At 67.7% G+C, this 48,902-nt stretch carries 52 protein-coding genes; 16 read left to right on the top strand and 36 right to left on the bottom strand.

Translation table 11 applies throughout. The features are described 5' to 3' along the window. The 3 genes from B0W80_RS22700 to B0W80_RS22710 all read right to left on the bottom strand — a co-directional run. On the bottom strand, positions 1-600 hold a 600-nt coding region (locus B0W80_RS22700; protein WP_077001431.1), incomplete at its 3' end, for an enoyl-CoA hydratase/isomerase family protein. Beyond that, positions 597-2,114: an acyl CoA:acetate/3-ketoacid CoA transferase gene (locus B0W80_RS22705; RefSeq protein ID WP_077001474.1), complete on the bottom strand. Its 1,518-nt coding sequence runs from the start codon at positions 2,112-2,114 to the stop codon at positions 597-599. The genes B0W80_RS22700 and B0W80_RS22705, both read right to left, overlap by 4 nt. Before the next feature lie 10 nt (positions 2,115-2,124). Continuing rightward, on the bottom strand, positions 2,125-3,084 hold the full coding sequence (locus B0W80_RS22710; RefSeq protein ID WP_077001432.1) for a tripartite tricarboxylate transporter substrate binding protein: 960 nt from the start codon (positions 3,082-3,084) through the stop codon (positions 2,125-2,127). A gap of 246 nt (positions 3,085-3,330) precedes the next feature. Here B0W80_RS22710 and B0W80_RS22715 point away from each other — a divergent pair, with 246 nt between their 5' ends. Continuing rightward, the gene (locus tag B0W80_RS22715) at positions 3,331-4,377 is read left to right on the top strand and encodes a LacI family DNA-binding transcriptional regulator (RefSeq protein WP_077001433.1); all 1,047 of its coding nucleotides are present in this window, start codon (positions 3,331-3,333) and stop codon (positions 4,375-4,377) included. A 31-nt stretch (positions 4,378-4,408) separates the two neighbouring features. Here the strand turns inward: B0W80_RS22715 and B0W80_RS22720 are convergent, their stop codons facing one another. Continuing rightward, positions 4,409-4,732, bottom strand: coding sequence for a hypothetical protein (locus B0W80_RS22720; protein ID WP_077001475.1), 324 nt, complete (start codon positions 4,730-4,732; stop codon positions 4,409-4,411). A gap of 232 nt (positions 4,733-4,964) precedes the next feature. Between B0W80_RS22720 and B0W80_RS22725 the strand changes: the two genes are divergently transcribed. Beyond that, on the top strand, positions 4,965-5,387 hold the full coding sequence (locus B0W80_RS22725) for a hypothetical protein (RefSeq protein ID WP_256856661.1): 423 nt from the start codon (positions 4,965-4,967) through the stop codon (positions 5,385-5,387). A gap of 33 nt (positions 5,388-5,420) precedes the next feature. Here B0W80_RS22725 and B0W80_RS22730 read toward each other — a convergent pair whose 3' ends face one another. Then, positions 5,421-5,774 (bottom strand): hypothetical protein, encoded by a 354-nt coding sequence (locus B0W80_RS22730; RefSeq protein ID WP_143684744.1) that lies wholly within the window; start codon positions 5,772-5,774, stop codon positions 5,421-5,423. A gap of 379 nt (positions 5,775-6,153) precedes the next feature. Here B0W80_RS22730 and B0W80_RS22735 point away from each other — a divergent pair, with 379 nt between their 5' ends. Further along, positions 6,154-6,918, top strand: a complete 765-nt coding sequence (locus B0W80_RS22735; RefSeq protein WP_179107001.1) for an SDR family NAD(P)-dependent oxidoreductase — start codon at positions 6,154-6,156, stop codon at positions 6,916-6,918. 97 nt (positions 6,919-7,015) lie between these two features. On the opposite strand, the gene B0W80_RS22740 is transcribed toward B0W80_RS22735, so the two are convergent. The 7 genes from B0W80_RS22740 to B0W80_RS22770 all read right to left on the bottom strand — a co-directional run bounded on the left by B0W80_RS22740 (position 7,016) and on the right by B0W80_RS22770 (position 16,209). After that, entirely contained in the window at positions 7,016-8,116 is a 1,101-nt protein-coding gene (locus tag B0W80_RS22740; RefSeq protein ID WP_218668935.1) for an alpha/beta hydrolase, read from the bottom strand. 147 nt (positions 8,117-8,263) lie between these two features. Continuing rightward, positions 8,264-9,736 carry a superoxide dismutase family protein gene (locus B0W80_RS22745; RefSeq protein ID WP_256856662.1) on the bottom strand — a complete coding sequence of 491 codons (1,473 nt, stop codon included), beginning with the start codon at positions 9,734-9,736 and terminating at the stop codon, positions 8,264-8,266. An 11-nt stretch (positions 9,737-9,747) separates the two neighbouring features. Next, positions 9,748-11,010, bottom strand: a complete 1,263-nt coding sequence (locus tag B0W80_RS22750) for a sorbosone dehydrogenase family protein (protein ID WP_077001438.1) — start codon at positions 11,008-11,010, stop codon at positions 9,748-9,750. A gap of 126 nt (positions 11,011-11,136) precedes the next feature. Beyond that, complete coding sequence (locus B0W80_RS22755; RefSeq protein ID WP_077001439.1) at positions 11,137-11,769, bottom strand: response regulator transcription factor; 633 nt, start codon at positions 11,767-11,769, stop codon at positions 11,137-11,139. A gap of 138 nt (positions 11,770-11,907) precedes the next feature. After that, positions 11,908-12,777, bottom strand: coding sequence for a formate dehydrogenase accessory sulfurtransferase FdhD (gene fdhD, locus B0W80_RS22760; protein WP_077001440.1), 870 nt, complete (start codon positions 12,775-12,777; stop codon positions 11,908-11,910). 10 nt (positions 12,778-12,787) lie between these two features. Continuing rightward, positions 12,788-13,900, bottom strand: coding sequence for a catalase family protein (locus B0W80_RS22765; RefSeq protein ID WP_077001441.1), 1,113 nt, complete (start codon positions 13,898-13,900; stop codon positions 12,788-12,790). After that, positions 13,897-16,209 carry an FdhF/YdeP family oxidoreductase gene (locus tag B0W80_RS22770; protein ID WP_077001442.1) on the bottom strand — a complete coding sequence of 771 codons (2,313 nt, stop codon included), beginning with the start codon at positions 16,207-16,209 and terminating at the stop codon, positions 13,897-13,899. Before B0W80_RS22770 ends, B0W80_RS22765 begins: the two co-directional genes overlap by 4 nt. A gap of 295 nt (positions 16,210-16,504) precedes the next feature. On the opposite strand from B0W80_RS22770, the gene B0W80_RS22775 reads away from it, so the two are divergent. Further along, on the top strand, positions 16,505-16,771 hold the full coding sequence (locus B0W80_RS22775) for a hypothetical protein (RefSeq protein ID WP_077001443.1): 267 nt from the start codon (positions 16,505-16,507) through the stop codon (positions 16,769-16,771). A gap of 24 nt (positions 16,772-16,795) precedes the next feature. Here the strand turns inward: B0W80_RS22775 and B0W80_RS22780 are convergent, their stop codons facing one another. The 4 genes from B0W80_RS22780 to B0W80_RS22795 are packed head-to-tail and all read right to left on the bottom strand — an operon-like array spanning position 16,796 to position 21,404. Continuing rightward, positions 16,796-17,590, bottom strand: a complete 795-nt coding sequence (locus B0W80_RS22780) for a cupin domain-containing protein (protein WP_077001444.1) — start codon at positions 17,588-17,590, stop codon at positions 16,796-16,798. A 44-nt stretch (positions 17,591-17,634) separates the two neighbouring features. After that, positions 17,635-19,518: a TRAP transporter large permease subunit gene (locus B0W80_RS22785; RefSeq protein ID WP_256856663.1), complete on the bottom strand. Its 1,884-nt coding sequence runs from the start codon at positions 19,516-19,518 to the stop codon at positions 17,635-17,637. Positions 19,519-19,524: 6 nt separating this feature from the next. Further along, positions 19,525-20,553, bottom strand: coding sequence for a TRAP transporter substrate-binding protein (locus tag B0W80_RS22790; RefSeq protein WP_077001445.1), 1,029 nt, complete (start codon positions 20,551-20,553; stop codon positions 19,525-19,527). A 44-nt stretch (positions 20,554-20,597) separates the two neighbouring features. Next, positions 20,598-21,404, bottom strand: a complete 807-nt coding sequence (locus B0W80_RS22795) for an SDR family NAD(P)-dependent oxidoreductase (protein ID WP_077001446.1) — start codon at positions 21,402-21,404, stop codon at positions 20,598-20,600. 134 nt (positions 21,405-21,538) lie between these two features. On the opposite strand from B0W80_RS22795, the gene B0W80_RS22800 reads away from it, so the two are divergent. Next, entirely contained in the window at positions 21,539-22,357 is an 819-nt protein-coding gene (locus B0W80_RS22800) for an IclR family transcriptional regulator (protein ID WP_077001447.1), read from the top strand. 19 nt (positions 22,358-22,376) lie between these two features. Here B0W80_RS22800 and B0W80_RS22805 read toward each other — a convergent pair whose 3' ends face one another. Then, positions 22,377-22,682, bottom strand: coding sequence for a YciI family protein (locus B0W80_RS22805; protein WP_077001448.1), 306 nt, complete (start codon positions 22,680-22,682; stop codon positions 22,377-22,379). A 152-nt stretch (positions 22,683-22,834) separates the two neighbouring features. On the opposite strand from B0W80_RS22805, the gene B0W80_RS22810 reads away from it, so the two are divergent. The 5 genes from B0W80_RS22810 to B0W80_RS22830 all read left to right on the top strand — a co-directional run bounded on the left by B0W80_RS22810 (position 22,835) and on the right by B0W80_RS22830 (position 27,850). After that, positions 22,835-23,866, top strand: coding sequence for a Gfo/Idh/MocA family protein (locus B0W80_RS22810; RefSeq protein WP_077001449.1), 1,032 nt, complete (start codon positions 22,835-22,837; stop codon positions 23,864-23,866). A 36-nt stretch (positions 23,867-23,902) separates the two neighbouring features. After that, positions 23,903-25,051, top strand: coding sequence for a S9 family peptidase (locus tag B0W80_RS22815; protein ID WP_077001450.1), 1,149 nt, complete (start codon positions 23,903-23,905; stop codon positions 25,049-25,051). Between the two features lie 63 nt (positions 25,052-25,114). After that, positions 25,115-26,089: a tripartite tricarboxylate transporter substrate binding protein gene (locus B0W80_RS22820; RefSeq protein ID WP_077001451.1), complete on the top strand. Its 975-nt coding sequence runs from the start codon at positions 25,115-25,117 to the stop codon at positions 26,087-26,089. Between the two features lie 20 nt (positions 26,090-26,109). Next, on the top strand, positions 26,110-27,006 hold the full coding sequence (locus B0W80_RS22825; protein ID WP_077001452.1) for an NAD(P)-dependent oxidoreductase: 897 nt from the start codon (positions 26,110-26,112) through the stop codon (positions 27,004-27,006). Positions 27,007-27,067: 61 nt separating this feature from the next. After that, on the top strand, positions 27,068-27,850 hold the full coding sequence (locus B0W80_RS22830; protein ID WP_179107002.1) for a TetR/AcrR family transcriptional regulator: 783 nt from the start codon (positions 27,068-27,070) through the stop codon (positions 27,848-27,850). Here the strand turns inward: B0W80_RS22830 and B0W80_RS22835 are convergent. Further along, positions 27,781-28,680 (bottom strand): LysR family transcriptional regulator, encoded by a 900-nt coding sequence (locus B0W80_RS22835; RefSeq protein ID WP_077001454.1) that lies wholly within the window; start codon positions 28,678-28,680, stop codon positions 27,781-27,783. The genes B0W80_RS22830 and B0W80_RS22835 overlap by 70 nt on opposite strands. A 91-nt stretch (positions 28,681-28,771) precedes the next feature. Between B0W80_RS22835 and B0W80_RS22840 the strand changes: the two genes are divergently transcribed. Then, positions 28,772-29,629, top strand: a complete 858-nt coding sequence (locus B0W80_RS22840) for an aldo/keto reductase family oxidoreductase (protein ID WP_077001455.1) — start codon at positions 28,772-28,774, stop codon at positions 29,627-29,629. Between the two features lie 6 nt (positions 29,630-29,635). On the opposite strand, the gene B0W80_RS22845 is transcribed toward B0W80_RS22840, so the two are convergent. Next, positions 29,636-30,847 carry a glycoside hydrolase 100 family protein gene (locus B0W80_RS22845; protein ID WP_077001478.1) on the bottom strand — a complete coding sequence of 404 codons (1,212 nt, stop codon included), beginning with the start codon at positions 30,845-30,847 and terminating at the stop codon, positions 29,636-29,638. Positions 30,848-30,888: 41 nt separating this feature from the next. After that, positions 30,889-32,286, bottom strand: coding sequence for a serine hydrolase (locus B0W80_RS22850; RefSeq protein ID WP_077001456.1), 1,398 nt, complete (start codon positions 32,284-32,286; stop codon positions 30,889-30,891). 109 nt (positions 32,287-32,395) lie between these two features. On the opposite strand from B0W80_RS22850, the gene gcvA reads away from it, so the two are divergent. Together gcvA and B0W80_RS22860 are read left to right on the top strand one after the other, a co-directional pair. After that, positions 32,396-33,292, top strand: coding sequence for a transcriptional regulator GcvA (gene gcvA / locus B0W80_RS22855; RefSeq protein ID WP_077001457.1), 897 nt, complete (start codon positions 32,396-32,398; stop codon positions 33,290-33,292). Between the two features lie 85 nt (positions 33,293-33,377). Beyond that, on the top strand, positions 33,378-33,851 hold the full coding sequence (locus B0W80_RS22860) for a DUF995 domain-containing protein (protein WP_077001458.1): 474 nt from the start codon (positions 33,378-33,380) through the stop codon (positions 33,849-33,851). Here B0W80_RS22860 and B0W80_RS22865 read toward each other — a convergent pair. From B0W80_RS22865 to B0W80_RS22890, 6 genes are all read right to left on the bottom strand, one after another. Next, positions 33,841-35,124 carry a CaiB/BaiF CoA-transferase family protein gene (locus B0W80_RS22865; RefSeq protein WP_083745561.1) on the bottom strand — a complete coding sequence of 428 codons (1,284 nt, stop codon included), beginning with the start codon at positions 35,122-35,124 and terminating at the stop codon, positions 33,841-33,843. The genes B0W80_RS22860 and B0W80_RS22865 overlap by 11 nt on opposite strands. Before the next feature lie 25 nt (positions 35,125-35,149). Then, complete coding sequence (locus tag B0W80_RS22870) at positions 35,150-36,136, bottom strand: tripartite tricarboxylate transporter substrate binding protein (protein ID WP_077001459.1); 987 nt, start codon at positions 36,134-36,136, stop codon at positions 35,150-35,152. 61 nt (positions 36,137-36,197) lie between these two features. Beyond that, positions 36,198-37,001: an enoyl-CoA hydratase/isomerase family protein gene (locus tag B0W80_RS22875; RefSeq protein WP_077001460.1), complete on the bottom strand. Its 804-nt coding sequence runs from the start codon at positions 36,999-37,001 to the stop codon at positions 36,198-36,200. A gap of 11 nt (positions 37,002-37,012) precedes the next feature. Further along, the gene (locus tag B0W80_RS22880) at positions 37,013-37,777 is read right to left on the bottom strand and encodes an SDR family NAD(P)-dependent oxidoreductase (RefSeq protein ID WP_077001461.1); all 765 of its coding nucleotides are present in this window, start codon (positions 37,775-37,777) and stop codon (positions 37,013-37,015) included. Positions 37,778-37,779: 2 nt separating this feature from the next. After that, positions 37,780-38,925 (bottom strand): thiolase family protein, encoded by a 1,146-nt coding sequence (locus B0W80_RS22885; RefSeq protein ID WP_077001462.1) that lies wholly within the window; start codon positions 38,923-38,925, stop codon positions 37,780-37,782. A 17-nt stretch (positions 38,926-38,942) separates the two neighbouring features. Beyond that, positions 38,943-39,296, bottom strand: a complete 354-nt coding sequence (locus B0W80_RS22890; protein ID WP_077001479.1) for a Zn-ribbon domain-containing OB-fold protein — start codon at positions 39,294-39,296, stop codon at positions 38,943-38,945. Between the two features lie 276 nt (positions 39,297-39,572). On the opposite strand from B0W80_RS22890, the gene B0W80_RS22895 reads away from it, so the two are divergent. Then, positions 39,573-39,785, top strand: coding sequence for a DUF2945 domain-containing protein (locus B0W80_RS22895; protein WP_077001463.1), 213 nt, complete (start codon positions 39,573-39,575; stop codon positions 39,783-39,785). A gap of 133 nt (positions 39,786-39,918) precedes the next feature. Next, positions 39,919-40,218, top strand: coding sequence for a DUF3140 domain-containing protein (locus tag B0W80_RS22900; protein WP_256856666.1), 300 nt, complete (start codon positions 39,919-39,921; stop codon positions 40,216-40,218). 995 nt (positions 40,219-41,213) lie between these two features. On the opposite strand, the gene B0W80_RS22905 is transcribed toward B0W80_RS22900, so the two are convergent. After that, positions 41,214-41,936: a carbonic anhydrase gene (locus B0W80_RS22905; protein WP_077001464.1), complete on the bottom strand. Its 723-nt coding sequence runs from the start codon at positions 41,934-41,936 to the stop codon at positions 41,214-41,216. A 179-nt stretch (positions 41,937-42,115) separates the two neighbouring features. Here B0W80_RS22905 and B0W80_RS22910 point away from each other — a divergent pair, with 179 nt between their 5' ends. Continuing rightward, entirely contained in the window at positions 42,116-42,913 is a 798-nt protein-coding gene (locus B0W80_RS22910; protein ID WP_077001465.1) for an alpha/beta hydrolase, read from the top strand. Here B0W80_RS22910 and B0W80_RS22915 read toward each other — a convergent pair. From B0W80_RS22915 to fliL, 9 genes are all read right to left on the bottom strand, one after another. Then, a complete protein-coding gene (locus tag B0W80_RS22915; protein WP_077001466.1) occupies positions 42,904-43,533 on the bottom strand; it encodes a DUF6064 family protein in 630 nt (209 codons plus the stop codon). The genes B0W80_RS22910 and B0W80_RS22915 overlap by 10 nt on opposite strands. 4 nt (positions 43,534-43,537) lie before the next feature. Then, positions 43,538-44,488, bottom strand: coding sequence for an aldo/keto reductase (locus tag B0W80_RS22920; RefSeq protein ID WP_077001467.1), 951 nt, complete (start codon positions 44,486-44,488; stop codon positions 43,538-43,540). 87 nt (positions 44,489-44,575) lie between these two features. Continuing rightward, on the bottom strand, positions 44,576-45,325 hold the full coding sequence (gene fliR, locus B0W80_RS22925; protein WP_077001481.1) for a flagellar biosynthetic protein FliR: 750 nt from the start codon (positions 45,323-45,325) through the stop codon (positions 44,576-44,578). Positions 45,326-45,369: 44 nt separating this feature from the next. Further along, complete coding sequence (fliQ, locus tag B0W80_RS22930; RefSeq protein ID WP_077001468.1) at positions 45,370-45,639, bottom strand: flagellar biosynthesis protein FliQ; 270 nt, start codon at positions 45,637-45,639, stop codon at positions 45,370-45,372. 10 nt (positions 45,640-45,649) lie between these two features. Then, entirely contained in the window at positions 45,650-46,408 is a 759-nt protein-coding gene (gene fliP / locus B0W80_RS22935) for a flagellar type III secretion system pore protein FliP (RefSeq protein ID WP_077001469.1), read from the bottom strand. Continuing rightward, positions 46,408-46,908, bottom strand: a complete 501-nt coding sequence (fliO, locus tag B0W80_RS22940; protein WP_077001470.1) for a flagellar biosynthetic protein FliO — start codon at positions 46,906-46,908, stop codon at positions 46,408-46,410. Before fliO ends, fliP begins: the two co-directional genes overlap by 1 nt. Beyond that, positions 46,905-47,366, bottom strand: coding sequence for a flagellar motor switch protein FliN (gene fliN, locus B0W80_RS22945; protein ID WP_077001471.1), 462 nt, complete (start codon positions 47,364-47,366; stop codon positions 46,905-46,907). Before fliN ends, fliO begins: the two co-directional genes overlap by 4 nt. Further along, positions 47,359-48,360: a flagellar motor switch protein FliM gene (gene fliM / locus B0W80_RS22950; RefSeq protein ID WP_077001472.1), complete on the bottom strand. Its 1,002-nt coding sequence runs from the start codon at positions 48,358-48,360 to the stop codon at positions 47,359-47,361. The genes fliN and fliM overlap by 8 nt, the downstream gene beginning before the upstream one ends. A 17-nt stretch (positions 48,361-48,377) precedes the next feature. Then, a complete protein-coding gene (gene fliL / locus B0W80_RS22955) occupies positions 48,378-48,881 on the bottom strand; it encodes a flagellar basal body-associated protein FliL (protein ID WP_077001473.1) in 504 nt (167 codons plus the stop codon). Positions 48,882-48,902 lie beyond the last annotated feature (21 nt).

A 48,902-nucleotide genomic window follows, 5' to 3' on the forward strand; every position in this document is an offset into this window, starting at 1 on the left:
GCGGCGGGCGATGGCATCGGCCATGCCGATGGCCGCGTCGAGCACCTCGTTCGCCGGCACGGCGCGTGCCGCGATGCCGTGGCTCCTGGCCTCCAGGCCCGACAGCTCGCGGCCGGTCAGGATCAGGTCCGCTGCGATGGCGCGGCCTGCCATGCCGATCAACCGCTGGCTGCCGCCCTGGCCCGCGATGACACCGATGCCGGTTTCGGGCAGCGCGAAGCGTGCGTCGTCGGCGGCCACGATCAGGTCGCAGTACAGCGCCAGCTCGAAGCCGCCGCCAACCGCATGGCCGCGCACCGCCGCGACGATCGGCTTGGGCATGCGGCGAATCGAGTCCAGGTCGTCGAGCCAGCCGTCGAGGATGGCCTGCACGCCGCGCAGCCTGGCCACGTCCACCAGGTCGGCGCCCACGCAGAAGTGGGTGGCCGTGCCGGCCAGCACCACGGCGCGCACGTCCGCGTCGGCCATCGCTTCCGCCAGGGCGGCGAGCAGCGCGCGGGCCAGTTCGGGCGACATCGGATTGCCGCGGCGCGGAACGCCCGTCATCGTGACGATGCGAACGGCGCCCCGGTCTTCCACGCTGACGAAGGCGTCGCTCATTGCATGACCTCCGGCGCGTAGCTGCGCACAGCGCGCACCACGGGCGCGAAATCCATCTGCGAGAGCACGTCGCGCTGCAGGTCGATGCCGGGCGCCAGCTCGATCAGTTCGACGCCATCGGGCGTCAGCTCGAAGGTGGCGCGCTCGGTGACGTACAGCACCCGCTGGCCGCGGCGAAGTGCCTGCTGGCCGCTGAAGGTGACGTGGGACACGGCACGCACCAGCTTGCGAATGCGCCCGTGCTGCTGCACCTCGACGCGGCCGTTCTCGACCTTCGCCTGGCTGCCTTTCGCGTCGAAGGTGCCGCAGAACACCACGGTCCCGGCGTTCTGCGAGATGTCGATGAAGCCACCGGGCCCGTTGACGTTGCCGTTGAGCTTGGACACGTTGACGTTGCCGCTGCCGTCCATCTCGGCCATGCCCAGGAACGCCATGTCGAGCCCGCCGCCGCTGTAGAAGTCGAACTGCGACGGCGAGTCGATGATGACCGAGGGATGGTGCGCCATGCCGAACAGGTCGTCGTCGATCATGTGGCCACCGTGGATGCCTTGTTCGATGGTCATCCAGTAGTCGGCGGCGTCGCCGCGTTCGGCGATCAGCGACGCGACCTGGGCCGATGCGCCGAAGCCGAAATTCAGGCTGTCGCCGGGCTTCAGTTCGAGCGCGGCGCGCCGCGCGACGATGCGCTTGAGCGGATCGGTCGATGCCGGTGGCTTGAGGAAGTCGCCGCTGCGTCCCACCAGCGACGGATCGAAGCTGCCGCGATAGGTCTGCATCTGCGCGGGCACGACGACGACGGCGTCGACCAGCGCGCCGGGAATCGCGACGTTGCGCGGGTTGAGCGTGCCCGCAGGCACGACTTCGCGCACCTGGGCGATGACCTTGCCGCCGCTGTTGTGCGCCGCCAGCGCCACGGCGTAGCCGTCGAGATCGGCCGGCTCTTCTTCGAGCGAGATGTTGCCCGCCGTGTCGGCATAGGTGCCGCGGATGATGCCGACATCCACGGAGAAGGGCTTGTAGCGAAGGTATTCCTTGCCGTCCAGCTGCAGCAGTTCGACCACGTCTTCTTCGGCGGCGGCGTTCATGCGGCCGCCACCGTGGCGCGGATCGACGAAGGTGCCCAGGCCCACGTGGGTGATGAGCCCGGGGCGGCCAGCGCCGATTTCGCGCAGCAGGTGCGCGATGACGCCGCCTGGCAGGGCATAGGCCTGCAGCCGGTTGTCCTTGGCCAGGGCCTGCATGCGCGGGGACCAGGTCCAGTGGCCGCCGATCACGCGGCGCACCATGCCGTCGTGGGCGAACCGGTTCGAGCCGCGTTCGTTGCGGTCGCCGAGCCCCAGCGAATGCACGAGCGTCAGGCTCGCCGCGCCCTCGCCGTTGCGAAAGCGCTTTTCGATGGCTTCGAACACGGCGTCGGGCTCGACCAGCCCGCCGCCCGAGCCCGTCACGGCGACGGTCGCGCCGTTGCCGATCAACGCGGCTGCCTGCGCAGCCGTCATCGTCTTGTCGCGCATGGTCATCCCCTTATTTCAGCTGCAGCTTGGAGACGATGTCGCTGTAGAACTTGAACTCGCGATCGAGCTCGGGCGCCAGCCGGTCGCCGTCTTCGTAGACCATGCCGAGGAACTGGTTCGAGAAGAACTGCTGGTACTTCGGCTCCTGGCTCACCTTGTGCGCGACTTCCTTGAGCTTGGCGATGACGGTCGGCGGCGTGCCCTTCGGCACGGCCAGGGCACGCCAGGTGCCCAGTTGCAGGTCGATGCCGCGCTCCTTGAAGGTCGGCACGTCCGGAAAGTCCTTCAGGCGCTCGGCCGCCATCACGCCGAGCAGGCGGAACTTGCCGGCCTTGACGTAGTTGCCGGCCTCGCCGGTCGTCGCGAAGCCGCCTTCGACCTGGTTGCCCAGAATGGCCGTCATCTCCGGGCCGGCGCCGATGTACGGGATGTTGTTGAAGGCGAGACCCGTTTTCTCTTCGAGCGCAACCGCCGCCAAGTGGTAGGTGGCGCCTTTGCCCGAGTTGGCCAGTGCCACTTCACCGGGCTTGGACTTCGCCTTGGCCAGCACTTCCTCGAGCGTCTTGAAAGGCGAGTTGGCCGGCACGATGAGCACGATGGGGTCGATGTTCAGGCGCGCGATGAAGGTGAAGTCCTGCGGACGCGCCTTGCCGATGCCTTGCAGGTAGGCCAGGTTGATCTCGGGCGTGACCATGGTCAGCTTGTAGCCGTCGGCCGGCGCCTTGGCGCCCTCCTGGTGGCCGATGGCGCCGGCCGCGCCCGGCCGGTTGACCACCACCATGCCCTGCGACAACTGCCGGCCGGCCGTGTCGGCGAAGGCCCTGGCCACCGCGTCGGTGCCGCCGCCGACGGCGTAGGGCACGAGCAGTTCGATCGGGCGCGTGGGGTAGTCGGCAGCGAATGCGTTGGCGGCGCAGAGCGGCAAGGCGAGGGCGCCGATCGCGGCGCGGAGGAAGGTCGAGCGTTGCATGTGTCAGTCTCCGGAAGGGCAAGGCGATGAAGCGATGGGATGTGGCGAGGGAGTGGGGGCGATTGGCGGATGCGCAAAGGGATCGATCTGGGTAGACTTGAACTTTGAATCGATTCAATTGAACCGATTCAATTTGAACCGATTCAAATCCACCCACAACTTAGGGCTTACCCTGATGCGAAACGCCATGCCGCGCCGAGCCCCGCGTCTCAGCAGCTATGCTGGGCGCCGCCCATTGCCGATCAGATGCCAGACAAAAAAATCACCCTGAAGGACGTCGCTCAAGTCGCTGGAGTGGCCACGGGGACCGTCTCGATGGTCCTCAACGACAGCCCGCTGGTCGCACAGGCCACCAAGACGAGGGTGCAGGCCGTTCTGCGGGACATGGGCTACGTGTACGACCGCGCGGCCGGCAACATGCGCAGCAAGCGTTCGAGCATCGTCGGCATGTCGATCTGCAACCTGATCAACCCGTACTTCGCGGACGTGACGGCCGGCATTCAGGAGGCGTTGGAAGAACTGGGCCGCGTGCTGGTGCTCGGCAACTGCGCGGAGTCGGTTCCGCGGCAGATGAGCTTTCTCGAATCGCTTCGGCAGTACCGGGTCGAAGGCGTGCTGCTGACGCCAGCGATCGCCACCCCGAAGTCGCACGTCGAGCAGCTCCACGCATGGCAGATCCCGCTGGTGCAGGTGACGCGCTACGTGGCAGGCGTCAGCAGCGATTACGTGGGCAACGACAACAAGGCGGGCGCGAGATTGGCGACGCGACATCTTCTCGACCTGGGCCATGAGCGCATCGCCTACCTGGGACGCAACCGGCTCACGTCGACGGGTAAAGATCGCTTCGACGGCTTCCGCACCACGATGCGCGATGCCGGGCTGACCGTTCGCGACGAATGGGTGGTCGACTCTCCCTCGACGCGGGAGGACGGGTTCAAGGGCGCCGTCGACGTCATGCAGGGGCGCGACGCGCCCACTGCGATCCTGTGCTTCAACGACCCGATCGCCTTCGGCGCGATGCTGGGGCTGCGCAGCATCGGGCGTGAGCCCGGGGCGGATTGTTCGGTCGTGGGGATGGACGACGTGTCCGAAGCTGCGCTGTGGCAGCCGGGCCTGACCACCGTGTCCATCGGCCGCGACACCATCGGGCGAGCGGCGGGCCAGCTCTTGATGAAGCGCCTCGAAGAGCCTGAGCGGCCCTTCGAGCGGGTCATCATCCCGCCTGAATTGGTGGTCCGTGCATCGACGGGACCGTTGCGTCCGGTCGCTGCGAAGGCGGCGCGGGCACGCTAGGCCCGCCTGCCACCGCCGAACCCGGCCGGGCTTACTTGGGCGTGCCGCCTTGCATGGGCTTCGGCTTGCCCGGGCGGCGCGCGTCACGCGTTTCGGCACGACGTTCGCCGGCAACGGCGGCACGGTCCGTGCCGATGGCACCGCCCTCGGGCGCCTTGGCCTGATCGCCGGCCGGCGGGCGCACCTCGCCCGGCGTCCTCATCGACTTGCGTGCTTCGCCCGCGTTTTCGCTCTTGCCGCCCGCGATGCCGGGCGTGTTGGGCGGCACTGCGGCGCCCGGGGGGTTGGATTGCGCGTGCGCGCCGACGATCAGAAAGGCTGCACCGACGAGGGTGAGCAGACGGGAATGCTTCAAGTTGAACTCCAAGTTGCAGCGCCAACGCGGCGCCTGAGGATCAGTGTTGATGTCGCCCTGACGAGTCCATGTAGGAAGAACCGCCAGCCGCCTGCCGTCGCGCCTCGGTGCAAGCTGACGGAGAGCGCGACCCGATTCGCTTAACTGCGTCCACTGGCTTGTTGCCGGCGCGCGGCGCAGAATCCGGCTTCGACCGGAGGACGCCATGGGCCATCAACCAACCAACGTGTCTGTGCAGACCGAACTCGACCGCTTGATTGCGCAGTTCTTCGACGCCGTGTCGTTCGAGCCGGGCCACGCGCCGGCGTATGAACGCATCGAGTCGCTCTTCATCGACGCCGGCCTCCTCATCAAGAACGTCGGCACCATGCCCGAGATCTCTACCGTCCGGCAGTTCATCGAGCCTCGGGAGGCGATGGTCCGCAAGGGCGAGCTGACGCGGTTCCTCGAGGAAGAGCTTCACGAGGTGACGCAGATCTTCGGCAACGTCGCCCAGCGCTTCAGCGCGTATTCGAAATCCGGAACCATGAACGGCAGCGACTTCGCCGCGCGCGGGATGATCTCGACTCAGTTCATCCTGACGCCCGCCGGGTGGCGCATGAGCGCGATGGCGTGGGACGACGAAAGGCCTGGTCCGGTTTTGCAGAGTCGGTGAGTCCATGCAGGCAAGACCCCATCGACCTCGGTGCTAGAACGGCTCACCTCTCACGAAATGGTGCTGGTCGTTGAAGGTCAGGAGCCGGCGTTCCTCGAAGTCCAGAAGTCGGACGTTCTGCGCAGCCGCCGCCGTGCCCAAGAATTTTGCGGCGTCCTGTTCGGTGGCCCACGACGCTGCGACCAGGCAAGGTGGGTTGCGGTCGAGGTCGATGGCCACATAGCGGCCCGCACCGTGGCGGTGAAAACCGACCGGAATTTCGATACCAAGATCTTCGCAGTACTGCTCGATCTTCTTCTTGTACCGTTTGAACATGGCTAACGTAGGAGCAAAAAGCCGACCAAGATCAAAGCAAGCAACACGGCGCACCACGTGTTGCGGCGCCATCCGTCTGCGAATGTCTTCTCTTCGCGTCGCCGACCGGACTCGAGTGCCTGACGGCGAGAGGAGCGCTCCCAGAAATCGTCATCGTCTTCTTTTGACATGTTGGTTGCATCCGCGTGGCGTAAGAGTCCATTCGTTTGGCAAGACCTGCTGTGGATGCGCGCACGACTTCGTCCAGCTTCGTGCGCTCAATGTGATCTTTTCACACGCATTCTGCGGCCGCATTTTTCATCGGGGCGTAGGACCGTATCTGAACCTCATTGCTGGTCATGCTGATTCCGTATTCGTGCTTTTCCGGCGATCTCTAACCGTGCCGTCCTACCGATTCGCCGACCGTGCATCGCCAATCGTTGCGCGTCGATCAACTATGGGGACATCGAACATGAACCGGTTCAAGGACAAGACGGTGATCGTGACTGGCGCTGCGTCCGGCATCGGCCGCGGTGTGGCGAAGCGCTTTGCAGAAGAGGGTGCCAACTTGGTGATCTGCGACATCGACCAGGCAAAACTCGAACACGCAGCGCGCGAGTTCGAGCCCGAGTCGATGTTGGCGTTGCACTGCGATGTTTCGAATTTCGGCCAGATCGAATCGGTTGTCAAAGAAGCCGTGAAGCGGTTCGAGGCTCTGCACGTGATCGTCAACAACGCCGGTGTTGCGCCCGAGGGCTCGGCACTCGACGTGTCGTTCGACGACTGGAACAAAACGATCGCGACGAACCTGACCGGCGTGTTTTTCGGGTGCCGGGCAGCGTCGCCCGAGTTATTGAAGACCCGAGGCTGCATCGTCAACACGGCATCGGTATCAGGCCTCGGTGCAGATTGGGGTCTGTGTGCCTATAACGCCGCCAAGGGAGGTGTCGTCAATCTGACGCGTTCGATCGCGCTGGATTTCGGGCGCCGCGGCGTGCGTGCGAATTCGGTCTGCCCTTCACTGACGGAAACCGGCATGACGAAGGACATGCTCGAGGACGAGGCGCTGGTCGCCAAGTTCATGGAGCGCCTGCCGCTGGGCCGCGTGGCGCAGCCGGCCGACATCGCGGCGGTGGTCGCGTTCCTGTCCAGCGACGATGCCAGGTTCGTGAACGGCGTGAACATGCCCGTCGACGGTGGCGTCACGGCATCCAACGGGCAGCCGCCCCAAGAGTGACGCGCGTGCAGGGGGCGAGTTACGCCATTCGCATTGGAACCTGGCGCCGGCTCCAGTGACGCGCGTCTGAGAGCGCAGCCGCCTCCAGCATCGATGGTCAGCCGCCAAACGCTTGCTTGAGCCGCTGACCGGCGAAGGCCTGTGCGTCCTTCGCTTTTTGCACCACCGCCGCGGCGCCGAAGAACTCGTGCGTCACGCCGTCGTAGTCGCGCCGCTCGACAGGCACGTTCGCCTTCTTCAACGCGTCCTCCATCTTCGACCCGTCGCTGCGCAGCGGGTCGATGCGTGCATTGATGATGGTCACGCCGGGCGCCATTCCTTCGAGCTTGGCGTCGATGAGCTGCAAGCGCTTGTCCTTGAGGTCGGCCGGCGATCGGGTCGTCTTGTCGACGAACCACTTGACCATGGGACGATTGAGCGGCTTCGCGACCGCGTTCTCGAGATAGGACTCGGTGTTCAGGCTCGTCTGGGTGACAGGGTAGACGGCCAGCACATGAGCCGGTTGCTGAACGCCTGCGTCGCGTGCCGCAATGGCCGTTGCCAACGCGAGATTGCCGCCTGCGCTTTCTCCAGCCAAAGCAACCTTCTTCGGGTCGCCCTTCAGCTTGGAAGCGTTCGCCAGCGTCCACTTGTACGAAGCCAGCGCGTCGTCCCAGGCGGCCGGGAACTTGGCTTCGGGTGCTTGTCTGTAGTCAACGGAAACCACGACTGCGTTCGCCTGCTTGGCAATGCCGCGTGCGCCGCCGTCGTAGACCTTTCGATCCGCGATGACCCAGCCGCCGCCGTGGAAGTACACCACCACAGGAAACGGCCCCGCGCCCTCGGGCGTGTAGACGGTCGCGGGCAGCTTGCCGGTGGCGCCGTCCACAGTTGTGTCCACGCTCGTCACACCAGGTACCAGGTCTTCGGGCTTGGTGCTCTTGCCTTGCTGCTTCAACAAGGCATTGACGCCGTCGGTCACCGTCGGCTGCTTGCGGGCCGTGGCGACGTCGAGCTTCTCGATCGGCTTCGGCTTCAGGCCAGCCTGCGCGTTGAGCACGGCGAGCATGTCTTCATCGGCGCGCAATTTGCCCATGGCCTTGGCGACGGCCTCGGTGACGGGGTTGGGCTTGGCAGCGTCGTCCGCGGCGTGCGCGGGGAAGCCGACCAAGGTGGTCGAAAGCAATGCCACGGCTGCGGAGAGGCGGGTTGGTTTCATGTGCATTCCTGTTGGTTGAAGATATTGGGAGTACGAAAGCGCTTCACGCCCGACCTGTGGGCGTGGGTGCATTGGTGATACAGGGTGTCTCGCACGTACGCCGCACGTAAGTCGCATGCACGTCGCGCGGAGCCGCGATGCCGGAAGCTATCTGGGGAGCTCCATCGTCACCACGTCGAAAGGCAGAAGCACAGGGGGATTCTTCTGGCGGTCGAGCTGGCCATTGACGACCATCAATCCGCCACTCGACACTGCCGCCGTCGTCGGATAGCGAAGGCGCGAGTCGGTGAGCCGCTGCTCGATGCGGCCGCTGCTCCAGTCTGCGGACAAGCGCACGCGCACCAGCTCGTGGTGCGCGTTGCGGACAACGTACAACTCGTTCGCGCCGGTCAGCACCAGCCCGTCGCCGTCCCGGAGTTCGCCGCCGTCGATCCGAACTTGCGTCACGGCCTTGCTCTGCGTGTCGATACGCCAGAGCTGTCCCGTCGCGAGTTGAATGGACAACAAGTGTCGCCCGTCGGCCGACGCAACGATGCCGTTCAGATTGATCTGGTTTGGCAAATAGCGAATCGGCGTCTGCGCCAGGTCGAGCCATGGCTCCAGGGATGCTGGCGCGCCGGCAGTCGTTCGCATGCGGTAGATGACCGGCTGAAAGGAATCGGTCACATAGGCCGTGCCGTCCTGTGCGATGACCAGGTCGTTGAGGAAGCGAGGCCTGTCCTGCGGCGCCTTGACGACGGCCAGCGTCGTGCCATTGCCGACGTCGACCGCAGCCAACGTGCCGTTGGGGCCGCCGGCGACCCACAACCGCCCCATGGCATCGAACTTCATGCCGAAGGCGCCTTGACGCCCTACGGCGCCGCCGACCTGCACCAGTTCGGCCTTGGCTGCGCCCCTTTCGATGCGGAACAGATCCCCGTTGGAACTGGAGCCCACGAACGCAGTGCCCGAACGCGGGTCGATCGCGATGCCCTCCGGGAACACATGGGAGCCTTCAAGCGTGGCACGCCCCTTCACCATCGAAGGCGCGTTCATTTCGATCACCCCGCACAGGATGCGCGCGCCGGAGTTGCCGGCCGGGTCGCTCGTGTAGTCGTCGGGATCAGCGTGCACGACCACCGTCCGACCGATGACCGAGGTGGCGCCCCGGTCGAGCGACAGGTTGTGGTTCACGTATCGCAAGCGCGCGTTGCCATCGGCGCCAGCTTGCAGCGCGGGCAGCTCGCCGGCGTGGGACTGGGCCTTGTCGTCGCCCGGGCGGCCATGGTTGCGCGAACCACCGGGGTCGAAGTGGCCGCCCGCGGCGCCGAAGTCGACGATGCGCCCGGTCGTCGGATCGGACCCGGGCGCGCAAGCGCCTTGGGCATGCACATGGAAGCCGTGCGGTCCCGGTGCGAGGCCGCGCGCGTCGGCGACCAGTTCGACACCCTTTCCGGCGGTAGGCGCGAAGTTCACGGTGCCGGCCGGCTGACCAGAGGGCGTCGTCAGGCGAGCGCTCGCAACCGGTGCAGCCGATGCGGGGGCAGATCCCGCGCTATCAGCGGGCAATTGGTTCTGTATGCCGACGCAGGCCGAGAGCAGTGCCACAGCAAAGGAGGAAAGGACGAAGTGCAGTTTCACGTCGGTCCTCCTCAACGGCCGTAGCTGACGCGGTAGATGACGCCGTTCTGGTCCTCGGCGATCAGCAGCGAACCATCTGATCCCACTGCAAGCCCGGCCAGCCGACCGAACTGAGCCGGTCGCCGTGCCTTGGCTTGTTCGGCTGCCGGACCGGCGCCAGGTTGCTGAAGGTTGGGCGGTGGCGTGGCCATCAGCCACCCGGTCACGAAGTCCTCGATCGATTGCGGCTTGCCGGCCGCGTCGAAGCGCACGCGGACCACCTTGTAGCCACTGGGCTGGCCGCGATTCCACGAACCGCGCATCGCGACAAAAGCGCTGTTGCGATAGTCGGCAGGGAATTGGCTGCCCGTGTAGAACACCAGTCCGATGGGCGCCGAGTGGGCCGTGGTCATGAGCTCCGGCGCCTCGGTCGTCGGGCAGAAATCGGCGCGAGTCGAATTCTCCGGATCGTTCTGCTGCTTCATGTCCACCTGCCGATCGCCCCAGCAGAAGGGCCAGCCATAGTGCTTGTTGGGCCGGATCGCATTCAGTTCTTCAGGTGGTATATCGTCGCCGCGATCGTCCGAACCGTGGTCGAAGCCGTACAGCACGCCGCCGACCGGGTTGAAAGCGAAGCCGAGCGTGTTGCGAAGGCCGCGCGCATACACGCTGCGGGCGGTGCCGTCCGGGCGCATGCGCAGCACCGTGGCAGCTTCGGGGTTGGTCTCCACGCAGTTGTTGCACTGCGAGCCGACGGTCACGTAGAGGTAGCCGTCCGGCCCGAAGGCCAGCGTGCGATAGGGGTGCTGCGATCCATCCGGGAGGTCGTCCACCAGCACGCGGGTGCCGGCCAGCGTGCCGTCGCTTTGCACGTCGGCAACCAACACCTTCTTGTCGGTTGCCATGAAGAGCCTGTTCTCGCGCAACAGCAAGCCGTGCACGTTCTTGATGTTCTGGGCCACGACCTTTTGCGAATCCATCTTGCCGTCGCGATCCTGGTCGCGCAGCAGGAGTACGTCGGCCTGCCTCGGGCGGCTGACGTACACGTCGCCATTGGCGGCGACTTGCATCCAGCGAACGTGCTGCATGTCCTTGGCGAAGACGTTGACCTTGAAACCGGAGGGCAGCTTGAGTCGGGACAGTAGCGCCTCGTCGAACTTGACAGGTGACGGCTCCAGCATCACCGTCGGCACGGTCACCGGACCGTCGCCTGGCGGAAGTTGCGCATGGGCTGCCAGGCCGATGCAGGCGAGCAGGAGGGCGGGCCAAAGGCCGCGGGAAGTTGAAGTTGGCATGAGGCTCGACGAGTTGGTCAGGCCAATTTATCCAACCACAGACACGTGCTTTTCGCGCCCTTTACCTGTTGCGGCGTAGGAGCCTGTCCTCTACGGATGAACGCTCAAACGCAGCGTATCGCCGAATCAATCGATCAGGTTGTTCTTCAACGCGTAGTAGGTGAGGTCGCTGTTCGAAGAAAGCCCCATCTTCTCCATCAGCCGCGTGCGGTAGGTGCTCACGGTTTTCACCGACAGCGACAGGGTCTTGGCGATGTCGCCTGCGGTCTCACCCTTGGCGAGCTTCAGGAACACCTGGAATTCGCGCTCCGACAACTGCTCGTGGGGCGCCGCATCGTCCTTGCGGTCGAGCTGGCGAGCCAGCAGTTCGGCCACGGCCGGCGTGATGTAGCGGCGGCCCAGCGAGATGGTGCGGATCGCGTTGGCGATGTCGTTGGGCTCGCATTCCTTGTTGAGGTAGCCGCTCGCGCCCTGGCGGATGAGGTTCACCGCATAGTGTTCCTCGGGGTAGCCGCTGAGGATCAGGATACCGACGTCGGGCGCCTTGGCCCGGATCATCGCCAGCGCATCGATGCCGCTCTGGCCGGGCATCGACAGGTCCATCACCAGCACGTCGAGCTCGGTAGTGCGCACGAGTTCGATGGCCTCGCGGCCGCTGGCAGCTTCTCCTGCCACCCGCAGATCGACCTGTTGCGAGAGAAACTGCCGCAGCCCCGAACGCACGATTGCGTGGTCATCCACGATGCCGATCTTGATCATTCCGTCCTCTTCCTCATTGCTAACGATGCGAAGCGACGAATGTAGGCCAGCCGGAGCGGCTACTGCAGAGCTTTGGAGCGCGACTGACGTGTTTCGTCATGCGCCGCCTACACGGCGCTCGGAAACGGCGCAGGGGCCTCACCGGCCCGGTGCGTAGAGCAGGGCGCGCGGCGGCCGGCACATGCCCCAGAAGCGCAGGCCGCCCTGCAGCGCCATCTGTACGCCCATGGCCGTCGGCGCCGAGATCGTGGCGAGCCCATGCACGCCGAGCCGGACGCACTTGCGCACGAGTTCGTGGCTCCCGCGGCTGGTCAGCACCACGAAGCCCGGCTCGCCGAGCCGGTCGCTCCGGGCCAACTCGCCGAGCAACTTGTCGAGCGCGTTGTGCCGGCCGATGTCTTCGAAAACCACGTTGAGCGTTCCGTCGGCGTGTGCCCAGCCGGCAGCGTGGATGGCGCCGCTCTGTGCGTTGAGCACCTGCCGAGCAGGCAGCTGCGCGATGGCGTCAAGAACTTGTGGTGCATCGATTCTTCGCGCCCAGGCAGCCGGGGCGAGCGGCGCCAGGTCCAGTTCGAGCCCGGCGAAGCTGTCGACGCCGCACACGCCGCAACCGGTGCGCCCGGCCATGCTGCGGCGATGGCGTTTGAGGCGATCGAAGCAGCGGGCAGAGATCGTCAGTTCCGCCGTGGCGGCCGTCACGCCAGCAGGCAGCGCGGCGCTCGCTTGGTTTTCGGTACGGACCTCGATGTCGAAGCAATCTTGCGTCCGGTCGAGGATGCCTTCGCTGAGCGAGAAGCCCAACGCGAAGGCTTCCAGGTCCTGCGGCGTCGCCAGCATCACGGCATGCGAGATGCCGTTGTAGACCAGCGCCACTGGCACTTCGGCCGCCAGCGTCACGTCGATCGGCAACGCATCGTCGGGGCCGTCGGCCGTCGACGACAGCACTTGCGCCCCCAGCCTGGCCAGTGGCGAAGGCAGCGCGGCACGGGCGTCGAGCGTGTTCAGCATCGAAGCGCCATCAATCGGGCAAGTGATCGAGGCTCGTCGGCTCCTCGACCTGCTTCGCGTTGCGCCCGGCACGGAAGCGCGCCGCCGCCTCGTAGGCCGCCTTGCGCACGCGCATCACCGAGCCCAGCGGGCGGTGCGCCGCGAGGGCATGCCACGGCGAAAAGGACATGCCGTCGTTCACCGCCGCGACGCGGGCATCGCTCCATGCGGCCTGCGGCTTCGCCACGAGGCGGGCCACCGTCACGTAGGGGCTCAGTTCTTGCGGCCATTCGACCGAGGCGTCCTCGATGGGCATGCGTTCCAGGTCCACGCAGAGTTGAACGCGCAGTTCCCAGATGCCTTCGCTGCGCCGGAAGTGGTCGACCACGGCATCGCGGATCGCATCGGGCTTGTCCTTGGTGTCGAGTTCCTGGTCGGTCAGCTGCATGAGTTCGGGCGACACGGGCGCCAGGGACAGCTTCGCCATGTAGGGGCCATGACGCAACGGCACCTGCGTGAAGAAGGTCTCGCCCAGGATGTGGGTCAGCGGGTGGCCGCCCATCGCCTTGAGAGACGCGCTCTCGCCGCCCACCTTTTCGACCAGCGACTCTGCGCCCCTGAGGGCCGCCGACAGAACCTGCTTGAGGCCGGGCGCCTTGTCCGTCGTCGCGGCCAGCATCTTGAGCTTGCCGAGAAACTTCTTGGCGTTCGGGGTGTTGAAGGCTGGTCCGTTCACCATCAGGAAGTCCTGCGTCGCATGGCCTTCCGAGCCCTCGACGCGCGGGCCGTCGACGCCGACGATCTTGATGGCGACCGCGCGTGGCGTCGACACCTTGTCGTCGAGCAGGTCGCCGGGCGGCGTCGAGAAGCGCATTACCACCGGGTAGCGTGCCGGCTTCGCGAACACGCCTTGCGCCAGGCTGTCCGGCAGGCCGCCGAGCACTTCCAGTTCCGCGCGAAGGATGCCGTGGCCCTTCGCATGCACGCTGCGGTAGGCATGCCCTTCGTCTTCGTAGACCTTGGTGCTGATCTTCAGCATCGTGTCGATCAGCTCGCGGCCGGTCTCGGCTTCGTCGTCTTCAGGTTGCTCGACGTCGGGGGTGTAGGCCAACGGTGCGACCGCGGCGGGCGGCATGGTGTTCATGGGGTGCTTTCTGTGGGAGAGGCATCGCTGCGCGTCAGGTGAACCGGCAGCGACTTGGAAGCGGGCACCATGCTCTTCTTGGCGTGGTGCTCCAGCGGAATCAGCGGGTTGCACTCGGGGTAGTAGCCGCCGACGCAACCGCGCGGAATGTCGAAGGGCGTGACGCGCAGGCGGCGCACGCTGCGCCGCGGTCCGTCGCCGGTCGACGCATGCACGTCCACCAGCACGCCTTCGCCGAGGTCCAGGTCGGCGATGTCCTGCGCGTTCATCAGCAGCACCTCGCGCGTACCGTAGATGCCGCGGAAGCGGTCGTCGAGGCTGTAGATGGTGGTGTTGAACTGGTCGTCGCTGCGCAGCGTCATCAGGCGCAGCGCGTGTGCCGCGGCCGGCGGGCCTTCGCGGAGCAGGCCGAAGCCTTTGAAGTTGGCCTTGCCGTTGGGGGTCTTCCACACGCGCTCGCGTGCCGGCAGCGGGCGCGGAAAGCCGGCCGGCTGTGCAAGCCGCACGTTGAAGTCGTGGAACACTTCCGGCAGCACCTGCGCGATGTGGTCGCGCACCAGGGCATAGTCGCCGACCCATTCCGTCCACGGCACGGCAGGATTCGGCGGCAGCGTGGCCTGCGCGATGCCCGCGATGATCGCGACCTCGGAGCGCAGCGTCGGCTCGGCCGGCTTCGCCACGCCGCGTGACGCATGCATGATGCCGGTCGAATCCTCCACCGACACGACCTGTTCTCCGCTGGCCTGCTCGTCGATCTCGATGCGGCCGAGGCAGGGCAGCAGGTACGACACCTCGCCGTGCACCAGGTGGCTGCGGTTGAGCTTGGTGGCCACGTTCACCGTGAGGCGCAGCGTTTGCCAGGCGGCCTCGACGCGCTCGGTGTCGGGCACGGCCCGCGTGAAGTTGCCGCCGAGCGCGATGAAGGCGCGCACGCGCCCGTCGAGCACGCCCTGACAGGTGTCGACGGTGTTGAGTCCCTTCTCGCGCGGCGGCTCGAAGCCGTAGAGCTTGGCCATCGCGTCCAGCGGCGCCAGCTCGGGCTTTTCGGTGATGCCCACGGTGCGCTGGCCTTGCACGTTCGAGTGGCCGCGCACGGGGCAGATGCCTGCGCCGGGCCGGCCGATGTGGCCGCCCAGCAGCAGCAGGTTCGACACCATCTGCACGTTGGCCACGCCTTCGCGATGCTGGGTGAGGCCCATGCCGTAGATGCCGATGACAGCGCGCGAACCGGCGTAGGTGTCGGCGGCCTGCGCCAGTTCCGCCTGCGTGAGGCCCGACTCCGCTTCGATGTCGTCCCAGCGCTGCTCGCGCAGCCATGCCGCGAACTCGTCGTAGCCGTGCGCGTGCTCTTCGAGAAAGGCCGTGTCGATCACACGCGCTGCGCCTGCATCGCGCGCGGCATCGTCCAGCGCCACCACCGCCTTGCACAGGCCCGCCAGCGCCGCGAGATCGCCGCCATTGCGCACCTGCAGGTACTGTGTGCTCATCTGCGTTTCGGCCGGCGTCAGCATCTCGACCGGCGACTGCGGGTTCGCGAAATGCACCAGGCCGGGTTCGCGCAGCGGGTTGAAGGTGACGATCTTCGCGCCGCGCTTTCGAGCGTCCTGCAGCTGGTGCAGCATGCGCGGGCTGCTCACGCCGGTGTTGTGGCCGAAGATGAAGATCGCATCGCACTGCTCGAAGTCGTCGAGCCGCACCGTGCCCACGGGCACGCCGATGGTTTCGGGCAGCGCGACCGAGGTGCTTTCGTGGCACATGTTGGAGCTGTCCGGCAGGTTGTTGTTGCCGTACAGGCGTGCCAGCAGCTGGTACAGGTAGCTCGCTTCGAGCGAGGCGCGGCCCGAGGCGTAGAACACCACCGAGGCCGGGTCGTCCGCGCGCAGGGCCTGCAATTGCGCGCCGATCTCGGCGTATGCGTCTTCCCACGAAATCTCGAGATAGCGGTCGCTGGCCGTGTCCCATTTCATCGGCACGGTGAGCCGGCCGCCGGCTTCGAGTTCATGGTCGCTCCAACCCATCAGCGCGGTAACCGTGTGCTCCTGGAAGAATTCGGCCGGGAGGCGCTTGGCCGTGAGTTCCCACGCCGTCGCCTTGGCGCCGTTCTCGCAGAACTCGGCTGCGTGGGGATGCTCGGGCTTGGCCCACGCGCAGCTCACGCAGGCGAAGCCCTCGGGCTTGTTCTGCACCCAGAGAGCCTCCGCGCCGATGATGGGGATGCGCTCGCGCAGCAGGATCTCGGTAACCGCCTTGATCGAACCCCAACCGCCTGCGGGATGCTCGTAGGGTTCGAATCTTGGCTTGGCGGTCACTGGTTGGTGCTCGGTTGTCGCGTCGCCGCGTTACTTACGTGACTGATGTGTTGAAAGTGGAGCCTCGGTGCGCTGCATGAGGCGTCACGTAGGTGGCGGCGGATGCGCGTGTCGGCGGAAAGCGCCGCGGCAGGTGGGCGGGCAGGGTGTGCGGGATATGCAGCTGGGCGCGCAATCCGCATGGATGAGTTGCTCTCGGCTCACAAACCGAACGCTTGCGATGGACCGCCGCAGGCAAGCGCGCTAACGTCGGACTGACGACAGAAAGAGATCGACCGAGAGGAGGAATCGCACGATGCCGATGGAACTGCTCAGCCGCCTGTGCAACGCAGACATGCCTTGCGAACTGCAAGACGAAGACGACGTCGAGAAGCTGGTGGTGCTGCGGGCTGCCAAGCTCGTCGAGGCGGACATTCCGCCGATGCTGGAAGAGGGCGGCCGACGATGGTTTGCCGGCCCGGCGATCGTGCATCGCGTCTGCGCCGACGGCTACGCGGCGGTCTACGGGCACCTGAGGAGCCATGTCGAGCACGAAGAAGAATCCCGCTTCGTGTCGATCTGAAACGCGGCCTCGGGCCGCTCGGGCTCAAAAGCCGAACAGGTCGGGCCGCTCGCCGTCCAGCCAGTCGATGCGCCCCTCGCTCCACGCGATGAACTGCGCACCGTAGCCGCTCTTCATGTGGACCTCGGCGTCGGGCTCGATCACGCAGAAGCCACCGCCCAATACCAGCTTGCCGTTGACCTGGATGCCGCCGCCGAGCACGAAGATCTCGACGAGGCTGCGCGTGCGAAACGCCGGCACCCGCGTCCCCGGAATCAGCGTGAGGGCGACGTTGCGGAAGTCGTGGCGTGTGCCCCGGTAGTCGCAGATCAGCCGGCGCGTCAACCCGGCCACCGCGGTGGGCCAGGCCTGCAGGGTCGCCAGGGTGATGCTCACGTCGGGCGATTCCTCAGGCCTGGGGTTCGCGAAAGCCTGGGTGCGGCCGCCTGCATGCAGATGCGGTGCGTCGTCGTCGCCCACGCCCGGCGCATAGAGCACCGGGCCGTCGAGCCTCGACGCCATCAGCGTGGGCACGTAGGCGATGGCGTCGTGCGTCGCGCCCGGCATGTTGATGCCCATCTGGCCGGCGCCGGTGGTGCCGGCGTAATCGGTCAGCCCGCCGCTGAGCATGTAGCTGAAGGCGACGTCGACGTGGTGGTGCAGGCCCGACGAGCACATCGTCTCGAAGCCGAGCAGGCCGAGGAAGCGGCCCGTGTCGCGGTTCTCGTGCACCGCGGCGAGGCGCAGGCCGGGCCGCGATGCATCGACCCATCGAAGCTGCTCGTGAGGCGTGACGTAGACGCGGTCGTTCTGGATGGAGGCGAGGGGAGCGTGAGGCATGTGTTTGAAGCCGTGTGTGGTGGAGTTCGTGAATGCCGTGCCCGCTACAAGGCCACGGTCGACAGCCAGGGCACCGCCGCGATGACGACGACGCCCGCCAGCAGCGCGGCCAGGTAAGGCCAGATGGCTCGGATGACGTCGTCCGGACGCGCATCGCCGATGCGGCAGGCGATGTAGAAGCCGACGCCGATGGGCGGCACCATCAAGCCGACGTTCATGGCGCAGACGATCACCATCGAATACTGAATGTCGTGGATGCCGAGCTTCCTGGCGATGGGGAACATGATCGGCGCCAGCAGCAGCACGGCGGGCAGGCCTTCGAGCAGGCAGCCCAGCAGCAGGAACACGAGGATCGACACCGCCATGAAGGCGAAGGCGCCGCCCGGCAGCGTGGTGAGGAACACGGACAGTTGCTGCACCACGCCGCTCTGCGTGATGGCCCAGGCCATCGCCGACGCCGCGCCCAGCACCAGCAGCACCGCGCCCGACAGCGCGGCCGTGTCGACCAGCATGCCGTAGAGCTTGCGCAGGCCGATGCCGCCGTACATGACCTGCCCGACCAGCAGCGCATAGGCCACGGCGACGCTCGACACCTCGGTCGCGGTCGCGACGCCTTCGCCGACGGCGCTGCGGATCAGGAAGGGCAGCACCAGCGCGGGGGCCGCCACCACCAGCAGCTTGCCGATGACGCGCATCGGCGCGCGCACGGCGCCGTGCATGTTTTCGTGGCGCGCCTTCCAGCGGGCCAGCACCACCAGGGCCGCCAGCAGTACCCCCGCCACGACGAAGCCGGCATTGAACAGGCCTGCGATCGACACGCCCGCCACCGCGCCGAGCACGATCAGCACGATGCTGGGCGGCACGGTGTCGGCCATGGCGGCGCCGGTCGCGAGCAGCGCCACCATCTCGCCGGGCTTGTGGCCACGGCGCTTCATCTCGGGGAAGAGCGCAGGCGCGACGGTCGCCATGTCCGACACCTTCGAGCCCGAGATGCCGGACACGATGAACAGCGAGCCGAGCAGCACGTAGGACATGCCGGCCTTCACATGGCCGATGAGCGACGCGAGGAAGCCGACGATCGCCTTGCCCATGCCCGTGTGGTCGAGCACGCAGCCCAGCAGCACGAAGATGGGCACCGACACCAGCACCAGCGACGACATGCCTTCGTCCATGCGCCCCACCACCACCTGCAGCGGCACGTGGGTGGAAAAGGCGAGGTAGCTCACCGCGCCGATGCCGAAGCAGAAGGCGATGGGCACGCCCGCCGCCAGGCACACGGCGACGAAGCCGACGAGGAAGATCAGGATGTTGTAGCTGCCCAGTTGCGCGAGCCGCGGCGACAGCGCCCAGCAGAGCCCGGCGATCGCCGCGACCACCACCACGGCCGCTGCCAGCGAGGCACGCGGCACGCTGCGCCCGGCGTACAGCAGCACCAGCACGAACATGCCGATGAAGCCGAAGGCCAGCGCGCCGACGCGGAACGAGTTCGGAATGTCGAGTGCCGGCGTGCGGATGAACCATTCCTCCCGCGCGTAGCTGAGCGCAGGCTCGACGAGCGCGAGCAGCACCGCCGCGATGGCCACGAGCGCGAAAGCATGCGTGAAGTCGCGGGCCCGCCCGGGCAGCTTGTCGACGAAGAGGTTGAGCCGCAGGTGCTCGTTGCGGTGCACGGCGAGGATCGCGCCGATCATCGACAGCCAGATGAAGGCGATCGACACCGCCTCGTCCATCCAGATCACCGGCAAGGTGAACACGTAGCGCGAAACCACGCCGCCCAGCAGCAGCACGGTGATGGCGGCGGCCAGCGCGGCCGCCACGGCTTCGAGCGGCCACATCCAGCGCGTGCCGGTGCGGCCCGGGTCGGTCGCTTCGACCGATGGCTCCCACGCCGGCACGTCGGCCGCCGGCTGGCCCATGGGCATGCTCATGACGGCTCAGCCCAGCTTGCCGGCATAGCGCTCGAGCACGGTCCAGGCCTCGTCGCCGAGCTTGGCCTTCCACTCGGCATAGAAGCCGCCGCTGCGCAGCTTGCCGCGGAACGCGTCGGCCTTCGGCGCGTTGAAGACCATGCCCTTGGCCGCCAGCTCTTTCTGCGTGGTCTCGGCCTGGGCCGCGAGGTCGGCGCGCTCGGCCATGGCCGCGGCGTTGACGTGCTTCGCCACGATCTCGCGCAGGTTGGCGGGCAGGCGCTCCCATGCCCGGCGGTTGGAGAGGAACCAGAAGCCGTCCCACATGTGGTTGGTGACGGCGCAGTACTTCTGCACCTCGTACATCTTGAGCGCCATGATGCCGGTCAGCGCATTCTCCTGGCCGTCGACCACCTTGGTCTGCAGGGCTGTGTACAGCTCCGACGCGTTGATGCCCACGGGCGCCGCATCGAAGGCCTTGAACATCGAGGTCCACAGCGGCGACACCGGCACGCGCATCTTGAAGCCCTTGAGGTCTTCGGCCGCGTTGATCTGCCGCGCCGCCGAGGTCATCTGGCGAAAGCCGTTGTCGAAGATGCGGTCCATCGCGACCAGGTTGGACTTGGCGATCTGGCCGCGGATGTAGGCGCCCAGGTCGCCGTCCATCGCCTTCCACACGTCGGAGTAGTCGGTGAAGGCGAAGCCGATGCCGCTGACGGCCGCCTGCGGCACCAGGGTGGCGAGGATCAGGCCCGACAGCGTCATGAACTCGATGCCGCCCGCGCGTAGCTGGCTCAGCATGTCGGTGTCGGAGCCGAGCTGGCTGGCCGGGAACACCTGGATGTCGACGCGGCCGCTGGTTTCGGCCTTGATCTTCTCCGCCATCTCGCGCGTGCGCACGTTCAGCGGGTGGCCGGGCGGCAGGTTGTTGCCGTACTTGTAGGTGAACTCGGCGCCTTGCGCGGTCGCGTACTTGGCAGGCAGCGCGACACCGAGGGCGCAAGCGGCGCTCGCCTGCACGAGGCGGCGGCGGCTTAGGGTCGTGGGCGTGGGCATGGGTTTGTCTCCTCTGGTGGGAATGAAGCGAGGCAGGGCGAGGTTCAGGCCGCGGCGGCCGCCGGTGCCTGGAACAGGTTGCGAACGAGCACGCCGCTCGCGAGGAATCCGCCGTCGACGGCGAGCGTGTGGCCGGTGATGTAGCCGGCCTGCTCGGATGCGAGGAACATCACCGAGTCGGCGATGTCTGCAGGGCTGCCGAAGCGGCGCATGGGGATCATGTCGGCGTACGAGGCCTGGTGGCCGCTGCCTTGCACGCTGCGCACCATCGGCGTGTCGATGGGGCCCGGTGCGATCGCGTTCACAGTGACGCCCGACTCCGCGACCTCGATGGCGAACTGCTTCGTCATCGCGATCAAGGCCGCCTTCGAGGTGCCGTAGGCGAGCCTGCCCGTGCCGGCGCGCACGCCGCTGATCGAGGCGATGTTGACGATGCGGCCCCAGCCTTGCCGCTGCATGTGCTGCAGCGCGTGCTGGATCAGCAGCATGGGCGCGGTGACGTTGACGGCGAAGCTGGTGTTCCAGTGGTCGAGCGGGTAGTCGGCGGCCGGAATCGTCTTCACCACGCCGGCGTTGTTGACCAAGATGTCCGGCGGCCCGAAAGCGGCGGTGAGTTCCGCCATCGAGTGCAGCAGCGTGCCGGTGGCCTCGAGCTCGACGACCACCTCCTGCGCTTGCCCGCCGGCCGCGCGGATCTCGGCGGCGGCTTCGGCCGCGCCCGCCGCGTCGCGATCGGCCACGTAGACGCGGGCGCCTTCGTCGACCGCGAGCTGGTGCGCGACCTGGCGACCGATGCCGCTGGCTGCGCCGGTGACGAAGGCGACGCGGCCGTGGTGTTGTGGGGTGTTCATGGCTGTTCGGTCCAATATGTGCAACGTGAGCCGGCATCTTCCCATTGCCCTCACCGAACAAGGAATGGGATAGCATGGCCCATTAACCCGATTTCGGTTCACTATATGAACCAAAAGCCTAGGGAAAACCATCGATGCCTACCAAGCAAACCGAGCGCGAAGACGAAACCCCGGGCGCCCAGACACTGCGTCGAGGCCTGGCCATCCTGAAGCTGCTGGCGCGCTATCAGCCCGGCGGCCTGCGCATGAGCGACATCGGCCGCAAGACCGGGCTCACCAAGGCCACGGCGGTGCGCCTCACGCGTACGCTGGTCGAAGAGCGATTCGTCACGCAGGATGCGGACACGCGCAGCTACAGGCTCGGGCCCGAGTCCTTCGCGGTGGGCCTGGCCGCCGAGCCCGCCTATGCCCTGCAGCGGCTCGCCGCGCCGGTGCTGCGCTCACTGGCAGTGGAGACAGGCGACTGGATCTTCTTCGCCGTGCGGCAGGGCTTCGACGCGATCTGCCTGTCGCGCGAGAGCGGCGACATTCCCTATCCGGCGACGGCCATCAAGGTCGGCGACCACTTTCCCATCTGCGTGGGCGCCGGTGGCGTGGCGATGCTGGCGGCGTTGCCGGACGACGAGATCGCGTTCGCCATGGAACAGAAGGCCGACGTCATCGCGAGGGACTACCCGAGCGTCACGCCGCCGGTGATCCGCGAACTGGTCGGCACGACGCGCGAGAAGGGCTACTGCGTCATCCCGGGGATCATCGTCCGCGGCTACTGGGGCCTGGGCGTGCCGCTGCTGCAGCCCGATGGCCGGCCGGTCGCGTCGATGATCCTGGTGACCACCGAGGCCCGACTCAACTCGACGCGCCAGGCCGTGCTGGGGGAGCGCATGCGGCGGCTGGCGCACGACTTGATGGAGCGGGCGGGGCATCGCAGCGGCTCGACGGACGACGACGGCTGATCGCCTTCGCCCACGCCGTTCAGGCCGTGGGAGCAAAGCCCGCGCGCTGCGGCCAGAGATTGGCGAAGCCGTGCACGGCCACCGATGCATAGAGCCCACTGCGCGTGAACGGCTCCTGCGCCTGCCATTGCGAGGCCGCCGCGCGCTCTGCGAAATCGATGACCAGCAGGCTGCCGACCATGGTCGTGCCGTCATTCGCCAGCAGCGGTCCGGCAAATGCGATGCGTTCCGCCACTTCCGCCAGGTAGGCCTTGTGCTCCGGGCGCAAGCGCGTGCGCAGGTCACCGGCGTCGGGGCGATCGATGAGGTGGAAGGCGAAAAGCATAGGGTCTCCTAAAGTTGAAATGGTCAACGCGCAGATCGTAGCTGAACAATTGAACAATATAAAAATCCTCAGGTTTCATCTCCGATATTCGGAATTGATAGGTGCAAACCCTATATGTAGTTGTTCAGTCGTTCAGTAAATAATCGCATCTCATGACGAACACGGAACCCTTGAATGTCGCCATCGTCGGCCTCGGCTGGTGGGGCCGGATCATCGCGGACCACATCCGCGCGAGCACCAGGATGCGCCTCGTGCGTGCCACGGATGTCGACGAGCGAGCCCGCGGCTTCGCCACCGATCGCGGCCTCGCGTTCGGCACCTCCTTCGACGAGGTGCTGGCCGATCCGATGGTCCGAGGCGTCGTCATCTGCACGCCTCATTCACAGCACACCGCGCAGATCGTCGCGGCGGCAAATGCCGGCAAGCACGTGTTCTGCGAGAAGCCGCTTTCGCTGACCTCGAGCGACGCGGCGCGCGCGCTCGCCGCCGTCGAGGCCGCCGGCGTCACGCTCGCCGTCGGCCACGAAAAGCGCTTCGAGCCGCCCGTCATGGAGCTGCTGCGCCTGTGCCGTACCGGCGCACTCGGCGTGCCGCTGCAGGTCGAAGCCAACTTCAGCCAGGACAAGTTCCTCGCCATGCCATCGGACAACTGGCGGCTTTCCGCCAAGGAAGCACCGGCCGGCCCGATGACAGCGACAGGCATCCACCTGCTCGACCTGTCGGTCGCGATCTTCGGCGAGGCCCGGTCGGTGCATGCCAGCGTGCAGCAGCTCGACAGCCCCTTGACCAATGGCGACACGCTGGCGGTGCTGGTGAGCTTCGAGCGAGGCGGGCACGCGCTGTTGAGCGCCATCCTGGCCACGCCCTACACGGGCCGCTTCGCGGTGTACGGCTCCAGGGGCTGGGCCGAAGTGCGCGACAAGTCGCATCCCGAATCGCCGCAGGGCTGGACCTTGACGACGTGCATGCGCGGCGAACTGCCCAAGGCGGTCGACATGCCGCCGGCACCCGCGGTGCTCCACAACCTCGAGGCCTTCGCCGATGCGGCGCGTGGAGGCGCCGCGTATCCGGTTCCCAGGGAACAGATGGTCGCCAACGTCTGCGCGCTGGAGGCAGCGTTCCGCTCCGCCGAGACGGGACGGGTCGAACCGGTCACGCGCGTCGATTCGTTGATCGCCCGCTAGACGTCCTCTTCACTCCGCAGCATCGAGGCCCATCGCATGTTCAATTACTTCAAGGTCTATTCCTGGAATCTCGCCCTCTCGATGGCGCTCGACGCGGGCGCCAACATGGACGAGGTGGACCGCGCCTGCCGCTCGCTTCGCGAGGTGGATGACGACCAGGCCCATGCCAACGATTTCTTCCGCGCGTGGGCCGATGGCGCTGCCGCGCTCGCTCGTTCGGCCGCCGAGGACGAATCGGCCGGCCACCGCCTCTCGGCCGGCGAGAAGTACCGCCGCGCCTGCGTGATGTACATCACCGCCGAGCGCATACCGGCACACGACCACCCGCCACGGCTCGCGGCCTACGACGAGCTGTTGCGGACCTTCGCCAAGTACGTGGCGTGCACGGGTGTCGCCTGCGAGAAGGTGTCGGTGCCTTTCGGCGATTCGTTCCTGCCTGCGCTGATGGTGTCGGTCGGCAGCAGCGCGGCGCCGGCACCGTGCATCGTGCACTTCAACGGGCTCGACGGCGTGAAGGAGTATCTGTACCTCTGCGGGTTGCCGGAAGCGCTCGGAGCGCGCGGAGTCTCGATCCTGATCGTCGACAACCCGGGCGTCGGCGAAGCCTTGCGCAAGAACGAGCTGCACAACGCGCCCGAGGCCGAACTGCCTGCGGCTGCGTGCGTGGACATTCTCGAAGCCCGCGCCGACGTCGACCCGCGCCGGATCGGCATGATGGCCCTGAGCCTCGGCGGCTACCACGCGCCGCGCGCCACCGCCTTCGAGCCGAGGTTCGCTTGCTGCGTGGCATGGGGCGCCAACTTCGACTGGGGTCCGCGCTTTCGCGCGCGCGTCGAAGGGGCGAGCAGTTCGCAGAAGTCGGTGCCCCATTACGTCGATCACGTGAAGTGGGTGCTGGGGCAAGACAGCGTCGAGGGCTGCATCGCGATCACCGACCGCTTCACGCTCGACGGCGTGCTCGACCGCATCCGCGTGCCGGTCTACATCACCCACGGCGAAGACGACCGCCAGATTTCCGTCGCCGAAGCCAAGCGGACGTATGACGGCTGCATCAACGCGCCGCGGCGCGAACTCCGCATCTTCTCGGCGCAGGAGGGCGGCGAGCAGCACTGCAGCATCGGAAACATGAGCCTGGCGACCGACGCCATGGCCGACTGGATCGCCGACGTCTTCGCGACGGCCTGATCCGCTTCGCTTTCGACACCATCGCGGCGCGCGCCCGCGTGCCTTTCCGTTTCAGGAGACTTCATGTTCAAGACTTTCACTTCATTGCTTTCGCGCCCGTGCCTCCGTCGCGCCGTGCTCGCGGCGGTGCTCGTTCCCGGCATCGCGGCGGCCCAGGCCGACCTGATCCGCATCATCGTGCCGATCGGAGCCGGCAACCCCTTCGACTCGTCGGCGCGCGTGTTGGCCGAGGCCATGTCGAAGTCGACAGGCAAGAGCGTCATCGTCGAAAACAAGGCCGGTGCGGGCGGCCGCATCGCGACGACCGAAGTCGCGAAGGCCAAGCCCGACGGATCGGTGCTGCTGTTCACCACGGCGGGCCACGCCACCAATGCGGGCCTGTACGACAAGCTGCCCTACGACCCGGTCAAGGATTTCACGCCCATCACCATGGTGACGCAGTCTTCCGGCTTCGCGCTGCTCGTGCAGGCGAATTCGCCGTACAAGACGGCGCAGGACCTGATCAAGGCCGCGAAGGAGCAGCCCGAGCGGCTGAGCTACGGCTCCTTCGGCAACGGCAACACCACCCACGTGATCGGAGCGATGTTCGCGCGCGCGGCCGACATCAAGCTCGTGCACGTGCCGTACAAGTCGCCCGTCACCGACTTTCTGGGAGGTCACGTGAACATGGTGTTCATGGGCGCATCCACGGCATTGCCGCTGTTGAAGGACGGGCGCGTTCGTGCGCTGGCCATCTCTTCGGAAAAGCGCGATCCGGAGTTCCCCGGTGTGCCGACCTTTCGCGAGCTGGGCTTTCAAGACGTCGACGTGCCGGCCTGGTCCGCGCTGCTGGCGCCCGCCGGCATGCCGGCCGACCGGGTGGAGGCGCTGTTCAAGCAAGTGTCCGAGGCGGCGAAGTCGCCGACCTATCAGGAGTACCTGAAGGTCAGCCAGGCCAAACTGACGCTGACGCCACCGCAGGTCTTTCGCAAGTCGCTGGAGACCGAGGTCGCGCGGTTCAAGAAGGAATTGCCCGAGCTCGGTATCAAGGGCGATTGAAGTCGAGCGAAAGACCCTCCATGAGAGTTCACCTGATCGGCGCCGGCAAGATGGGGCTGCCCATGGGCCGGCACCTGGCTGCAGCAGGCCACGATGTGTCCGTCGACGACCTGCACGAGCACCGGCTGGAGGCGGCCCGCGCAAGCGGCATGACCGCATCGACGCGACAGGCCGGCATCGCTGCTGCGGAGGTGGTGCTGTCGTCGCTGCCGAACGACGATGCGCTGTGGTCGGTGGCGCAGGACGTGCATCGCCATGCACGGCTTGGCGCCGTCTACGTCGATACGAGCACTGTCTCGCCCGCCATGTCGGCCCAGGTCGCCGGCCTGCTGGCGGAGCGCGAACTCGACTACCTGCGCGTGGCGGTTTCCGGCAACAGCCACATGGCCGACGCCGCGCAGCTCACGCTGCTGGTGTCGGGGCCGAAGGATGCGTACCAGCGCTCACTGCCTCTGCTGCAACGGCTCGGACCCCATCTGTACTGGCTGGGCCATGAAGAACAGGCCCGCCTGATGAAGCTGGTCGTGAACCTGATGATCGCGCAGACCAGCGCCATGCTCGCCGAGTCGCTGGCGCTGGGACGCAAGGGCGGCTTGCGCTGGGAAGACATGTGGGAGGTGCTGACGCACAGCGCTGTGGCGTCGCCCATCGTCAAGGCCAAATCCGAGCAGCTGGCGCATCGCGACTTCGGCGCGACCTTCACCGTGACGCAGATGGCCAAGGACGTGAACCTGATCCTCGACGAAGCCGCGCGCCTGAAGGTGGGGTTGCCGCAGACGGCGATGACCTTGCAGCTCCTCAACACGGCAGCGGCCCACGGCGACGCCGATGCGGATTACGCGGCGGTGATCCGATGCGCGGAAAGGGCGGCTGGCCTCGCCGACGATGGTGCAGGCCCACGAGGCCGCCCGGCATAATCCGGCGCCGGACGTCCCGGCCCCGGCCACGCAGCATGATGGCCGGCACACGCACGATCGCATGACCAAAACGACCACAGCGCGCTCTTCCACGACAGGAAAGCCGGCTCCCTTGCCCGGCATCGTGCGGCCCAACGGGCGCAAGGCCGGCGAGGTGACGCGCGAACGCATGCTCGACGCTGCCGAAGCGATCTTCGCGCTGCACGGCTTTCACGGCACGTCCATGCGCGAGGTCGCCCAGCAGTCGGATGCGCGTCTGGCCCTGGTCGCCTACCACTTCGGCACCAAGGACACCTTGTTCGACAAGGTGGTCGAACGCCGGGCCTCCGTCATGGCGCATCACCGCATGCAGCTGCTCGACGAAGCGCGCAGCCGCGCCGGCAGCGGACCGCTCGCGCTCGACGACCTGGTGACGGGCTACGTCTATCCCTTCGTCGAGCGCAGCACCAATGGCGGCCGCGGCTGGAAGCACTATTCGCTTCTGGTGGCACGCGCGTCCAATGCGCCGGACTATGCCAAGGTGATCGGCGTGCACTACAACGCGGTCGCGCGGCAGTTCCTTGCAGAGTTTTGCCGTGCGCTGCCCGAGGTGGACGAAGAGAAGGTCTATCACGCCTTCAGCTTCATGGTCGGCACCATGCTGTCGCTGGTGGCCGAGCCGGGGCGCGTGGAAAGCCTGTCCTCCGGCCGCTACAAGTCGAGCGATCTGGAACGCGTGTTCGCGAGCATGCTGCCCTTTTTGGTGGCCGGTTTCAGTTCGCTGGCGGACAAGGGTCAGGACGATGCCCTGATGAAATCGACGAACGCCCGCAGCGGCGCCGGCAGCAACCGTCGACCCGGGTAGTACAAGAAGGGACCCGAGAAGCGCGGCCACCAGCGTTCGAGGATGGGCTCGAGTGCGCCGCTGTTCATGTGCGGCCTGAGCCAGTCCTCGAACAGGTACACCACGCCGGCACCGCCGATCGCGGCGTCCACGGCAAGGTCTGCCGACGCGCCGAGCCGCACCGTGAGCGGGCCGCTCACGTCCACCGTGAGCGATTCGCCGTCGCGCTCGAATTCCCAGGGCGGCATGGTGCCGCTGGCGAAGCGGCCGCGCAGGCAGCGGTGCTTCAGCAGGTCGCGCGGGTGTTTAGGTCGGCCCTCGCGGTCGAGGTAGGCCGGGGCCGCGGCGGCGGCGAAGCGCTGGGTGCGCGGGCCGATCGGGATGGCGACCATGTCCTGCTCCAGCCTTTCCTCGTAGCGGATGCCGGCGTCGCAGCCGGCGGCCAGCATGTCGACGAAGCCGTCTTCTGCGATCACGTCGAGCGTTATCTCGGGATAGGCGGCCAGGAAGGGCGGCACGATCGATGGGAGCACGAGCCGCGCGGCGCTGATGGGCACGTTGAGCCGGAGCGTGCCTGCGGGCTTGTCGCGGAAGCCGTTGACCACGTCGAGCGCGGCCTCGACTTCGGTGAACGCAGGCTTCAGGCGTTCGAGCAGTCGCTCGCCGGCCTCGGTGGGCCGCACGCTGCGCGTGGTGCGGTGGAGCAGGCGCACGCCCAGGGCCGTTTCGAGCCGGCGCACCGCCTCGCTCAGCGCCGACGCGCTGGTGCCCGTGAGGCGCGCGCCGTCGCGGAAGCCCCTGGCGCTGGCGACGGTGACGAAGGCATTCAGATCCCCAAGGTCGACGTTCATTGTTTTGAATCCCGCACAGCCTGTGTCGATTATGTCGGCTTATCAAGCAGTGACGCGCTGCCTAGACTGGGCGCAAAGGAAGCGAATCACCATGACCATCCCTCGAAATTTCACCCTCGGCGACCGCACGGTCGACCGGCTCGGCTACGGTGCCATGCAGCTCGCCGGCCCCGGCGTCTTCGGCCCGCCGAAGGACCGCGATGCGGCGCTGGCCGTCTTGCGCGAGGCCATCGCCAGCGGCGTGAACCACATCGACACCAGTGATTTCTACGGCCCGCACGTGACCAACCAGCTCATCCGCGAGGCACTGTCGCCCTACGCGAAGGACCTGGTCATCGTCACCAAGATCGGCGCGCGGCGCGGCGACAAGGGCGAATGGCTTCCGGCGTACTCGGCCGCGGAGTTGACGCAGGCCGTGCACGACAACCTGCGCAACCTGGGGCGGGACGTGATGGAGGTGGTGAACCTGCGCATCATGTTCGACGTGCACGGCCCGGCCGAAGGCTCGATCGAGGCGCCTCTCACGGCGCTGGCCGAGCTGCAGCAGCAAGGTCTGGTGCGCCACATCGGCCTCAGCAACGTGACGCCCGCGCAAGTGGCGCAGGGCCGCGGCATCTGCTCCATCGTCTGCGTCCAGAACCAGTACAACCTGGCGCACCGCAAGGACGACGCGCTGGTCGACGAACTGGCGCGCGACGGCATCGCCTACGTGCCCTTCTTCCCGCTGGGCGGCTTCAGCCCGCTGCAGTCGGCCGCGCTGTCCGAGGTCGCGCAGCGGCTCGGCGCCACGCCGATGCAGGTGGCGCTGGCCTGGCTGCTGCGGCGGTCCCCCAACATCCTGCTGATTCCGGGCACGTCGTCGGTGGGGCACTTGCGCGAGAACCTGGCCGCAGCCGAGCTCGACCTGCCGGCGGAAGCGCTGCAGGCGCTCGAGGGCGTGGCCGCCTGAACGCGCCTACCAGGCGTTGGCCTTGCCCTCCAGCGCACGCCGCGCCAAAAGGAAGGTCGCGGCATTCCAGCTTTGGCCCGCCATGCCCCGCGGCGCGAGCGTGCGGCCGTGGAACCACTCGGTGAAGCGCCAGTCGTCGAGCGCGTTCACGCGCGCGAGCCGCTCCAGCTCGAAGCGGGCCGGCTCGTGCAGGCCCAGGCGCGCCAGCATCATCACCCAGAAGCCACCAACGAAAGGCCAGATGCCGCCGTTGTGGTACTGGTGCACCAGGTTCTGCTGGTGGCGCGCCATGTACAGCCGCCACAGCGGATGCTGGCGCGTCAGCGGCTGCAGCACCACGCGCACCGGGTAGGGCACGCTGGCGTTCGCCGCGGTAAGGGTCTCGACGATGCGATAGGCCATCGCGGTATCGGCCAGGCCGGCCTGGATGGCCAGCACGTTGCCGAACACGTCGCCCTCGTGGCCGACCACCGACAGGTTGACGAAGCTCAGGTACAGCCCGGGGTCGCGCTGGCCGCGGCGCGCGTAGTGCCGCAGCAGCCGCGCCCGGTGGTACTTGGGCAGCTCGGCCTGGAAGGGGTTGAACAGGTGGTTGAAGTGATAGCGCGTCGCCTCGGCATCGTCGAGCGCGAAGCGGCGCTTGACCTCGTACCAGAGCGTGTTGGTGTAGAGCACGTAGCCCGAGCGCGGCATGATGTCGGCCCAGTCGCTGGCCTCGTTCTGCTGCAGCAGGCGAAAGTGCTGGTGCTCCTGCGCCAGCAGCCAGGCGATGGCGCGGCTCACGCCATCGCTCCAGCGCGAAGGATCGACGTTGCCATGCCGGCGAACGTGGTCCACGCCGATCAGCCACCACAGCGTGGCGTCGATGCAGCCCAGGTACCAGAAGTCGGCATCGTGGCCTTCGGGGTCGACGTATTTCGGAATCTGGCCGTTGGCCGCCTGCTGCGCCGCGAGCGCATCGAGGCTGGCCACCGCGCCTTCTTCGAGCGCGGGCACGCCGCTGCCGCACATCGCCATCACGCAGATCGCGGCGTCGCGGCCGAAGATGCGCGTGTAGCGCCGGGCCACGGCCGCTTCGGTGCGGCTGGCGGCCAGGATGCCGTGCGGCGTGAGGTTGCGTTCGAGCAGGTCGAGCGAGGCGCGCGTGCAGGCGTCGATCAGGTCGTGGTCGGGTGCGCCGGGCGGCTTCACCGGCTTGGCGAGCTTCGTCGCCTTCATGGTGGTCACGGGCTTCATGGGATTCACGGGCTTCGTGGGATTCATCGGCGTGTCCCCCCGTAGCGCTGCGTCACCTCCGCCACCATCGCCTCGCGCGTCAGCAGCTTGCTGCCGCCCACCCACAGCGCGGTCGGCCGGCCCTTGCGGTCGTGCACCAGGCGCACCGGCTGGCCGGGGCTGTTGTAGCTCGACGTGCGGGCGATGCGGCCGTGCGTCTTGTCCGTCACTTCGATCTCGGTGGCCGCGCCGTCGAAGGGCATGGCCATGGCGGGCGCGACCTGGCAGACGACCTTGCCCATCGCCACCAGGTCGGTCGCGCCCCACAGGCTCCACCACCGGCCGTTCCAGGCGGCCTGCTTGCGGCCCGGCGCGCCGTGCTGCCTAAAGGCGGAAAGAATGCCGTGGATGCCGTCCACCCACGCATACGACCACGCGTCGAGCGCGTTGCACAGCACGCTGATGGTGAAGCCCGATTCCGCGAAGCGCGCGGTGCGCGACACGAAGCCCTGCAGCCCGCCCGTGTGGCCGGCCCATTCCCTGGGGCCGGCGCCGCCCATCATGGTGCCGAGGCCGTAATACGACTCCTGGGCGCTGTGGTTGTCGCGCCAGCGGCGGTGCAGCATCTCGCGCCGGCTGGCGGCGGAGAGGATGCTCTTGCCGCTGTCGGGCGCGAGCTGGGCGAAGAAGCAGGCCGTGTCCGCGGCCGTCGCGACGAAGCCGCCCGCCGGCGCGATGGCGTCGCACACGTTGTCGCCCGGCACGATGAGGCGCTGGCCGAAAGGAAACTCGGCGCTGTGTCCTCTCGCCATCGGCGCGCCCTTCGGCAGGAAGGGCATGTCGGGCACGGTCTCGCGCAAGCCTGCCGGTGCGACGACGTGGCGGTCGATCCAGCTCGCGTAGTCGGTGCCGGTGATCTCTTCGATCATCAAACCCAGCAGGCCGTAGCCGTGGTTCGAGTACTTGAGCTGCAGGCCGGGTTCGAGCGGCTGCTTCTTCGCCAGGTCGGCACGCAGCTCGGCACGGGAATAGAAGGGCCGCCGGTCGAGAAACTGGCCGCTGTCGTCACCGTCGCGGATCACGCCCGCGCCGTGCGACAGCAGCTCGCCCACGCGGGCCTTGGCCAGCGACTTGTGCAGGCCGCCCACGTGTCGCCCGATCGGGTCGTCGAGGCCCAGCTTGCCCTGCTCGCGCAGCAGCATCACGCCGCTGGCGGTGAAGGTCTTGGAATGCGAGGCGATGCGGAAGCGATGCCGCGGCGTGAGCCGCTCGCCGCTTTGCATGTCGGCGCTGCCGAGCGCGAACTCGGCGACGCGTTCCTGGCCCCGCACGATCGCCACGGCGCAGCCGACCTGCTGATGCCGTTCGAGCTGGAAGCCGAGCCAGGCGGGGATGTAGTCGAGCGCAGCCTGAAGCCACGCGGAGTCGGTGTTCTTCTTCATGATGTGTCGCCGCATCAGCGGAAAGAGCGGGGAGGGGAGTTTAGTGCCGCGCACGGCACCCGGGCTTTCGATGATTGAGCACAGCTCAAGCAGCCGGTAGGCTCGCCGCATGGATCGCCTCCCGCCCCTCAACGCCATTCGCGCGTTCGAGGCCGCCGCGCGGCACATGAGCATCACGCTCGCGGCCGACGAACTCAACGTCACGCCCGGCGCGGTCAGTCGACAGATCAAGGGCCTGGAAGAGACGCTGGGCCTTCAGCTGCTGGAGCGCGGGCACCGGCAGATCTCGCTGACGCGCCAGGGCAAGGAATACCACCGCGCCGTGAGCCGCGCGATCGACGCGCTGCGCGACGCGACGCGCCGGCTCAAGCGGCGCGGCCAGCGCAAGCAGCAGCTGAAGGTTCGCGCGTACACCACCTTCGCCATGCGCTGGCTGATTCCGCGGCTGTCGGGCTTTCATGCGGCGCATCCCGACATCGAGGTGCTGCTGAAGGCATCGCTGGAGCCGGTGGACTTCCGCAAGGAAGACATCGACGGCGCCATCCGCCTCGGCGACGGCGACTGGCCCGGCGCCAATGCCTTCCGGCTGGTCGACAACATCCTGGCGCCGGTGGCGAGCCCCGCGCTGCTCGCGTCGGGCCCGAAGCTCCGGCGCCCCGCCGACCTGGCGCACCACACGCTGCTGCACACCATCGCCCGGCCCGACGACTGGGCCTACTGGCTCGAAGCCGCCGGCGCCGGCGACGCCATCGACCCGCGCGCCGGCATGACCTACGAAAGCTCGGCCATGGTCTATGCCGCCGCCATCGAAGGCCAGGGCGTTGCGATGGCGCAGCGCTTCCTGGTCGAGAAGGACCTGGAAGAGGGGCGCCTGGCCATGCCCTTCAAGAAGACGCTGGACATGCGCGACTTCACCTACTACCTGCTCACGCCCGCGCACCGCGACGAGACGAGCCCCATGAAGACCTTCCGGCTCTGGATGCTGGATGAGTTCACGAAGCGCTGAGACCGTTGTCGAAGCCGACGCCGCCACGCACAATGGCTGCGGGGACAACGAAGCACACGCGAAACCCCGTTGGAGGAGAAGTCACATGCGGTTGTCGAAACGATGGATTTCCCTGGCGCCCGTGCTGGCGGCATTCGCCCTGCCGGCCGCCCAGGCGCAGACGCAGGCGCCGGACACCATGGTGCTGCGCGATCTGGAATCGAAGAACCCCAGGAAGCTGTCGAAGGACGAGGCGACGTCCCTGCTCACCGGTGCCAAGATGAGCCGGGTCAGCGGTCGCGGCAATGTCCACAGCTGGAGCAACGACGCGGGCGGCAGCTTCGTCATCTCGTCGGACAACCGCGGTGCCGGCGCGACCGCCGCCGTCGGTCGGCCGACCACCTCGCCCGGCAAGTGGCACATTTCCGATGACGGCCGCTACTGCGTCCTCATCGAATGGCGCGGCGTGCCGACCGAGGAATGGTGCCGCTTCATCCTCGAGACCACCGACGGCTACTACACCGTGCGCTCGGACTCGGTGGGCACCGAGCGGGTCTTCAAGATCGACATCAAGAAGTAGCGCTGCGAGCCGCCTGCTGCTTCGTTCGGCCCGCGTCCTGTGAAGCGGCCTGGGCCGAGGGACGCGGGGCGGTCGATCTTGCGCAGCGGACAGCCCTGGCCTGCGCGAGCGCGGCGATCTGCGCGTCGTCGAAGCCCGACTCGCGCAGCACTTGCCACGTGTGTTCGCCGCACCCCGGCGCCGGCCGGTGCGGCAGCGCATTGGCCTGGGCGCTGTCCACCGGAAAGCCCGGCATGCGGATGGCGCCGTGCACCGGGTGTGCCACCTCGGCCAGCATGCCGTTGAAGCCGAGCTGCGGGTGCTGCACCAAGTCTTCATAGGTCGCCACGCGCGCGCACAGGATGTCGCCGGCGCGCAGCAGCGGCAGCCATTCTTCGGTGCTGCGGGTCTTCAGCACGGCTGTGAGTGCCTCGACCATCGCTTGCCGATTGGCCACCCGCAACGGCGACGTGGCGAAGCGCGGGTCGGTCGCGAGCTGCGGCAATTGCAGCAGCGCGCACAGCCGGGTCCAGCGCTCGGGCATGTAGGCGGCGATCATGACCCAGCCGTCGCGTGTCTCGAAGGCCTGGTTCGGCGCCGAGTAGGGCGCCGCGCTGCCGGCGCGCACGGGCAGCTCGCGGTCGGCGAAGTAGCTGGTGATGGACGATTGCTGCAAGGCCAGCGCGGCGTTGATCAGGCTCACGTCGAGCTGGCCGCCCTGGCCGTCGCGGGCGCGTTGCGCGAGCTTGGCCAGCACGGCCATCGCGGCGACGTAGCCCGTCATGACGTCGACGACGGGCGCCTGCACCTTGCAAGGTTCGCCGCCGTCGAGGCCGATGAGGCTCATGAGCCCGGAATCGGCCTGCACGATGCCGTCGACGCCGGCGCGGTCCGCGTAAGGACCTGTCTGCCCATAGGCCGAGATCGAGCAGTAGACCAGGCTGGGCTGGCTTGCGGACAGCACCTCGTGGCCCAGGCCGAGCCGCGCCATCACGCCGGGGCGCATGCTTTCGACCACGATGTCGGCGCCGGCGATCAACCGCCGGGCGACCGCGAGGCCGCCCTCGGTCTTCAGGTCGAGCGACACGCCCAGCTTGTTGCGATTGAAGCCGTGGTACAGCGCGGCGTCCTCGCCGATCCAGCCGGGACCAAGGCCGCGGCCGAGTTCGCCGTCGGGCGATTCGATCTTGATCACGCGGGCGCCCATGTCGGCCAGCAGCATGGTGCAGGTCGGGCCCGCGCCGATCTGGGTGAAGTCGACGACCGTCAGGCCGTCCAGTGCGTGGCGCAGCATCGGTGTTCTCCGGTCGATGCGGCGACTACAGCGACACCTTGATGCGGTTGTCGACGATCACGCGCTCCCAGCGCTTGAGCTCCTTGGCGATGTACTCGCGCAATTCGGCAGGCGTCGAACTCTGCACCTCGAAGCCTTGCGCGGCGACCTGCTTCGCCACGGCCGGGTCTTTCAGTGCGCCGGCCATCGCTTCGTTGAGCTTGGCGACGATCGCCGGCGGCGTCTTCGCAGGTGCGAGCAGGCTGTACCAGAGGCTGGCGTCGTAGTTCGTCATGCCGGCATCGCCGAAGGTCGGCAGCTCGGGCATGAGCGACGTGCGCTTCTGGCCCGCCACACCGAGCGCGCGCAGCTTGCCGGCCTGCACGTGCTGCGACACCGAGGCATAGGTCGCGAACGACACCTGCACCTGGCCTGCGATCAGGTCGGTGATCGACGGGCCGGTGCCGCGGTAGGGCACGTGCAGCATCTCCGTCTTGTTGAGCTTCGCGAACACCTCGCCCGCCAGGTGCTGGGGCGTGCCGTTGCCGGGGCTGCTGTAGTTGAGCTTGCCCGGGTTGGCCTTGGCGTAGGCCATGAACTCCTGCAGGGTCTTGTACGGCTCCTGCGGGTTCGACACCAGCACGATCGGCACCGAGGCCAGGCGGCCGACGGGCTCGAAGTCACGCTCGATGTTGAACGGCACCTTCATGTCGAGGAAGGGATTCATCGTCACCTGGCTCGATGCGATGACGATGGTGTAGCCGTCGGGCGCGGCACGCGCGACCAGCTCGGTGCCGAGGTTGCCGCCGGCGCCGGGCCGGTTGTCGATGACGATGGTCTGGCCCAGCAGCTGGCCCATGCGCGGCGCGATGGCACGCGCCAGGATGTCGTTGCCGCCGCCGGGGGCGAAGGGCACGACCAAGGTGATGGGCTTCTGCTTGGGGAACTCGGCCTGCGCGGCGGCCGGCATGGCCAGCAGGGGCAGGGACGCGGCCAGCGCGAGCAGGGCGTGGCGGCGGTTGGGGGTGTTCATCGTTGTCTCCTTGAATGCGCGAATGTGTTGGTGCATGAATTCGTGAATGCTGAAGAGGCCTTCAGCGCCCCGTGTAGACGGGCGGCCGCTTCTCGGCGAAAGCCTTGCGGCCTTCCAGGCGGTCGTCGCTGTCGCGCAGCGCGCCCCAATAAAGTTCGGTGAGCTGCTGGGCGTCGACTTCGCTGAGGTGCCGGGTCTGGCGCGACAGCTTCTTGATCGCCTGCACGGCCAGCGGCGCATTGGCGGCGATCACGTCGGCCAACGCGAGGGCGCGGTCCATCAAGGCCTGCGGCTCCGCCACCTCGCTGACCAGGCCGATGCGCTGGGCCTCGGCAGCGTCGATGCGCTCGCCGGTCAGCGCCATCCGCATGGCATGGGCCGAAGGAACGGCCTTCAACAGGCGGTGCAGCCCGGACACCGCGGGGATCGAGCCCACCTTCGCTTCGGGTAAGCCGAAGCTCGCGCCCGACGAGGCGATGCGCAGGTCGCACTGCAGTGCCACTTCGAGTCCTGCGCCGAGGCAATGGCCGTTGACCGCGGCGATGAGCGGCTTCCACAGCCCCAGGTCCGTCAAGTCCATCAAGCGGATGTAGAGGCCCAGGTCGGCCGAGCGCTCGGTACTTTGGAACACGGCTTCGGCGTAGCTGGCGGGTGAAGTCTGCGTGCCCTTCAGGTCGGCGCCGGCGCAGAAGGCACGGGAGCCGACGCCGGTCAGCACGGCGACGCGCAGGTCGCTGCGGTCGCGCACGTCGGCCAGGTGCGCGCGCAGCTCGCGCAGCGTGGCCACGTCCAGCGCGTTGAGCGCCTCGGGCCGGTCGATGGTGAGCACCGCCACCGCGCCGCGGGTCTCGAATCGGATCGTCATGGCGATGCCTTTCAGACGCTGGGCGAAGAGAGGCTTCGCCCGCCGCACACGTACAGCGTCTGCCCCGTCACGTAGGACGCCTGCGGATCGAGGAAGAACACCACCGCGTTGGCGATGTCGTCCGCGGTACCGATGCGCTTGACCGGCACCGAGGCCTGCAGGCGCGACTGCACGTCGGGCGCGAAGTCGCGGAAGAGCGGCGTGTCGACGATGCCGGGTGCGATGGCGTTCACCGTCACGCCCTTGGCCGCGAACTCGATGGCCAGCGAGCGCGTGAGGCTGACCACGCCGCCCTTGGCCGCCGAGTAGTTGGCCTGGCCGAAGCCGCCCAGCCAGGCGCGCGACGAGATGTTGACGATGCGGCCGTGGCCGCGCTCGATCATGCCGGGCAGCACCGCGCGGCAGCACAGGAACTGCGAGCGCAGGTTGGTGTCGACGACCAGGTCCCAGTCTTCGTCGCGCATCTTCAGGAAGCGCATGTCGCGCACCGCGCCGGCGTTGTTGACGAGGTGGTCGATGCGGCCTGCCGTGGCGGCGACCTCGGCCATCGCCTGGTTCACAGCAGCCGAGTCGGTCAGGTCGACCGTCACGCCGAGGGCCCGTGCGTCCTTTTGCCGCAGCGAGGCGACTGCCTCGGCCAGTGCGGCGCCATCGCGGTCGAGCAGCGCAACGGTCAGGCCTTCATTCGCGAGGCGCCGGGCGATGCCCAGGCCGATGCCGCGCGCGGCACCCGTTACCACCGCAACCTGGCCGGGTTCGAAGCGTGAAGCGGCCATGCTCAGACTCCCAACAGGTGGACGGACGATGCCGCATGGTCGACGCCGGCGATGCCGCCGCCCGTGCACTGCGCCAGGCCGACACGCGCATCGGCGACCTGGCGCGTGCCGGCGCGGCCCTGCAGGTGCCACATGAGTTCGACCATCTGCGCCACGCCGGTGGCGCCCAGCGGGTGCCCCTTGGCCAGCAGGCCGCCGCTCGGGTTGACCGGCACGCGGCCGCCGAGCTGCGTGGCGCCCGAGCGCAGAAGCGACACGGCATCGCCGCGCGGCGCGAGGCCCAGCGCCTCGTAATACAGCAGCTCGGCGATGGTGAAGGCGTCGTGCAGCTCCACCACGTCCACGTCCTGCGGGCCGAGGCCGGCCTGCTCGTAGGCCTGGCGTGCCGCGCGCGCGGTGATCTCGGCGTCGAGGATGTCGTCGTCGGCTTCTTCGCGGATGCCCGACACGACCACCGACGACAGCACCTTGACGGGCTTCTGCTTGCGCCCCGGGCGCGTGCTCAGCACCAGAGCCGCCGCGCCGTCGACCTGCGAGGGGCAGCATTGCAGCAAGGTCAGCGGGTCGGCGATCATGCGCGAGGCCAGCACCTCTTCGACCGTGGTCTCGGTACGCTGCTGCGCGTATTCGTTGAGCGTGCCGTTGCGGCGGTTCTTCACCGCGATGGCGGCCAGATCGGCCGGCGTCGCATCGCGCTCGTGCAGCAGCCGCGTGCCGCGCATCGCGTAGACGGCGGGCAGCACCATGCCGGCCTTGGCGTACAGCTCGGTCTTGTGGTCGTTGCGCTGCAGCGGAATGGTGCCGCCGCCGAGCGCGGTGAGCTGCTCGATGCCGAACACGAGCACCGTGTCGTACTGCTGCGCGAGCAGCGCATGGCGCGCCAGGTGCACGCCGGTCGCGCCGCTGGCGCAGGCGTTCTCGACGTTGTAGACGGGGATGCCGCGAAAGCCGAGATCGCGAACGATCAGCTGGCCGAGGATCATGCCGCCCAGCACGTTGGCGCAGTAGATGGCCTGGATCTCGTCCTTCGAGACGCCGGCGTCGTCCAGGGCCTTCAGGATGGCCTGCTGCGCGAGCTCGGGTGCCAGCACGCCGGGGTGCCGGCCGAAAGGCGTCATCGCGCCGCCGGTGATGTGGATGTGTTGCATGTTGCGGTGCTCCGGGTTCAGTCGGCGAGGGCCACGAACACGTAGCCGAAGGCGTCGTCGGGGCGGGCGGTGTAGCGTTCGCCGATCGTGGGCCGCGGCTTGCCGGTGAGGCGGCCGAAGATGCGCACGGGGCCCGGGAAGTCGACGTAGCCGAGCGCGTAGGGCGCCAGCCCGGTCTTTGCGCCGGGATGGATCACCGTGTAGCTGTAGACCTGGCCGACGGGTGCGACGGCGACCGCATCGTGGTGGCCTGCCAGCGGCGAGGCAGGGGGCAGGGCGGGAAAGACGAGTTCGCCGTCGTCGCGGTGACGCGAGGCGAGCAGCGCGGGCTCGGGGGCGGGGCTCCACAGGGGATACGAAAGCTCTGGCACGGGGGTCTCCTGGTCTTCGAACAAGGCCGGCACGGGGCCGGTGGGATGTGCGAAGTCTTGGGCTTGGAGGCCCGGCGCTCAAACGATATTTGCAGGCGCGCTGATTGAGATAAATGCAAGTGAAGCGGGCGACGGCCCTCGCATCCGACGTTCGCGTGGCGGTCGATGCGACCCTGGAGGTCGTCGTTCGCCTACATCGACGGTGCGACGGCGCGATAGCGTGAAGCCACATTCCCGCCGTTCGTTCGCCCCCATCTGCAATCCGAAGAGGCTTTCATGACATCCAAACCCAAAGTCGGCGACAAGGTCGAGTGGTCCACCTCGCAGGGCCCCACGACGGGCACCGTGGTCAAGAAGGTGACGGGCACGGCCCACGCCGAGGGCCATGTCGCGAAGGGCTCGAAGGCGCATCCGCAGTACGAGGTGGAAAGCAGCAAGACGGGGAAGCACGCCATCCACAAGGCCGAGGCGCTGAAGAAACATGGCTGAGAAGAAGACGGCGACCAAGGCTGCCGGCAAGGCAGGCCGCAAGGTCTCGGGCAAGCCCGCTGCGCACGGTCGCCCGGGTGCGGAGAGCGACAGCGAGGCCGGCGTCGTCCGCGACTTCCTGTCCGCCGTGAACATGACGCCTGCACGGCTGCAGGCGTGGCTGGACAGCGACGAATCCAAAGCGGTGGGGTTCAAGGGAAAGCCGACCAGCGAATCGGTCGGCCATCGGTCGGGCCGACGCATTCTGCGGTTGCTCGCCAAAGACCATGACGACCTCACCGCGGGCGACCTGGCGCACATGCGCAAGGTCACCGGCTATGTGCATCGGCACCTGGCTCAGCGGCCGGATGGCGATGTGAGCGAGACGCCGTGGCGCTATTCGCTGATGAACTGGGGCCACGATCCGGCGCGGCGGCGCGCGAAGAAGCGCTAAGCCTGCGAGGCAAGGGACCGCGACGGCTTTGAGGTGCCGGGAACGCTCGATCATGCTCGCGACTTCATACAGCGCCAGATCGAGGCAACACAGGTTCAGCGCCTGCAGAGTCGTGTGCGTGCTCAGCGCGTGCAGGAGGCGCGAGACCCCTTGGTCGTTGAACTCGGAGCGTTCGAGGTCCAGCACGCGAAGGTTGGTGAGTTTCGCCAGGCGTGTGAGAAGCGGCGGCTCGATGTCTTCGTCGATGGTGTCGAGCGCGCAGTCCGTGAGCTTGAGCGTGGACACGCTGTTGGTCTTTTCGAGCGCCTGAACGATCGACACCCAGCTTTGCGACACCGCCCAGCACTTGTGGATGTGGAGGTGCGCGGGGAACGAGCGTTCGAGCACGTGGCACAGCAATGGCAGTGCATCCGGCTCCGAGTCTGGGCTGTCCGACGTACTGGCCGTCAGGCGCTTCAAGTTGCCGAAGAACGCGCCGTGAGGAATGGCCAAAGGGGCGCCAATATGAACATCGTTCAGTTCGAGTTCTTCAAGACGGGGCATCGACGTCAGAAACCTGATCAGATGTCGGCTTTCCTGGTCGGTGGGTTCCAGACTGGCAAGCGTCAGACGGCGCGTCGGTACTGTGTGCGGATAGGCATGCTCCAGCAGTGCCCAATCGTCGAGCGAGATCGGGCCGTGCAGGCAGATGTGCTCCTTCCTGGCGAAGATGTAGTTCAACGCCATGCCGTCGAGCGCATGGAGCGCCGTGGCGATGATGTCCGCCAGCTCTTCGGGGCTTGCCTGGTCGATGTCGCGTCTCTGCGCGACCGGGAGCTGCTTCCATTCTTCGTCGATGTCGCGCCACGCCAATGGCTGCTGCTTCGGCGTTGCGCGGTCGATGAAGCTTCTGAAGTCGATGGAGTTTCTGGGAAATGGATTTGGGTTGAGCATGAGCCGTTTCGGGGGGATTGTGGGTCTGCAAGGCCCGGGCTCCCTGGCCCGGGCGCTGCGGCTTACACCATGCCGACCTTGCCGGTGGCGAGGTCGTACACGCCACCCACCACCTTCACCGCGCCGCTCTTGGTCAGATCGGCCAGGATGGGCGCCGCCGACATGAGCCGTGCGACGTTCTGGCGCACGTTCTCCGCCGTGGCGGCGGCGAGCAGGTCGGCCGGCTTGTGGCGTGCAGCCGCTTCGACAGCGGGACGGATCGCGGTGGTCAGGCTGGGCAGGTGGCCCGGCAGCGAGGCGTTGTCCTGGACGACCTGGATGGTCGCCGCAACGGCGCCACAGCTCGTGTGGCCCAGCACCATGATCAGCGGCACCTCGAGGACCTTGGTCGCGAATTCAAGGCTGGCGAGCGCGTCGTCGTTCACGAAGTTGCCAGCCAGCCGCACCACGAACAGGTCGCCGGGGCCCTGGTCGAAGGCCAGCTCGGGCGCGACGCGCGAGTCCGCGCAGCCGAGGATGGCGGCGAACGGCTTCTGCCCGCTCGTGCGCGCCACGCGGCCGACGGAGTAGTCGCGCTGGGTCGGCTTGCCCGCGACGTAGCGGGCGTTGCCCTGCGTCAGACGCTGGAGAGCGGCGTCGCCGCCGATGCGGTTGGTGGGCAGCGCGTCGTCGGCCGCCAGCGCCGGCGCGCTGGAAGCGAGGGCAGCCAGAGCTGCCGCGCCGCCGAGGAATCGGCGTCGCGACGATGCCGATTCAGATGCGGAATGAACATGGTTGTTGCACATGAAGAAACCTCCTCGTACTCGTGACCGCCCGTGGTCGATGAAGGGCAGGCCCGCGCGATATGCGATGGCGCTGCGATTCTTGTTTCCCCTGTTTGCTGTTGGAGGCGATTGAGAGAAAGCTTCAGATTGCGTGGACTGAACGGACAATCTCGGGCTCGACGAATCCACACTGCGCGTTCATGACCCAGGTTCTCGCCCCGCTGCTCAAGCTCGTGCTGGCCTGCACGATCGGACTCGCGGGCATCGCCATGTTCCAGAACCGACTGCTTTACTTTCCCGCGCCGGCCACGGTGGCTGAAATGGCGACCAACGGGCTGCAACCCTGGCCGTCGGCGCAGGACTTCCGCGCGCTGCTGGCGCAACCGGCCGAGGCAACGCGCGGCACCGTGGTGGTCTTCCACGGCAACGCCGGGCATGCCGGCCATCGCCGCTACTACGCCGACATGCTCACGCGGCAGGGCTTTCGCGTGCTGCTGGCGGAATACCCCGGGTATGGTCCGCGCGCCGGCGAAATGGGCGAGCGCAGCATGGTCGATGACGCGCGCGAGACACTTGTGCAGGCCCACCGCGCGTTCGGTGCGCCGGTGGTGGTGATCGGCGAGTCACTGGGCTCCGGCGTGGCGGCCGCCGCCTCGGCGCAGCAGCGCGACGCCGTGGCCGGCCTGATGCTGATCACGCCCTGGGACCGGCTCGTGAACGTGGCCCGACACCACTATCCGTGGCTGCCGGTGACATGGCTGCTGCGCGACCGCTACGACAGCGTCGAGAACCTCGTGGGCTTCGGCCGACCGGTGCTGGTGATGGTGGCCGGCCGCGACAACGTGGTGCCGGCGCGCCTGGGCGTCGCACTGTACGAGGCGCTCGCGGCGCCCAAGCGCGTGGTGACGATCGACGGTGCGAGCCACAACGACTGGCCCGGCATGGTCGACGCGCGCTGGTGGGAGGACGCGATGGCCTTCATGCTCGCTCAGCCTTGAGTCGCCAGGGTCCACTGCGTCAGCGCGGCCACCACGCACCACAGCAGCGGGATCGGCCACAACAGGCGAGACGGCCACACGATCGAACTCCCGGCGGAAGCCGGCCTGAGCGTCAGCAGCAGACCGATGGTGCCGACCGCCGTCGGATCGGGCGTCATCGCGAACAGCTCGGCTTCGGTCCACGACCGGCCGCGCAGCGCCAGGCCGAGCCAGGGCTCAACGAACACGGCGAAGCCGAGCAACGCCAGTCCCAGGCCGTGGCGCGCCCCGCGCGCCTTCTGCCATTCGATGCCCGCAGCCAGCGCCAGCAGCACACCCTGCGCCGCGAACCCGGCGGCGAACCAGGTCGCCGCCCAATTGATGGTGGCGTAGCGCTGCAGGTGGAAGGCCCAGGCGACCCAGAACCAGCACGCCGCCAGCAGCACGCAGGCCACGCGCCCCGCTGCGGCGGGCCCCTTCGACACCAGCCAGATCAGCACGAGCGCGAGGGCCGCAGCGACGACCTGTGCCGGCCAGAGTTCGAGGTTGTACAGCTCGAAGAGCCGGTGATAGGTCTGCGCCGAGAAGAGCAGGAAGTCCGAGGGCCTGTAGCTCAACCACGTCGACATCGACGACGTCATCGGCTCACAGTGCCTGCAGGTGGGCCGCCATGCGATCGCGCATCGCCGCGTCGGGCATCGGGCCGACTGCCGCGCCCATGTTCTGCTGCACGTGCGCCACGCTGCGCGTGGCCGGTATGGCACAGGTGACAGCAGGGTGCGACACGATGAACTTCAGCACGAACTGCGCCCAGCCGTCGCAGCCGAGTTCGGTCTTCGCCCAGGGCGGCAGCGCGTGCGACTTGAGTGCGCGCAGCAAGGCACCTTCGCGAAAGGGCCGGTTGGCGATCACCGCGATGCGCTTCTCGCGCGCCAGCGGCAGGATGCGCGACTCCACGTCGCGGTCGAGCGGGTTGTAGGTGATCTGCACGAAGTCGATCGGCTGGCTGGCCATGATCGATTCGATCTCCGAATGGCGGCGCCCCTCCGACGTGGTGATGCCCACGTAGCGCAGTTGCTTGGCCGAACGCATCGCGAGCAACGCGGGCAGGTGTTGTTCCCACGCGAGCAGGTTGTGCACCTGCAGCAGGTCGAAGCGCGGCACGCGCCAGAGCTTGCGCGACTCCTCGATCTGCGCAGGCCCACGCGCGCCGCTGCCGATCCAGACCTTGTCGGCCGCGAATACGCCCGCCGTGCGGTTGATGCGCGCCAGGCCTTCGCCCACCACCGACTGCGAGGAACCGTACATCGGCGACGAATCGACCATGCGCCCGCCGGCATCGAAGAAGGCACGCATCACATCCGCGCAGTTGCCCCGAGCGGCAGGGTCGTTGCCGACGTTGAAAGTGATCCATGTGCCCAGCCCGATCGCCGGCACCAGCTCGCCGGTGGCCGGTATGGCGCGCGTGGCCGGCCCGCGCGGCGACTGCTGTCGTTGCGGCTTCGGCTGGGTATGACCAGCCAACGGTGAAAGGCCCGCCGCGAGCGCCAACAGCGCCTCGCGGCGGGTCGGCGTGATGCGCGGACCTGCGGACATGCGTGCTTTCCTCTGGGTGAGGGTGCATGGTCGCAAGGATGAGGCGTCGCTGCAAGCAAAGGCCCGAACCCGCAGCGGCGCGAAGGGTCAAGGCCGCAACGCCTGCGTCAACTCCATCACCGACGTCAACGCCCCCGCGAAGCGCGGTGCGAGAAAGGCCCCCAGCTGCGGCATCAGCAGCTGCAACATTCCCACCCCCGCCAGCAGCGTGAGCGGAAAGCCGACTGCGAAGATGCTGAACTGCGGCGACGCCCGGTTCAAGATCCCCATGGCGAGGTTGAGGGTGAGCAGCGCGGTGATCAGCGGCAGGGCCAGCATGAAGCCGCTGGCGAAGATCTGGGCGCCGCCGTTCACCAGCAGCAGCCAGCCCTTGGCGGCCAGGGGTGCGTCGGCGACGGGCAGGGCATGAAAGCTCGCGGCCAGCGCCTCCACCAGCAGCAGGTGGCAGTCCAGGGCCAGGAAGATCAGCATCGCCAGCATGTGCAGCAGCCGCCCGACCACCATGGTGGTGCCGCCGGCCATCGGGTCGAAGAAGGACGCGAAGGACAGGCCCATCTGCAGGCCCACGTACTCGCCCGCCGCCAGTACTGCGGCGAAGACCATGCGCATGGTGAAGCCGATGGCCGCGCCGATCAGCACCTGCTGCACGATGATCCAGAGGCCACCGAAGGACACCACCGGCACGTCGGGCATCGCAGGCAGGGCCGGCCCGAGCGTGATGGCGAGCAGGGCGGCGATCGACACCTTGAGCTTTCGCGGCACGGTCGGCTCGCCGAAGATCGGCGCGGTGCCGACCAGCGCCAGCATGCGCACGAAGGGCCACAGGAAGGCCACCATCCAGGCGTTCAGCTCCGCCGAGGTGACGGAGAAAACCGAAGAGGTCACGTGACCAGTTGCGGAATGCTCGAGAACAGCACGCGGATGTAGTCCAGCATCTGCCCCATCATCCAGGGGCCCGCGATCACCAGCACCGCGAACACGGCCAGCAGCTTGGGGATGAAGGACAGCGTGGCCTCGTTGATCTGCGTGGCGGCCTGGAAGACGCTGATGACCAGGCCCACCACCAGCGCCACCAGCAGGAGCGGGGCACCGATCAGCAGCGAGACGTGGATGGCCTGGCTGCCCATGGTCATGACCGATTCGGGTGTCATGGCGCGATTCCTATGTGAAGAAGCTTTGGGCGAGCGCACCGATCAGCAGCTGCCAGCCGTCGGCCATGACGAAGAGCATGAGCTTGAAGGGCAGCGCGATGGAGGCGGGCGGCACCATCATCATCCCCATCGACATGAGCACGCTGGCCACCACCAGGTCGATGATCAGGAAGGGGATGAAGATGGTGAAGCCGATCTGGAAGGCGGTCTTGAGTTCGCTGATGACGAAGGAGGGCAGCAGGATGCGCAGCGGCACGTCCTCGGGGCCTTCCATGGCCGGCACCTTGGCGATCTTGGCGAACAGCGCGAGGTCGTTCTCGCGCGTCTGCTTGAGCATGAAGTCCTTGAAGGGCGCGATGCCGCGTTCGAGCGCGCGCTCGGTGCTGATCTTGTTCTCGGACAGCGGCTTGTAGGCCTCGTCGTAGGCCTTGTCGAACACCGGCGACATCACGAAGAAGGTGAGGAACAGCGACAGCCCCACCAGGATCTGGTTGGGCGGCGCCGACTGGGTGCCGAGCGCGGTGCGCAGCAGCCCCAGCACGATCAGGATGCGCGTGAAGCTGGTCATCGACAGCAGCAGCGCGGGCAGGAAGGTGAGCGAGGTCAGCAGCACCAGCGTCTGCACGCCGAGCGACCAGGTCTGGCTGCCGCCGGGGCCGGGCGTGCTGACGAGGCCCGGCAGGCCCTGCGCCAAGGCCAGCGCGGGCAGGCCCAGGGCGAGCGCCGCGAGCCCTGCGCTGCGCAGGTGACGAAGAAGCGCGTGTCGCATCAGGCGCCCGGCTTCGGCTGGATGCCGAGCGACTCGCGCAGCTTCTGCGCGAAGAGTTCGGCGGCCTTCGCCCCGCCGCCGCCGGAACCGGAGGCGGAGGGCGGCACGGCGGCTGCGGGCAGCGCCTGCGCCGGCAGCGTGTGCAACGCGTTGACCTGGCTCGCGGTGACGCCCAGCACCAGCCATGTCTGGCCCACCTCGACCACCACCACGCGCTCGCGCTGGCCCACCATCGCGCTGCCGAGCACCTTGAGCAGCGGACTGCTGCCGAAGCGCGGCAGTCCGAAGCGGCGCGCCGCCCAGGCGCACAGGAAGATGAGGCCCAGCACCACTGCCATGCCCAAGCCGGCCTGGAGCAGGCCGCCCGCACCGACCACGGGCGCGACCGGCTCGGCAGGCGCGGCAGGCACCGTCGGCAGCGCGGCATGCGCGCAGGTCGCGAAGGCGAGCGCTGCAGCCGCGGTGACCGCGAGGCGCGCGGGGAGGCGCTTCAGTTTCATGACCGGCTGAGCTTCTGCATGCGCTCGGAGGGCGTGACGATGTCGGTCAGGCGGATGCCGTACTTCTCGTTCACCACCACCACCTCGCCCTGCGCGATCAGGTAGCCGTTGATCAGCACGTCGAGCGGCTGCCCCGCCAGCGCGTCGAGCTCGACCACCGAGCCCTGCGACAGCTGCAGCAGGTTCTTGATGGTGATGCGCGTGCGGCCGATCTCGGCCATCAGCTGCACTGGCACGTCGAGGATGCGGTCGATTTCCAGCGAGGCGCCGGTGCCGGTGGCCGTGCCCTGCAGCGGCTGGAAGACCTGCGCGCCGGCCGGTGCGGCGATGGCGGCGGGCGCACTGGCCTGCTGGGGTGCGGCGGCGGGCGCGGGCGCGGGTGCGGCGGCGGCCGTCTGCTCGGCCAGGGCGGCGGCCCAGTCGTCCATCTCGGCGGCGGGAGTCGTGTTGTCAGTCATGGTCGCTCTTGGATTCGCTGTCTTGGTGGGAGATCATCTGTTGCACGCGCAGCGCATAGCGCTCGTTGGAGACGCCGTAGCCGCACTCCATCACCGGCACGCCGTCGACGCGCGCGGTCACGGTCTCGGGCAGCTCGATGGGCAGCACGTCGCCCACCTGCAGGCGCATCAGGTCGCCGATGGTGGTGGGAATGCCGACGAAGTCGGCGCTGAGCTCGACGTCGGCGCTCTGCATCTGCGTCGACATCTGCTTCACCCAGCGCTTGTCGACCTCGATCTCGTCCTGCACCGGGTTGGACAGCAGGTCGCGGATCGGCTCGATCATCGAATAGGGCAGGCACACGTGCAGGAAGCCGCCCACCGGGCCGAACTCGATCTGCAGCGTGGTGGTGACCACCACCTCGTTGGGCGCCACGATGTTGGCGAGCTTGCCGTGCATCTCGGCGCGGATGTAGTCGAAGGCCAGCGGAAACACCGGCTGCCAGGCGTCGCCGTAGCACTGCAGGCTGATGTTGAGCAGCCGCTTGATGATGCGCTGCTCGGTGCGCGTGAAGTCGCGGCCTTCCACGCGCACGTGGTAGCGGCCGTCGCTGCCGAACAGGTTGTCGACCACCAGGAACACCAGCTTCGGGTCGAACACCACCAGCGCGGTGCCGCGCAGCGGCTTCAGGTGCAGCATGTTGATGTTGGTCGGCACCGGCAGGTGGCGCACGAACTCGCCGTACTGCTGGATGTGGATGCCCTCGACCGAGATGTCGGGGCTGCGGCGCATGAAGTTCAGCAGCGCGCCGCGCAGGTTTCGCGCGAAGCGGTCGTTGATGACCTCCAGCGTGTGCATGCGCCCGCGCACCACCCGGTCGGGCGCGCCCAGGTCGTACAGCGGCAGGCCGTCGGCCTGCGGCTCGGGCGCGCGTCGCTGGTCGACCTCGCCGCCGGTCACGCCCGACAGCAGGGCATCGACCTCGTCCTGCGAAAGCACCTGTTCGTAGGCCATGTTTCAGCCGGTCCTCGTCACTGCACCACGAAGGTGTTGAAGGAGACGCTGGCCACGGCCTGCGGTGCCGTGCTGGGCGACAGCGGCCGGTTGAGTTCGGTGCGGATCTCCTCGGCCAGCTTGGCCTTGTCCTGCGTGGACAGCAGCGACTCCGGCTGGCGGTTCGACAGCAGCAGCAGCAGGCGGCCGCGCAGCTCGGGCATGAACTCGACCAGCTGCGCCTTGGCGGCTTCGTCGTTGACCTTGAGCGACATGCCGATGTGCAGGAAGCGGCTGCGGCCTTCGGACTGCACGTTGACGGTCAGCGGCTCGAGCGTCACGAAGATGGGCTTGGCGGCCGGCACCGGCTTGGGCGCCTCGGCCGCATGCGCGTCCTTGGCGAACAGGCTGCTGCGGCTCAGGGCGAAGCCGCCGCCGGCGAGCGCGGCCACGGTGGTGACGCCCAGCAGGATGATCAGCAGCTTGGGGGAGCGTGGCGCTGCTGCGGCGGGAGCGGCGGGGGTAGCGGTGGAAGTGGCCATGGTTCAGCGTTGGTGTGGTTG

The sequence above is a fragment of the Variovorax sp. KK3 genome (genome assembly GCF_001984055.1).
Lineage (GTDB): Bacteria > Pseudomonadota > Gammaproteobacteria > Burkholderiales > Burkholderiaceae_C > Variovorax.

Bases quoted from the DNA above. Each gene is read 5' to 3' on its own strand.
- fdhD (WP_077001440.1), bottom strand. From the start codon at position 12,777: ATGCTGAACACGCTCGACGCCCGTGCCGCGCTGCCTTCGCCACTGGCC.
- B0W80_RS22775 (WP_077001443.1), top strand. From the start codon at position 16,505: ATGCCGATGGAACTGCTCAGCCGCCTGTGCAACGCAGACATGCCTTGC.
- fliO (WP_077001470.1), bottom strand. From the start codon at position 46,908: ATGAAACTGAAGCGCCTCCCCGCGCGCCTCGCGGTCACCGCGGCTGCA.
- B0W80_RS22885 (WP_077001462.1), bottom strand. From the start codon at position 38,925: ATGCAACACATCCACATCACCGGCGGCGCGATGACGCCTTTCGGCCGG.
- B0W80_RS22830 (WP_179107002.1), top strand. From the start codon at position 27,068: ATGACCAAAACGACCACAGCGCGCTCTTCCACGACAGGAAAGCCGGCT.
- B0W80_RS22910 (WP_077001465.1), top strand. From the start codon at position 42,116: ATGACCCAGGTTCTCGCCCCGCTGCTCAAGCTCGTGCTGGCCTGCACG.
- B0W80_RS22905 (WP_077001464.1), bottom strand. From the start codon at position 41,936: ATGTGCAACAACCATGTTCATTCCGCATCTGAATCGGCATCGTCGCGA.
- B0W80_RS22915 (WP_077001466.1), bottom strand. From the start codon at position 43,533: ATGACGTCGTCGATGTCGACGTGGTTGAGCTACAGGCCCTCGGACTTC.
- B0W80_RS22850 (WP_077001456.1), bottom strand. From the start codon at position 32,286: ATGAAGAAGAACACCGACTCCGCGTGGCTTCAGGCTGCGCTCGACTAC.
- B0W80_RS22735 (WP_179107001.1), top strand. From the start codon at position 6,154: ATGAACCGGTTCAAGGACAAGACGGTGATCGTGACTGGCGCTGCGTCC.
- B0W80_RS22815 (WP_077001450.1), top strand. From the start codon at position 23,903: ATGTTCAATTACTTCAAGGTCTATTCCTGGAATCTCGCCCTCTCGATG.
- B0W80_RS22750 (WP_077001438.1), bottom strand. From the start codon at position 11,010: ATGCCAACTTCAACTTCCCGCGGCCTTTGGCCCGCCCTCCTGCTCGCC.
- B0W80_RS22860 (WP_077001458.1), top strand. From the start codon at position 33,378: ATGCGGTTGTCGAAACGATGGATTTCCCTGGCGCCCGTGCTGGCGGCA.
- B0W80_RS22705 (WP_077001474.1), bottom strand. From the start codon at position 2,114: ATGCGCGACAAGACGATGACGGCTGCGCAGGCAGCCGCGTTGATCGGC.
- gcvA (WP_077001457.1), top strand. From the start codon at position 32,396: ATGGATCGCCTCCCGCCCCTCAACGCCATTCGCGCGTTCGAGGCCGCC.
- fliM (WP_077001472.1), bottom strand. From the start codon at position 48,360: ATGGCCTACGAACAGGTGCTTTCGCAGGACGAGGTCGATGCCCTGCTG.
- B0W80_RS22785 (WP_256856663.1), bottom strand. From the start codon at position 19,518: ATGAGCATGCCCATGGGCCAGCCGGCGGCCGACGTGCCGGCGTGGGAG.
- fliP (WP_077001469.1), bottom strand. From the start codon at position 46,408: ATGCGACACGCGCTTCTTCGTCACCTGCGCAGCGCAGGGCTCGCGGCG.
- B0W80_RS22845 (WP_077001478.1), bottom strand. From the start codon at position 30,847: ATGAAGGCGACGAAGCTCGCCAAGCCGGTGAAGCCGCCCGGCGCACCC.
- B0W80_RS22895 (WP_077001463.1), top strand. From the start codon at position 39,573: ATGACATCCAAACCCAAAGTCGGCGACAAGGTCGAGTGGTCCACCTCG.
- B0W80_RS22865 (WP_083745561.1), bottom strand. From the start codon at position 35,124: ATGCTGCGCCACGCACTGGACGGCCTGACGGTCGTCGACTTCACCCAG.
- B0W80_RS22900 (WP_256856666.1), top strand. From the start codon at position 39,919: ATGACGCCTGCACGGCTGCAGGCGTGGCTGGACAGCGACGAATCCAAA.
- fliR (WP_077001481.1), bottom strand. From the start codon at position 45,325: ATGGTGGCCTTCCTGTGGCCCTTCGTGCGCATGCTGGCGCTGGTCGGC.
- B0W80_RS22810 (WP_077001449.1), top strand. From the start codon at position 22,835: ATGACGAACACGGAACCCTTGAATGTCGCCATCGTCGGCCTCGGCTGG.
- B0W80_RS22825 (WP_077001452.1), top strand. From the start codon at position 26,110: ATGAGAGTTCACCTGATCGGCGCCGGCAAGATGGGGCTGCCCATGGGC.
- B0W80_RS22805 (WP_077001448.1), bottom strand. From the start codon at position 22,682: ATGCTTTTCGCCTTCCACCTCATCGATCGCCCCGACGCCGGTGACCTG.
- B0W80_RS22740 (WP_218668935.1), bottom strand. From the start codon at position 8,116: ATGAAACCAACCCGCCTCTCCGCAGCCGTGGCATTGCTTTCGACCACC.
- B0W80_RS22800 (WP_077001447.1), top strand. From the start codon at position 21,539: ATGCCTACCAAGCAAACCGAGCGCGAAGACGAAACCCCGGGCGCCCAG.
- B0W80_RS22835 (WP_077001454.1), bottom strand. From the start codon at position 28,680: ATGAACGTCGACCTTGGGGATCTGAATGCCTTCGTCACCGTCGCCAGC.
- B0W80_RS22840 (WP_077001455.1), top strand. From the start codon at position 28,772: ATGACCATCCCTCGAAATTTCACCCTCGGCGACCGCACGGTCGACCGG.
- B0W80_RS22920 (WP_077001467.1), bottom strand. From the start codon at position 44,488: ATGTCCGCAGGTCCGCGCATCACGCCGACCCGCCGCGAGGCGCTGTTG.
- B0W80_RS22780 (WP_077001444.1), bottom strand. From the start codon at position 17,590: ATGCCTCACGCTCCCCTCGCCTCCATCCAGAACGACCGCGTCTACGTC.
- B0W80_RS22870 (WP_077001459.1), bottom strand. From the start codon at position 36,136: ATGAACACCCCCAACCGCCGCCACGCCCTGCTCGCGCTGGCCGCGTCC.
- fliQ (WP_077001468.1), bottom strand. From the start codon at position 45,639: ATGACACCCGAATCGGTCATGACCATGGGCAGCCAGGCCATCCACGTC.
- B0W80_RS22765 (WP_077001441.1), bottom strand. From the start codon at position 13,900: ATGAACACCATGCCGCCCGCCGCGGTCGCACCGTTGGCCTACACCCCC.
- B0W80_RS22880 (WP_077001461.1), bottom strand. From the start codon at position 37,777: ATGGCCGCTTCACGCTTCGAACCCGGCCAGGTTGCGGTGGTAACGGGT.
- B0W80_RS22715 (WP_077001433.1), top strand. From the start codon at position 3,331: ATGCCAGACAAAAAAATCACCCTGAAGGACGTCGCTCAAGTCGCTGGA.
- B0W80_RS22820 (WP_077001451.1), top strand. From the start codon at position 25,115: ATGTTCAAGACTTTCACTTCATTGCTTTCGCGCCCGTGCCTCCGTCGC.
- fliL (WP_077001473.1), bottom strand. From the start codon at position 48,881: ATGGCCACTTCCACCGCTACCCCCGCCGCTCCCGCCGCAGCAGCGCCA.
- B0W80_RS22795 (WP_077001446.1), bottom strand. From the start codon at position 21,404: ATGAACACCCCACAACACCACGGCCGCGTCGCCTTCGTCACCGGCGCA.
- B0W80_RS22790 (WP_077001445.1), bottom strand. From the start codon at position 20,553: ATGCCCACGCCCACGACCCTAAGCCGCCGCCGCCTCGTGCAGGCGAGC.
- B0W80_RS22755 (WP_077001439.1), bottom strand. From the start codon at position 11,769: ATGATCAAGATCGGCATCGTGGATGACCACGCAATCGTGCGTTCGGGG.
- fliN (WP_077001471.1), bottom strand. From the start codon at position 47,366: ATGACTGACAACACGACTCCCGCCGCCGAGATGGACGACTGGGCCGCC.
- B0W80_RS22730 (WP_143684744.1), bottom strand. From the start codon at position 5,774: ATGGCGCCGCAACACGTGGTGCGCCGTGTTGCTTGCTTTGATCTTGGT.
- B0W80_RS22710 (WP_077001432.1), bottom strand. From the start codon at position 3,084: ATGCAACGCTCGACCTTCCTCCGCGCCGCGATCGGCGCCCTCGCCTTG.
- B0W80_RS22875 (WP_077001460.1), bottom strand. From the start codon at position 37,001: ATGACGATCCGATTCGAGACCCGCGGCGCGGTGGCGGTGCTCACCATC.